Origin of the sequence: Nocardia niigatensis NBRC 100131 (assembly GCF_000308655.1) — a bacterium.
Lineage (GTDB): Bacteria > Actinomycetota > Actinomycetes > Mycobacteriales > Mycobacteriaceae > Nocardia > Nocardia niigatensis.
The window spans coordinates 1-57,671 of record NZ_BAGC01000054.1 but is presented as its reverse complement, the minus strand read 5'-3'; the positions used below and the strand labels follow the sequence as shown (position 1 = coordinate 57,671).

The following is a 57,671-nucleotide window of genomic DNA, read 5'->3' as shown; positions in this document are numbered from 1 at the left end:
ATCGCGGAGGTGCTCGGCATCTCCGATGCGGAGAGCGGCGCTGTCCGCGTCGGCGCGGACGACGACTTCTTCGCCCTCGGCGGCAACTCGCTGCTCGCCACCCAGGTCGCCGCGCGCATCGGCGCGGCCCTGGACGCGCGGGTGCCGGTGCGCGCCGTGTTCGAGGCGTCGACCGTCGCCGGGCTGGCCGCCAAGGTCGAGCAGCACGCCGGTGCGGGAGATCGCAAGGCGCTCACCGCCGGACCGCGACCGGACAATGTGCCGCTGTCGCTGGCCCAGCAGCGCATGTGGTTCCTCAACCAGTTCGACACCGCGTCCGCGGCGTACAACGTCCCCGTGGCGGTACGTCTGACCGGTGCGCTGGATGTGGAAGCGCTGCAGCAGGCCGTGGCCGACGTGATCGGCCGCCACGAGACGCTGCGCACCCTCTACCCGCAGGTGGACGGCGTGGCCGCGCAGGTGATCGTGCCCGCAGCACAGGCGGTTCCGGATCTGACGCCGATCGTCGTCCCGGCCGAGTCGGTGACCGAGCGGATCACCGCGCTGGTCACCACCGGCTTCGACGTGACCACCGAAGTGCCGTTGCACGCCAAGCTGTTCCGCGTCGACGGTGATGCGGAGTCCACGGGCGGCTCCGCCGCCGAGGTCGAGCACGTGCTCGTCTTCGTCACCCACCACATCGCCGCCGACGGCTGGTCCATGGGTCCGCTCACCCGCGACGTCATGGTGGCCTACGCCGCCCGCGCCGCTGGTGTCGCGCCCGGCTGGGCCCCGCTGCCCGTGCAGTACGCGGACTTCTCGATCTGGCAGCGCGAGGTCCTCGGCTCCGAGGACGACGCGACCAGCCTGATCGCCGCGCAGGCCGAATTCTGGCGCACCGCACTGGCGGACCTGCCCGACGAACTGAACCTGCCCTCGGATCGTCCGCGCCCCACCGCGCAGTCCTTCCGCGGCGGCCGGGTGCTGTTCCCGATCGGCAAGGACCTGCACCGCGGACTCCAGCAGATCGCGCGCACCAACAACGCGACCATGTTCATGGTCGTGCACACCGCCCTCGCGGTGTTCCTGGCGCGCCTGTCCGGCACCACCGACATCGCGATCGGCGCGCCCATCGCGGGCCGCGGCGAGGCCGAGCTGGACAACCTGATCGGCATGTTCGTCAACACCCTGGTGCTGCGCACCGAGGTCACCGGGCAGGCCGGCTTCACCGAGCTGCTGGCCAAGGCCAAGGACAGCGACCTGCAGGCGTTCGCGCACGCGGACATTCCGTTCGAGCGGCTCGTCGAGCTGCTCAACCCGGAGCGCTCCACCGCGCGGCACCCGCTTTTCCAGGTGGCGCTGTCGTTCGAGAACCTGCCCGACAGTTCTTTCGAGCTGCCCGCGCTGCGCGCCTCGGCGGTCGACTTCGAGAACGAGATCGCCAAGTTCGACCTCATGCTCACCCTGACCGAGGCCCCGGCCGACGCGGACGCGGGCATGTACGCCGAATTCGGTTACGCCCGTGACCTGTTCGACCAGGAGACGGTGGAGGGCTTCGCGGAGCGGTTCCTCCGCCTGCTCGGCGAGATCATCGCCGCGCCGCGTACAGCGGTCGGCGACCTGGAGATCCTGGCCGCCGAGGAGCGCGCCGACCTGATCTCCCGCACGGGCGGTCCGGCCATCGCGCCGCGGGTGCTCCCCGAGCTGCTCGCCGAGGCGGTCGCCAACAACCCGGTCGGCGAGGCGGTCGTGTTCCAGGGCCAGGCCCTGGGCTACGCCGAACTCGACGCGGCGTCCTCGCGCCTGGCGCGGGTGCTCATCGAGCGCGGCGCCGGACCGGAAACCCGTGTCGCCGTGGCGATCCGGCGCTCCTTCGAATCGGTGCTGGCCATCTGGGCCGTCGCCAAGTCGGGTGCGGCCTTCGTTCCGGTCGATCCGTCCTACCCGGCGGACCGCATCGCGCACATGGTCAACGACTCCGGCGCGGTGCTCGGCCTCACGGTCGACGCCGAGCTCGAGGGGCTGCCGCCGGTCAAGAGCCTGGCGGGCTGGATCTCGCTCGACGACACCATGGTGCAGGCCGAGATCGCCTCGCACTTCGCCGAACCCGTCACCGACGCGGAACGGTGGGCCCCGGTTCGGCCGGACCACGTGGCGTACGTGATCTACACGTCGGGTACCACGGGCATGCCGAAGGGCGTCGTGGTGACGCACTCCGGTCTGGCCAACTTCGCGACCGAGCAGATCGTGCGCTACCACCTCGACTCCGGTTCGCGCGCACTGCACTTCGCGTCGCCGTCGTTCGACGCGTCGGTGCTGGAGTACCTGCTCGCCATCGGCGCGGGCGGCACCCTCGTGGTGGTCCCGCCGGGCGTCTACGGCGGCGAGGAGCTGGCCGAGCTGATCAAGCGCGAGCGGGCCACGCACGCCTTCATCACCCCGGCCGCGCTCGCCACCCTCGACCCGAAGGGTCTGGACTCGCTGCGGGTGCTCGTCGCCGGTGGTGAGGCCGTGCCGGCCGATCTGGTCGAGAAGTGGGCGATTCCGTTGGAGAACCGCACGATTCGTGCGTTCCACAACGGCTACGGCCCCACCGAGACCACGATCATGACCAATATCAGCGACGCGCTGGCGCCGGGCGATCTGGTCACCATCGGTGGTCCGGTGCGCGGTATGCAGGCCCTCATCCTGGACGCGCGCCTGCGTCCGGTGCCGGTCGGCGTCGCCGGCGAGCTGTACCTGTCGGGTATCCAGCTCTCGCGCGGCTACCACGACCGCCCGGGCCTGTCGGCCGAGCGGTTCGTCGCGAACCCGTTCGTGGCCGGCGAGCGCATGTACCGCTCCGGTGACGTGGTCCGCTGGACCGCCACCGGCGAGGTGGAGTACGTGGGCCGCAACGACTTCCAGGTGAAGGTCCGCGGTTTCCGTATCGAGCTCGGCGAGATCGACGCCGCGCTCGCCTCGCACGAGACGGTCGACTTCGCGGTCACCGTCGGCCACAAGACCGAGGCCGGGGCCACCATCCTGGCGGCCTACGTACTCCCGGTCGCGGGCCGCAGCATCGACATCCCGGCGCTGACCGAGCACGTCTCGGGCCGCCTGCCGGAATACATGGTGCCGACGGCCATCACCATCCTGGACGCCATCCCGCTGACCCCGGTCGGCAAGCTGGATCGCCGGGCGCTGCCCGAGCCGGTGTTCACCGCGCGCGACTTCCGCGCTCCGGTCACCGAACTGGAAGCGACCATCGCCGAGGTCTTCGCCGACGTGCTCGGCGTCGAGCAAGTAGGTGCGGACGACTCGTTCTTCGCGCTCGGCGGCGACTCGATCCTGTCCATCCAGCTGGTCTCGCGGGCCAAGGCACGCGGCATCGTGTTCTCGCCGCGCGACGTGTTCGAGAAGCGGACCGTCGCGGGGCTGGCCGAGGTCGCCACGCTGGGTGGGGACACCGCGCAGGAGAAGCTGGCCGAACTGCCGGGCGGCGGAGTCGGCGACATTCCGCTGACGCCGATCATGCACGCGATCCTGTCGAGTGGGTCGTCGTACGAACGGTTCTCGCAGACCATGCCGCTGCGACTGCCGGACGGCATCACGCGGACGGTGCTGGTCGGGGCCATCGATGCGCTCTTCGACCACCACGATGTGCTGCGGTCGCGACTGCGCGGCAGTGCCCATCCGGAGAACGCCACGGAGGGCTTCGAATTCGAGGCGCTGCCGCGCGGGGCAGTCGACGTCGACGCGCTGGTACACCGGGTCGAGCTGGCCGCGGACATCTCCGACGAGGAGCTGACCCGCGTCGGCAGCATCGAATTCGACGCCGCGCTGGGACGTCTGGATCCGGCGAACGCCGCCATGGTGCAGTTCGTCTGGTTCGCCTTCGCCCCCGAGGGTTCCGACGAGGCACGCGTCCGTCGCGACGTGCTGCTCATCGTCGCGCACCACATGGTGGTCGACGGCGTCTCCTGGCGCATCCTGATCCCGGACCTGGGCCTGGCCTGGTCGCAGGTCGCCTTCGGGCAGCCGATCGCGCTGCCCGAGACCGGCACCTCCCTGCGTCGCTGGGCGCACGCCCTCGTCGAGGAGTCGCGCAGCGAGTCGCGGGTCGCGGAGCTGCCGTTCTGGCAGCGGGTCACCGAGACTCCGGATCCGCAGCTGGGTGCGCGGGCGTTCGACCCGCAGGTCGACACCTTCGCCACCGTCGAGCGGATCGAGGTCACGGTGCCGGCGACGGTCACCGAGGCCGTGCTCACCGCCGTCCCGGGCCTGTACCGCGGTGGCGTGAACGACGGTCTGCTGTCGGCGCTGGCCATGGCGGTCGCGCGCTGGCGCGGGGAGACCGTGGGCGGCTCGGCGCTGATCAAGCTCGAGGGCCACGGCCGTGAAGAGGAAATCGTTCCGGGCGCGGATCTTTCGCGCACGGTCGGCTGGTTCACCGCCGCCTTCCCGGTGCGACTCGACCTGAACGGCGCCGATCTCACCGAGGCGTTCGAGGGCGGAAACGCCCTGGGCGACATCGTGAAATCGGTCAAGGAACAGTTGCTGGCACTGCCCGACAAGGGTCTGGGCTGGGGTCTGCTCCGCCACCTCAACCCCGAAACCGCCACGCAGCTGCGCGATGTGGGCCAGATCAGCTTCAACTACCTGGGCCGGATGTCCGCGGGCGAGGTGCCCGAGGGCATGGCGGAACTGGGCTGGGTGCCGGTCGACGACCTGGGCCGGCTCGACGGTGACATGGACGCGGACATGCCCGCCAACGCCACCCTCGACATCAACGCCATCGTCACCGACGGCGCGGACGGCCCGGAGCTGGGCGCGGCCTTCTCCTTCCCGCGCGGGCTGCTCGATCGCGCGCGGGTGCAGGAGTTCGCCGACCTGTTCGTGGCGGCGCTGACCGCGCTGGCCGCGCACGCCAAGCGTCCGGAGGCGGGCGGCTTCACGCCGTCCGACCTGTCGCTGGTGCGAGTGGAACAGTCCGACATCGAGGTGTGGGAACGGAACTACCCGGCGCTGGCCGACGTGTGGCCGCTCTCGCCGCTGCAGTCGGGTCTGCTGTTCCACGCGCTGCTCACCCAGAACACCGTGGACGTCTACACCATTCAGACCGTGCTCGACCTGAGCGGTGTGGTGGACCTGGACCGGCTGCAGGTGGCCGCGCAGGCCATCCTGGACCGGTACCCGAGCCTGCGGACCGCGTTCGTCACCGACTCCGACGGTCAAGCCCACCAGGTGGTGCTCGACAAGGTCGAGGCGCCGTTCCACGTCGTCGATCTGACGGATCTGCCGGAGGCCGAACGCAATCCGCGCATGCGCGAGATGATCGAGGCCGATCGCGCCGATCACTTCGATCTGTCCGCGCCGCCGCTCATGCGGTTCACCGTGTTCCGGATCAGCGACGACCTGGTGCACCTGGTCATCACCACTCACCACATCCTGGTGGACGGCTGGTCCATGCCGCTGCTCATGCAGGACCTGCTGGTGCTGTACGCCGTGCGCGGCGACATGTCGGTGCTGCCGCGGGTGCCGTCGTTCCGGAACTACCTCGCCTGGCTGGCCGGACGGAACCGGGACGAGTCGATCGAGGCGTGGAAGCGCGCCCTGGCCGGCGTCAGCGAGCCCACCCAGCTCGCGCCCGCCGCGACCCGCGACGAGAACTACGAGATCGGCCGCTACACCCTGGACATCGACGCCGACCGCACCCGTGCGCTCAGCAAGCGCGCCGGGGAACTCAACGTCACGCTGAACACGCTGATCCAGACCTCCTGGGCGGTGCTGATCGGCCGCCTCACCGGGCGCAGTGACGTGGTGTTCGGCGCGACCGTCTCCGGCCGCCCCGGCGACCTGCCGGGCGTCGAATCCATGGTGGGTCTGTTCATCAACACGGTGCCGGTGCGCATCCGCGTCGATGACCGCCTGACCATCGGCGGGCTGCTCCAGCGCGTCCAGCACGATCAGGCCGACCTGCTCGAGCACCACCACATCGGCCTCACCGAGATTCAGCAATTGGCCGGTGCCGGAGCGGAATTCGACACCATCATGGCGTTCGAGTCCTACCCGGTGGACAAGGACGCGATTGCCGCGGCCAGCTCCATCGACGGCATGTCCGTCAGCGGTGTGGGCATCAACGACAACACCCACTACCCGATGAGCCTGGTCATCATGGCGGGCGAGACCATCGACATCTCCATGCGCTACCTGGGCAGCCGGTTCACCGCCGACGAGGTCGCCATCCTCGCCGCGCGCTTCGACCGGATCCTGGAGGCGCTGGTCGGAGACGCCGACGGCCTGGTCGGCGACATCGACATCCTCGATGCCACCGAACGCGCCCGCATCCTCGCCGAAAGCGCCGTCACACCCGCCGATTCCGCGGCGGACGCGGCGCGTGTCGGCACCGCGACCGTGGCCAATGTGCTGGCCGAGGTCGTCGAGGAGGACCCGCAGGCGCCCGCCCTGCTGTCCGGCGGCCAGGAGATCGCCTACGCCGTCCTGGACCGCCGCAGCTCCCAGCTGGCCCGCCTGCTCATCGAGCGTGGCGCGGGTCCCGGCGACGTCGTCGCCGTGGCCCTCCCGCACACGGTCGAGGCGGTGGTGGCGGTCTGGGCCATCCACAAGGCGGGTGCCGCGGTGCTCTTCGCCGACGGCCTCTCCTTCGGTGAGATCCTCGCCGCCGGAGCCGGTTTCGGCATCGCGCAGGAGCCCGCCGCCAGCTCGGTCCGCTGGCTGGTCCCGTCGGACCCGAAGGTCCAGGCCGACCTGTCCACCCGTCCCGCGCACCCGGTCTCCTATACCGACCGCGTCCGACCCCTCACCGAGTCCGATCCCGCCTTCGTCTACCGCGACGCCGAAACCTGGGCCACCCTCACCCAGTCCGAGGCGCTCGACCGTGCCGCCACCCTCCGCACGGAGTACGAAATCGACTACGAATCGACCACGTACACCACCGCAGTCAGCGGCCGCGCCTCGATCGACGAATTCCTGGCCTCCGCCACCGCCGGCGCCCTCTCGGTGCTCCCGACCGGCGACATCCCCGCCGACCTGGAAGACGGCGAGGTAACCCACTGGTTCACCACGCCCGCCGACCCCACCGACGAAGCAGGAGAAGGCATCCGGACCATCCCCACCAACTGACCCACCTCGCCGGTGCCGAACGAACAAACGTTCGGCACCGGCGAGTCGTTGGCTGGATCGGGTCGGCCTCGACCTCGTCGGCGGTGGTTCTGCGGGATCTGAAACCTATCGATTCAACTGGTTCGCGAATCGTCAGAGGACGCTGTCGAGGTCGCAGAAGTGCCAGGAGCCGCCGAGGTGCCGGCAGCGGGGGTCGGGGGTTGCGGTGGGGTGGGTGATATCGCGGTGGTAGAGGAACATTCGCCGGGATGAGGGATAGCCGAGGTGGAGGTAGAAGCGGCAGGTGGCGGGGTCGGACTGGATGGTGGCGAAGGTGTACACGCCGATGTCGGTGACATCGTGGGTGGTAGCGCACTCGGCGGCCGCCTGATCCATCGACTGGCGGGACAGCGCCCAGCCGACCCTTCCCGGCGCTTCGAACCAGAGCAGGCCCAATGTGACAGCGACGATCGCCGGCGGGATCAGCCCGGCACGCCACCAACCGCGATAGTTGAGGCCACCGACAACGGCCAGCACCAGCCACACCGCGCTGGGGATGACCAGCGCGAAGCCACCCCACAGCAGAGCATTGACGTACTCGAACTGGATCGCGAAGGTCCACAACACCCCGGCGCAGCACACCGCCACCGCCGCCGCCGTCCCCACCATCGCCGCCCGCCAACCACGGGGAATCGCGTGCACCGGAACCGAATCCATGCTCACATCCTCACCATCGTCCGACCGGTCCCTACGATCATGCAGGCGTCGGCCGCGGTGATGGGCGGGAAGGGCGAATAACGAATCTTCGTGATGTGGGAGAGGGCTCTTTATCGGAAGACTCGATGTTATGAGCGAGAACGAGATCCGTGGCTTTCTTATCGATATTCCGCAGGCTGAGCTCGATGAGCTGGGGCGGCGGCTGAGGCGGACCCGGTGGATCGACGAGGTGCCAGGGGGCGGGTGGGAGCGCGGGGTGCCGACCCGGTACTTGCGGGAGTTGGCCGGGTATTGGGGGGAGAAGTTCGATTGGCGGGCTGTTGAGGCGAGGCTCAATGGTTATCCGCAGTTCAGTACCACTGTGGATGGGCAGAATCTGCACTTCATGCACGTTCGGTCGCCGCGGGAAGGCGCGACGCCGCTGCTGTTGATCCATGGCTGGCCGGGGACGCCGGCGGACTTTCTCGACATGATCGAGCCGCTGACCGATCCCGCCGAGGCGGGGGCGCCCGCCTTCGATCTGGTGATTCCGACATTGCCGGGGCACGGGTTCTCGGGGCCGCTGACCGAAACCGGTTGGGACGATGGGAAAGTGGCCGCCGCGCTGGCCGAACTGATGACGCGGCTCGGGTATGAGCGGTTCGGGGCGCACGGCGGGGATCACGGGGCGTTCGTCGCGCCGCGGCTGGGCCGGGACTTCGCGGATCGGGTGATCGGGGTGCACGCCAATGCGCTGGTCACCTTCCCCACCGGCGATCCCGCCGATATGGCTGCCCTGACCGAGAACGAGCAGGCTCGGCTGGCGGCGATGAAGCAGTTCCAGGACAACGGGTCCGCGTACATGAATCTGGCGGGCTCGCGGCCGAATACGATCGCGCAGCTGCTGGCCGATTCACCGGCCGGGCAGCTCGGATGGATCGTGGAGAAATACAAGGAGTGGACGGACGCCAGTCACGAGCTGCCCGAGGACGCCATCGATCGGGACAAGATCCTGACCACCGTCGCCATCTACTGGCTCACCGACACCGCCCGCAGCGTGGCGAACTACTACTACGAGCGGTTCCACGACTACACGATGTTCGCGCCCAAGCCGCCGGGCACGGTGCCGACCGGGGTCGCCGTCTTCACCACGGCGGACTTCGCCATCCGCCGCTTCGCGGAGAAGGCCCACAACATCGTGCACTGGTCGGAGTTCTACTCCGGCGGCCACTTCCCGGCCCTCGAGGTCCCCGACCTGCTCGCCGGTGACATTCGCGAATTCTTCGGCGGCCTGACCCGCTGACCGGTTGCGGTGCGAGGCGATTCCGGCGATATGTCAGACAGGAGCCGCATGCTTATCGTGAAAGGGCGGTATGCGGGGGCTCCGAGGAGGGCATATGACTGTCGACGGACGACCGGCGCTGGAACTGGACGGGCTCTACAAGAAATTCGGCGGACCCTGGGTGGTCGAGGGGGTGAGCCTGTCGGTGCCGCCCGGCTCGTTCTTCGGGCTGGTCGGGCCGAACGGCGCCGGAAAGACGACGACGCTGTCGATGGCAGTCGGCCTGCTGCGACCCGATCACGGCGCGGCCCGGATCTTCGGGCACGAGGTGTGGTCGGATCCGGTCCAGGCGAAGACCGTGGTCGGGGTGCTGCCCGACGGCCTGGCCCTGCCGGAGCGGCTCACCGGCCGAGAGTTGTTGAACTTCACCGGATTACTGCGCGGCATGGACAAGGCGACCGTGGTCGGACGCGCCGACGAGCTCCTGCATGTCCTGGAACTCGACGGCGCGGAAAACACTGTGGTGGTGGACTATTCGGCCGGCATGCGGAAGAAGATCGGCCTCGCCACCGCCCTGCTGCACGCACCCAAGCTGCTGGTGCTGGACGAACCGTTCGAGGCGGTGGATCCGGTGTCCGCGAGCACCATCCGCACCATCCTGCAGCGATTCGTCGCCGCGGGCGGATCGGTGGTGCTGTCGAGTCATGTGATGGCCCTGGTGGAATCCATCTGCGACCGCGTGGCCGTGATCAACCGCGGCCGGGTGGTGGCGGGCGGCACCCTGGCCCAGGTGCGCGGCGAGGGCACCCTCGAAGAGGCGTTCGTGCGGCTGGTCGGCGGACGCGTGGGCGGCGAGGAGGGGCTGTCGTGGTTGGCGTCCTGATCCGCATGCGATGGCGCATCACCGCGCGGCACATGCGGGAAGGCCGTGCGGCACTGAACTTCTGGATCGGCACCTGCTTCGGCCTGATCGCCGCGGTCGCCACCGCGCTGATCATCGCCACCGCGCACCAGACCGTGCACGGGGGAGTGACGGTGGCGGCGGCCCTGTTCGGCGCCTGGACCCTCGGCTGGATCTGCGGCCCGATCCTCACCGGCAGCAGCGACGAGACCCTGCAACCCGAGCAATTCCGCCTGCTGCCCTTGACGACCCGGCAACTGGCCTACGGGCTCGGCGCGGCCGCCTTCGCCGGACCCGCCGCCATGGTCAACCTGATCGCCTTCGGCGGCCTGGTCCTGCTCGCCGCGCCGGTCGGCCCGGGCGCCACCGCGATCGCGGCCCTCGGCACGGTCCTGCACCTGGTTTTCGTGGTCCTGCTGTCGCGGGTCGTGGTGGCCTGGCTCGGCGCGGCCATGCGTTCCCGGCGCGGCAAGGACCTGGGCGTGCTCTTAGCCGCTCTGATCGGACTCGCGTATTACCCACTGAACCTGCTGATCTCGGCGGTCGGCCCGAAACTGGAGAGCGACCACAGCGGCCTGTCGGTCACAGTGCGCGCGATCCCGTCGGGCTGGGCCCCCTATGCCGTCGAGACGGCGGCCCGCGGCGAATACCTGCTCGCCCTGCTGCCGCTGCTGGGCCTGGCGCTGCTGTCACTGATCCTGTGGCAGTCCTGGGCGGTCCTGCTGGAGCGTCGCCTCACCACCCCGGCCGCGGCCGCCGGCCAGGTGGTCGACACCGGCGGTGGCATGCTCGACCGTTTCGTCCCCGCCACCGCGGTCGGCGCGGTCGTCACCAAGGAACTGCGCACCTGGTGGCGGGACGGCCGCCGCCGCGCCGCCCTGATCCCGTTGCTGCTCATCGGTTTCGTGCTGCCGATCTTCCTGTCGCTGCGCAACGGCGGCGGTACCGGAACCATCCCGTTCTCGGGCGCTTTCGTGGTGTGGCTGGCCACCATGTCCAGCACCAACCTGTACGGGTTCGACGGCACCGCGATCTGGCAGACCCTGGTGACTCCCGGCGCCGCCCGCGCCGATGTGCGCGGCCGCGCCTACGCCTGGCTGATCCTGGTCGCCCCGCCGTCGGTGCTCGCCACCCTCATCCTGCCCGGCGCGCTCGGCCGGCCGAACCTGTACGCGTGGGCGCTGTCGACGCTGCCGGTGCTGCTCGGCGTCGGCGCCGGGGCCGTGGTGTTCCTGTCCACGCACGCCGCCTTCGCCCTGCCGCCGCAGCGCGGCAATCCCTTCGCGGGCTCGGGCAATCCCGGCTGTATGAAGCTGCTCATGCAACTCGCGGTGGGCGTGGTGCAGTTGCTGGCGGCCGCTCCGGTGCTCGCGATCCTGGGAACTGGTGTGGCACTCCATAATTCCCTGATGCAGTGGGCGGCGCTGCCCGTCGGCGTGCTGCTCGGCGGGGTGGCCGCGGCACTCGGAATTCGCTGGGCGACCACCCGGTTGGAGGCTCGTGGGCCGGAGCTTCTGGCCGAGGTGAAGCCGCGCTGACCCGCCCGGCCGTGCCTGCCCTGACCGGCTGCTCACTGGAAGGCCGGCGGCAGCGCGGTGAGATCCACCGCCGCCGCCATGGCCCGGGCCCCGTCGTCATTGAGATGCATGCCGTCGCCGCTGTCGAACTCGGGCCGGATGGAGTCCGGATCCGCCGGATTCTCCACGGCCGCGGCCACATCGAAGACGGCGTCGAACACCGTGGTGGTGCGCAGCCACTCGTTCACCGCCCGCCGCACCGGAATGCCCTCGGCCACGGCCAGACCCGGGTAGACGGCGCCGCCGAAGGGCCCGATGGTGTTGGCGTAGATCGGCAGTCCGGCGGCGTGCGCCCGCCCGGCCAGCGCGGTGAAGCCCGCGATCAGCGCCTCGGCGGTCGCGGTGCCGGCCAGGATCAGGTCGTTGATGCCGAAGTTGGCCCACACGGCCGCGACCCCCGGCACCGACGGCACGTCCCGCTCGAAGCGGGCCAGCCCGTGCTCGCCGATCTCGTCGGTGAGCAGCCGGTTGCCGCCGATGCCCTGGTTGACGGCCCACCCGGCGGCCAGCCGGTGGTTCAGCTCGTCCACCGACCGCCGGTTAGCGCCGTGCGTCGAGCCGAAGCCTTCGAACCACGAGTCGCCGAAGGCCACCAGCACCGGAACGTCTGAGTCGACGGCGACGTCGATTCCGGTGAGGAAGAACCGCGACGCGGTCTCCTCGGCGTCGGACGGTGCGATGTCGCCCGTCCGATCGCCGGCGCCGATCCAACTGGTGTCGACCGGGAATTGCGCGAACGCGGGCAGCGCGGGTTCGGGCAGGTAGACACTGAGCGCCAGCTCGGTGCCGGCCTCGACTGCCAATGCGATCGGGTCGCTGACGAGATCGGCCCCGGCCGGGATCCGGGTGGACGCCGACCCCGCGAACCGGATCTCGGTATCGGTCTCGGGCACGATCTCGCCGCCCGTCTTGCGCACGGCGATCCGTGCCGCGCCGATCACCAGCGCGTCCGTGCCGTAGCGGTTGGTCAGTCGCACCCGCAGCCGCGACCCGCCACCGGCCACGCGCACCACCTGTCGCACCGTCTCGCCGGCGAAGGCCCGCGGTTCGGCGAGCTTGATCTCCTCGGCCGGATTCACCAGCGGCGCACGGAATCCCGCCACCCAGCGCTCGGTCGTCATCGGAACCTCCATGTAGTTGCAGTGCGGAATATTGCGTCAGCAACAAGATATCGGAAATGTTCCGCGTGTCAACTATCCGCACAGAAACCATCTGGTCTAGGCTGCTCACCGTGGATCCCAAGCATCTCTTCGACGACCCCAGGCTGACCGCGATCGGCCTGCTCTACGAGGCGCACGACGGGCTCATCGCCCGGCTCGAGGAGACCTGGAAGAGCAATGGTCTCTCCGGGCTCGACCTGAATGCCCTGATGCGCCTGAGCCGGTCACCCGGCCGCAAGCTGCGCATGACGGATCTGGCCACCCAGACCACCCTGTCCACCTCCGGTGTCACCCGGCTGGTGGATCGCCTGGAGCGCAACGGCTTCGTCCGCCGCGAGGCCGACCCCGCCGACCGGCGCAGCTCCTACGCGGTGCTCACCGCCGCCGGCGCCACCCGCGTGGCGCGCGTGCTGCCCGCGTACCTCGACGGCGTGGACCGCTGGTTCACCGGCCTGCTCAGCCCCGAGCAACTCGACCAGCTCACCACCGGCCTGCGCGTCATCCGCGACGCCACGAATCCCGACGCGACCCACGTCTCCGACTGAGCGAAGTGGAAATCGCGGCCATCGCCGCCGTTCCGCCGACCCAGCCGGTAGCTTTTCGAACCGCAGGGTGTCTTTTTTGAGCGGCAGGAAGAGGGAAAAGGTATGGCGACGGAACGCGCGCTGGTCATCGGCGGCGGAGGGGTGGCCGGAATCTCCTGGGCGACCGGCATTCTCGCCGGGCTGGCCGATGCCGGCGCGGATGTGACCGGGGCGGATCTGCTGCTCGGCACCTCCGCCGGGGCCAATGTGGCCGCTCAGGTCGGCAGCGGGGTCGATCTCACGGAACTGGTTCGGCGGCAAGTGGATCCGACGGTGCAGAGCCGCGAGATCGTGCCGTCGATGGAGAAGTTCGCCGGACTGTGGGAGATGCTGGCCGCCATCATCGAGGAACTGCAGGTGGATTCGGTCGAGCGCCGGCGGCGCATCGGCGCGCTCGCATTGCGCGCCGAGTCGGTCCCGGAGTCGGAGCGGCGGGCCGTCATCGAGACCCGGCTGCCCGTGCACGAGTGGTCCGGCCGGGACCTCCGGGTCACCGCGGTGAACGCCGAGACGGGCGAGCTGCGGGTCTTCGACAAGGACTCCGGTGTCGCCCTGGTCGACGCGGTGACCGCGAGCTCCGCGGTGCCGATGGTGTGGCCGTGCGCCACGGTCGACGGCGCGCGCTACACCGATGGCGGGGTCCGGACGTCGGTGAACGCCGACCTGGCCACCGGTTACGCCCGTGTGCTGGTGATCGCCCCCATGCCGGACGCCGAGCTCGAGGCCCAGGTGGCGGGTCTGGCCGCGGCCGGCGCCCGGGTCGAGGTGATCGTCCCGGACGAGGCGGCCACCGCGGCGTTCGGTCTCAACCCGCTCGACACCGCCACCCGCGTCCCGTCGCTGGAAGCCGGTCGCGCCCAGGGCAAGGCGGACGCGGACCGCGTGCTGGCGCTCTGGCAGGACTGACTAACCGATCCTCAGCCCACGGCCCCGGCCGCCAACGCCGCCCGCCAGCCACCGTATTCGCTGATGTCCTTGGCGGATTCGGCGGCGGCGCCGGTGCAGCCGAACCCGGTGTGCCAGGTGCCGTCGGCGAGTTCGACGGCGCCCAGTTGCATGGGGGTGGGCAGGGCCGCGAGGAAGCGGCCGAGGGCGGCGGGGGACAGCCGCCAGCGCTCCCCGGCCACCGTGACACCGGATTCCGTTGCGGGGACCGGGGTTACGGCCGGTTTGGGCGGCACCGTGTCGAGCACGCCGAGGCGATAGCGCGGTGCGGTCTCGACCGGTCCGCCCCAGCGGGCGCCCAGGTCGGTCAGCTGCGGTTCGAGCGGCTGGCCGCGCAGATGCGCGCCGAAGACGACAAGCTCGTGCGTGGCCGCGACCGTCGCGGGCCAGCACGGCTCCCCGGGATCGAGCGGCGTATCGGTGATCAGGGCGGCGATATCGAGCGCGACGGCGTCCTCGAAGGCGCGGGCCAGCACGGTCACGCCGAAGTGCGGCTCGTCCGTGGGGACCGCGACCGCGCAGAGGTCGAAGAGATTACAGAAGTTGGTGTAGGTGCCGAGTCGCGCATTGACGGCGACCGGATCCGCGGCGACCTCGGCAATGGTGGGGTGAATCGGCGCGGTCGGGGTCAGCAGCGCATCCGCGCCCGCGAGGCTCGCCATGGCGGTGGCCCGCAGGCGTGCCAGCGCGGCCAGGTCGGTGACCAGCCGATGCGCGGGAAGCTCGCGGGCGGCGCCGATGATGGATCCGACCGTGGGATCGACCGATTCGGGGTGCGCGTCGACGAATTCGCCCACCGCTGAATAGCGTTCGGCGACCAGCGCGCCGTCGTACAGCAGTTTCGCGGCGGCCAGGAAGGGCCCCGGATCGACTGCCACGATGGTCGCGCCGCGATCGCGCAATCGGGCGACGGTCCGCTCGAAAGCTTTGTGCCACAGCGGGTCCAGGTCGGGTAGCGCATTGAATACCGCGATCACGGGCTGCGGCGGCGCGGCCAGGCGGGTGTCCGCCGGCCATGGCCGATGCGGCGCGCCGGCGGCCATGACGCCCATGGCCCGATCGGCCAGGCGCAGATCGGCGGCGAAGATCGTCACACAGTCATAGGAGCGGCAGGCGGGTACGACGCCCTCGGTGGAGATCACGCCAATAGTGGGCTTGATACCGACCAGGCCGTGGAACGCGGCCGGAACGCGCCCGGATCCGGCTGTATCGGTCCCGATGGCGATATCGGCCTGCCCGGTCGCGACCGCCACCGCGGACCCGGAACTCGAACCGCCCGAGACATATCCGGGCCGCGGCGCGTTCTCGACGACGCCGTAGGGCGAGCGAGTACCGACCAGCCCGGTGGCGAACTGATCGAGATTCGTCTTGCCGACCACGACCGCACCGGCGGCCCGCAGCGCCGCTACCGCGGGCGCGTCCCGCTCCGGCGAGTAGGCGAAGTCGGGGCAGGCGGCGGTCGTCGGCAGGCCGGCCACATCCACATTGTCCTTGACGGCCAGCCGCACGCCTGCGAGAGGACCGGTGGCAGTTGCGATTTCGCCGTCCACATCGGCGTCCGGGCGGTGGTGGATCCACACGGTCATGGGGTCTCCTCGGGCTGGGGATGGAACACGACGGCGGAGGCGTTCAGGGTGTTTCGGCGAGTTCGCCCGCCTCGCGCCAGGAATTGCGTTCGGCGGCGAAGGCATCGGCCTGGCGGGCCCGGAACTCTTCGATGGATGCGGCGTTGTCCGACAAGAACTTCCGATAGTCGACCAGCCGGAACTCGCCGTCCTCGGCCAGCAGCTCGCCGCGGCCCGCGGCGGTGTCGGCGCGCAGGTCCAGCAGTTCCCCGGCGCTCACCGGATACCAGCTGATGCGGTCGAAATACCGCAGCAGCCAGGGGTCTTCGCCGATCCCGCTGGAGCGGTGGTTCCACACCTGGGTGGTGCGCCCGACGAACTGGTAGCCGCCGGGACCCTCCATGCCGTAGATGCAGAGGTAGGCGCCGCCGATGCCGACGGCGTTCTCCGGCGTCCAGGTGCGGGCCGGGTTGTACTTGGTGGTGACCAGCCGGTGCCGGGGATCGGTGGGGGTGGCCACGGGCGCGCCGAGGTACACGTCCCCCAGACCGAGGACCAGGTACTCGGCCGCGAACACGGTGTCGAAAACCTCGTCCACGGAGGCCAATCCGTTCATCCTGCGGATGAACTCGATATTCCACGGGCACCACGGGGCGTCCGCGCGGACGCCGTGCATGTAGCGGGTGATGGCCTCGCGGGTAGATGGGTCGTCCCAGGACAGCGGCAGCCGTACGGTGCGGCTGGGGACCACCAGTTCGTCGGCGGGCGGCAGTTCGGACTCCACCTCCGCGAGCAGGCCCAGCAGGCTTCGGGTGGGCAGGCGGCCCGGATCATGGCGCACCTGCAGCGATCGCACGCCCGGGGTCAGCTCGGTGATCCCCGGCTCGGACCGTTCCAGCAGCGCCTGGTGCAGGGCGTGCACACGGGCGCGCAACTCCAGATCCAGTGTCATATCGCCGTATTCGACGAGCAGGCCGTCATTGCCCGCGCGCCGGTAGGTGACCGCGGTGTCCGCGCCGTCGCGGCGGGCCAGGACGCCGTCGTCACCGTCTCCGCCCGTGGACAGCACGACCGGCCAGGCGGCCCGGCGCCCGGCCCCGAGCTCCCGCAGCGAGGCCGCGTGATCGGCGCGGACCGGGACGAAGCGCACGCGGTCGCCCGGCGTGAGCTGGCCCAGCTTCCAGCGTTCGGCCGCCACCACGGTGACCGGGCAGACGAAGCCGCCCAGGCTGGGGCCGTCCGGGCCCAGCAGGATCGGGGTATCGCCTGTGAAATCCAGTGCGCCGACGGAATACGCGTTGTCGTGGATGTTGGACGGGTGCAGTCCCGCCTCGCCGCCGTCCCGCCGCGCCCACTGGGGCTTCGGGCCGATGAGCCGCACCCCGGTTCGGTCGGAGTTGAAGTGCACCTCGTAATCGGTGCCGAGGATGGTGTCGAAGTCGGCGCGGGTGAAGAACTCCGGCGCGCCGTGCGGTCCCTCGGTGACCGCCAGTTCCCAGCGCCGGGTCAGCACGGGCTGGTCGTCGCCGGTCACCCCGGCCGTCACCCGCCCGGGCGTCCCGAGCGTGAACTCGTCGCCCGCCGTCAGCGCCCGGCCGGTGCCGCCGCCGAACTTGCCGAGCGTGAAAGTCGAACGGCTGCCGAGGTATTCGGGCACCTCGATGCCGCCGGCCACCAGCAGATAGCACCGCATGCCCGGCCCGCGCACCATGCCGATGTCCAGTACGCCGCCCGCGGGCACCAGCACGCTGCGCCACTGCCGCACCGGACGGCCGTCCACGGTGACCGGGACCGGCGCACCGGTGACGCACACCCAGGTGGCGGCGTCGAAGCGCAGCGCCGGGCCACCCAGGGTGCACTCCAGCCCGGCCGCGCCCTCCGGATTGCCGAGCGCGCGATTGCCGAGCCGGAACGACAGGTCGTCCATCGGTCCGGACGGCGGCACGCCCACATGCCAGTAGCCGACGCGGCCCGGCCAATCCTGCACGGTCGTCTGCATGCCCGGCCGGACGACCTCGAAAGTCACTGCGGCGGAAGGGCGCTCGATCGCCATGAGCTCCGGCAGCACGGCGGTCATCGGGTCACCACCATGCGGACCGGCGTGGGCTCGAAGCCATTGCAGGGATTGTTGATCTGCGGGCAGTTCGAGACCAGCACCAGGGTGTCGGTCTCGGCGCGCAGCGTGATCGTCTTGCCCGGCGCGGACAGGCCGTCCACGATGCCCAGCGTCCCGTCGGCCTCGACCGGAACGTTCATGAACCAGTTGATGTTCGACACCAGATCCCGCTTGCCCAGACCCCACTTCAGGCCCTCGGCCAGGAAGTTCTCCACGCAGGCGTGCTGATGGCGGGTGTGGTGGCCGTAGCGGAGGGTGTTGGACTCCTGCGAGCACGCGCCGGCCACGGTGTCGTGATTGCCGACCTCGTCGGCGACCACCGTCATGAGCGCGGTGCCCGCCTCGGTCAGCAGGACGCTGCCGGTGGTCAGGAAGATATTGCGCTGGGCCGTGATCGTGGCCTGCGCGCTGTAGCGATCGGTGTGGTCGGCCGCGTTGTAGAGCAGGCAGTCCACGGCCTGATTGCCGTGCAGATCGATGATCTCCAGCTGGTCACCGGCGTGCACCACGGCCGACCAGGGGGCCCGGGCGGGGACCGTCTCGTCGAGGACGACGGTGCGGGTCGGGGTGGTCATGCGCGGGCCTCCAGAGTGCGTGCGTGCCAGTCCTGTTCGGTGTTCTCCACCGCGCGCAGGTATTCCGGGTCGGTATTGGGGGTGAGCGACAGTTCCGCGGGCGCGGCCCAGGCCACCAGGTCGAGCTCGGTCGGGGGAGCGGAGTCCAGCGGATGTTCCGCGTTGGCGACCAGCAGCGTCACCGGCAGGTGCACGAGCAGGTCGACCGCCGCACCCGCCCCCGCGCCGCCGGTCACGGTCAGCGCGCCGTCCGCTGCCACCCGCACGCCCCGGAAGAACGACACCGTCGGGCCGATGTCGCGGGGCTCCAGCCCCTGCTTCACCCCGGCCAGCCGCAGCCGGTCCCGGGCGACGGGAGATGGGCCGCACAGGGTGTCGTGGTGACCGGACGTATCCGCGACCACCGTGGCCAGCACCCGGCCCTGATCCGACAGCAGCGGATGCCCCGTGCCCAGGTAGGCCTGCCACGGCACCTTCACCGTGTCCGCGACATTGAGCCGCTCCCACGGGGAGTCGGCCCGCAGCAGCAGCACGTGCGCGCACGCCGCGCCGTCCGGATCCAGCAGCCGCACCCGGGTGCCGCGCGCCAGCACGACATTCGCGTAGCCGCCCGCCGGAATCCGTTGCGCGACACTGATCCGCGCGGGATCGACGCCGACGGGCAGCGCGGGTCCGCTCAGCGGAGCGGCCGCCGCCTGCGAGCGCGCGTGCGCCCGGGCATCGGTGGTGTTGGCCGTGGTCATGGGAAACGTCCTTCCTCGGAATCTCGTGGGAGCTCAGGCGATCTGGGGCACTGGCTCGGTGACGGGCGACGGCCGGGCCGGGGTGACGAACCGGTGCACCACCGCGCCGACCGCCACGGTGAGCAGCACGAACAGCGGTGCGGCCCAGAGCATCCACCAGCCGCCGCCGGTCGGGGTGTAGACCTCGGCGCGCGGCCAGGCCAGGTTCACCGCCATGGCGATGCCCCATACCACGGCCAGCGCGTTGACGGCGATGCCGAAGCGGCCCAGCGCGAACAGCTTCGTGCCCGCGGCGTCACCGGCGATATCGGCGGGCCAGCCCTTGATCCGGCGCACCAGTAGCGGCACGGTCACCAGCAGATAAGCCAGGTAGAGCATGACGATGCAGACACTGGCCAGCGTCGCGAAGATGGCGGCATTGCCCAGGTTCACCACCAGCAGGCCGATACCCAGCACGCCGATCACCACCGCAGGCCACACCGGGGTGCCGAAGCGCGGATGCACCCGCGACAGCGGTCCGGAGAACGGCAGCCGGCCGTCGCGCGCCATCGAGAACAGCAGTCGCGAACCCGCCGTCTGAATCGCCAAGGTGCACACCGTGATCGCACACGCCACACACGCCAGCACCACCTTGCCGGGGACAGTGGTCAGTTTCGCCTCGATCACGTAGGCGAGCCCGCCGCCGGCCAGCGAGCCGTCGGTGAGGCTCGGCGCGGCCATGAGCGCGCCCAGCAGAATGAGCCCGCCGCCCAGTGCGGAGACGGCCAGGGCCGACAGAATGGTGCGCGGCGCGACGTGCCGCGGATTCTTGGTCTCCTCGGAAAGCTCACCGGCGGAATCGAACCCGACCATGACGTAGGCGGCCATCAGCCCGGAGGCCAGGAAGGCGGCCCAGTACGGGCCGGCCGCGGCCTGATCGGTGTGCGTGACCACGCCCGGCCCGCGATCGGTGTGGGTGAAGAACACCGCGATCACCGCGGCGACGCCGACGATCTCGATGGTCACCCCGAGCGAGTTGATGCGGGCCATCCAGTCGATGCCGACCACATTGATCAGCGTCGTGATCACGAGCAGCGCGCTGCCCAGCAGTACCGCGTTCGAGGCCCCGTCGCGGGAGGTGAGGTCGCTGTTCGTGCCGATGAGCTGGAACCCGGACCAGATGGCCGGCAGCACCACCTGCAGCGCGATCGCGGCCGCCGCGGCGGTGACGATCTGGGCGATGACCATCATCCACCCCGCGAACCAGCCGACCACCTCCCCGGCCAGCCGCCGCGACCACTGGTAGATGCAGCCCGAGATCGGGTAGCGCGCGGCCAGTTCCGCGAAGTTCAGCGCCACCAGGAACTGACCCGCGAACACGATCGGCCAGGTCCAGAAGAAGGCCGCGCCACCGAAGGAGTAGCCGAAGCCGAAGAACTGGAAGATCGTCGTCAGGATGGAGACGAAGGAGAATCCGGCCGCGAAGGAGGCGTAGCGGCCCAGCTTGCGATGCAGCACCGGCTGATAGCCGAATCGCGCCAGATCGGCGCTGTCCGTGGCGGTTTCGGCATCGTAAGCGCTGGTGACGGCGCTGCCGGGCGAGGATTGGGGGAGGATGGCGTCGGCGGAGGCAACCATGGCGGTGAGTCTTTCGCGAGGCGAATATCTATCGATTGAAAGTTTTGCGGTCGCGATCGCGGCTGAGATGACGTCGTTGTATCGGTCAGATGGCCCGCCGTAACTTCTGTATTGCCGGTATTTCTGTCGAATGACAGAAATCTCACCCCGCAGGTCGGCAACGTGGGGGGGAGATGGTTAGCGCGGGTAAGACAGAATGGCAGGGTGACCCAACTCGGACCCGGCCGGCCTCGTCTCGCACCGCGCCGGCGCGCAGGCCAGACGCCGCGCGCCGAAATCCTCGACGCCGCCGCCGAGTTGTTCACCAGTCACGGCTACGGCAATACCTCCACCCGCGCCGTCGCCGACGCCGTCGGCATCCGGCAGGCCTCGCTGTACCACCACTTCGCCGCCAAGGACGACATTCTCGACGCGCTGCTCGCCGAAACCGTCACCACGCCACTGGAATTGGCGAGCGCCCTGGCCGGGCAGCCCGAACCCGCCGTGGTGCGGCTGTACGCGCTGGCCTGGTACGACGTCACCCAGTTGTGCGCCAGCCGCTGGAACCTCGGCGCGCTGTACCTGCTGCCGGAACTGCGTAGTGAACGCTTCGCCCGCTTCCGGGAACGCCGCGACGAACTGCGCGGGCACTACGAAACGCTGTCGGCGGCCGTCATCGCCGAGGCGGCCGGCGCACCCGGGGCCGTCCTCGCCGAGGCCGGTGCGGTGGCCGGGGCCGAACTGCTGCCGTTCCGGCTCGTCGAGTCGGTCATCAATATGCGCTCCGACGAGGGCGCGGCGCCCGAATATGCCGGGCAGCTCATTCCCGACGCCATCCTGCGGCTGCTCTGCTGGTCCGGCTCGCTGGCCGAAACCCGGGTCGCCGCATTGGAATTGGCGCGGCGACTCGCGCCCGAGTGAACCGCGTCAGGACTTGCCCTTCGAGGTGCCCCACTTGAGGCCCCAGTTGTAGGCCTGATCCACCGCGAGCTTGCCCCAGAACCGCCGGCCCTCCGGCGGTCGCACGAACCGGCCCTCGCGCCGCACCACCAGCTCGCCGTTGATGTTCTCGATCAGCGCCAGCACCATCTCGCGCGAATCATCGTGGCAGCCGCCGACTTCCATCTCGATGGGCGGCGTGTTGCGCGGGAAGAGGGTCGCGGTGGCGTGCACACCGCGGAAGTCCTGCGCGCCCTCGTAGAGCGAGGCGAACACCAGGATGCGGCGGAAGTCCGCGATGTGATCGAGGTTGATGGACAGGTTCTCGCCCACCGCGCTGCCGCCGGTGCGATCGTCGCGATCCAGGGCGATGAACGGCGGCTTGTACAGATCGCCGAAGGTGTCCAGCGCGCTCACACAGCCCCTCGACCCGTCCGACAGCTCCCAGAACGCGCACAGATCGAGATCGAGCCCGCCGTTCGCGCGCTTGCGCCCGAACAGCCCACCCGAACTCGGCACCGACCAGTTCAGGTTCACCCGCATGATGCCGCCGGTCGCGCCCTGCTTGGTCAGCGAGACGGCAGGAGCTTCCTTGGTGAGCGAGATCTTGCCCAGATTCACCCGGGGTGCGGGCATCGGCGGAGCGAGGGCGGGCGGTACGGGGGCGGGCGGTGGCGGGGCGACCGGCTGCTGGAAGCCCGCGACCGGCGGCGGAGCGACGGGCTGCGGGAACGTGACCGGCGACGGGACCGTTTGGACCGGGGCGGCCGACTGCGGCGTATTCGGCTGCGGGGCAGGTGCTTCGTCGACCGAGATGCCGAAATCTGTTGCCAGTCCGGCCAATCCGGAGTCGTAGCCCTGGCCGACCGCGCGGAACTTCCAGCCGCCGCCGCGACGGTACAGCTCGCCCAGTACGAAGGCGGTCTCGGAGGTCGCGTCGCTGCTGTCGAAACGGGCCAGCTCCTGGCCACCCATGTCCACCAAACGCACGTGCAGGCCCCGGAATTGGGCGAAGGTGCCGCCATCGGCGGAGGCCGCCAGCACGATGGCGTCGATCTGCGGTTCCACCTGGCCCAGGTGCACCGAGAGGGCGTCCACGATCACCGGTCCGGTCTGCTTGCCGTGGTGGCGGACCGCGCCCGAGGCGTGCAGCGGCTGGTTGTAGAAGACGAAATCGGCGTCCGAGCGCACCCGGCCGCTCGACAGCAGCAGTGCGGAGGCATCGGCGTCGGGAACCCCGGGTCCCGACTGCCACCCCAGCTCGATCCGAACCTCGGACACCGCCACCGGAACGTTGGAACCCTTCATCATCGACACAGGTTCCAACGTATCCGATTCGGACATCCGCTGTTCCAGGGTCACCGGTCTGCAAATGTTCGGCTGTCCAGACGCCTCGACATACACTGTTCAACGGACAATCGGCGCATAAGTGGCCAACGGACTATCGGACTCTTCGGACGGCTCTAGAGCGGCGGGAGTGACGAAATGACGGAAACGCAGCTCGACCCTGGGCGCAGGAAGTGGGTCACCCTCGGTGTCCTGGCGCTGGGACTGTCCATGGTGGTGCTCGACGGCACCATCGTCGCGGTCTCCTTGCCCGTCATCATCGACCAATTGCAGCTGAATTTCTCTCAGGCGCAGTGGATCAACAGCATCTACGCGGTCGTGCTGGCCGCGTTGCTGATCACCAGCGGCCGCCTCGGCGACCGGCTCGGGCGGCGCAGGATGTTCGCCCTCGGCGTGGTCATCTTCCTGATCGGCAGCGTGCTCTCGGCGCGGGCGCACAGCCCCTGGCCGCTGATCCTCGGGCGCGTCGTGCAGGGCGTCGGCGCCGCCGGGGTCATGCCCGGCACGCTGGCCACCATGAACGCCCTCTTCCGGGGCCGCGACCGGGTGATCGCGTTCGCGGTCTGGGGCTCGGTCATATCCGGCGTCGCCGCCATCGGCCCGCTGCTGGGCGGCTGGCTCACCACCTACTTCACCTGGCCGTGGATCTTCCTGGTGAACCTGCCACTGGGCGCGGTGGTGCTGATCGGTCTGGCGCTGTACGTGCCGGAAACCCGTATGGGCAAGGCCGCGCCCGGCCTGGACGTGGATGGGTTCCTGCTCAGCGCAGCGGGTTTCGCGCTGCTGGTGTTCGCGCTCATCGAAGGGCAGACCTACGGCTGGTGGAAGCCGCTGCGGGAATTCCCGCTCGCCGGGTGGAACTGGCCGGCCTCCGCGCCCCTCTCGCCGATCCCGATCCTGCTGGCGCTCGGCGTGCTCGCGCTCTACCTGTTCTACCTGTGGGAGAAGCACCGCAATACGGTCGGCCGCTCCGCGCTGCTGGATCCCGCGCTGTTCCGGATACCCAGCTTCCGGTGGGGCAATATCACCGCGTTCCTGGTGGCGCTGGGCGAATTCGGGCTCCTGTTCGTGCTGCCGCTGTTCATGGTGAACGTCCTCGGCCTGTCCACCCTCGGCGCGGGCTATGTGCTGGCCGCCATGGCGGTCGGCGCCTTCCTGGCCGCGGGCCTCGCCGAGGGGCTGGTGCGCCGGTTCGGGCCGGTGCGAGTGGTGCAACTGGGTCTCGCCTTGGAGGCCGTCGCCGTGGCCCTGGCCGCCCTGTTCGTCACCCCGCACATCTCCGGCTGGTGGCTGGCGGTGCTGCTGATCGGGTACGGCGTCGGGCTGGGCATGGCCTCGGCACAGCTGACCGGGACCGTGCTCGCCGATGTGCCGACGGGGAATTCGGGCCAGGGCTCGGCCACCCAGTCCACCGTGCGGCAGGTCGGTTCGGCCTTCGGCACCGCGGTCATCGGTGCGCTGCTGTCGGCGGCGCTGGCCCACGATCTGCCCAGACGGCTCTCGAGTGTCCCCGATCTGCAGAAACCCGCCGCCGACACCCTCGCGACCGCGACCCGGCAGTCGGCCGGCGGGGCCATCTCCAGCCTGCGGGACCAGCACGGCGCCGCGGCCATCGTGGACGCGCTGAGCCGGGCCTTCACCGACTCCACCCGGACCACGCTGCTGGCCGCGGCACTGTTCCTGGTGGTCGGGCTGGCCTCGGCCGCCCTCATCCCGAACCGGCCCTATACCGCGGCCGCCGAGGACGGGGGCGGGGACGCTCAGAGCAGCTGACCGTCGAGACACATCCCCGACGAGCGGGTCGACGTCTTCGGTTGCACCACACCGGGATCGAAGGTCCACTGCGAGACCGGGCCCGCCGACTTCCAGAGCAGTCCGCCGCTGGTCGGGACGGCCTCGAAGACATCCCCGACACCGGGAATCAGCTGATCGCCGACACAGTAGTCGTCGTAGTCGGTGCCGGGCTGGCGCGCCCCGGCACTGAAGCGACCGGCCGGACTGCCGTCCGCGCCGGGATTCGGCACGGTGCTCGCGGCCGCCGCGCCGCCGCGGTACCAGTGCGGGCCGGCCGCGTCGCTGCCGCAGGTGAAGGCCGACCCGCCCGCCACCACCCGGGAGCCCTGCGGGTGCGCGCCGCCCGCCCACAGGCAGTCGGCGCTGGAGTCGAAACGGGTGTCCGCCACGGTGCCGAAGCCGAGGCCACCCGCGGCCATCACGGCCGTCGCGAGCAGGATAAGCGGTTTGATCACTGCAATCACCCTTGATTCGGTGCGATCCGGAATCCGGACCGGCGCATCTCGGGGGGCGCGGATCCGGTTGGCGTAGTTGCCATTCAGGAATAGCGCGGGTGGTTACAGCGCGGCGAGGTCAGTCGATCAGGCCGAGGGCGTGCAGCCGCCGGAAAACCAGCAGGGAGCCGGGCGCGACCGCGTCCATGGCGGCGTACTCGCCGAGGGTGAACCAGCGCAGCTCGGCGATCTCGCCGGAGGCGCGCGGCTCGTCGGTCAGTTCGCCGAGGAAGCAGGTCATGTGCAGGCGGGTGCCGGGCGCGTGCCCGTAGGCCTCCGCCTCGAACACGCCCAGTTCGCTGACGCCGGTCGCGCCCACACCGAGTTCCTCGTGAATCTCCCTGTGCAGGGCCATCTCCGGGGTCTCACCCGGATCGATCTTGCCGCCCGCCATGTAGAAGACGTCCTTGCCGGTGGACCGGGTCTGCAACATGCGACGATCCCGGATGTGCGCCAGTGCCGCGGTGTGAATCACCGTCCCACCCTAGCCAGCCGGGGTCGCGCGGAGGTCAGCAGGCGACGGTCTGCAGCCGCCGGTCGGCGGCGCCGACGGCGCGCACGGCCGCGGCGATGGCGACCACGGGCGGCACCCAGCGCGCCTCGTGGGGCATGACGCTCCAGGCGATGCCGCGGCCCGGCTGTGGCAGCGCGACCCGGTCCCCGTCGGTGTAGACGGTCGCGCCCGCCGCGCGCAGGCCCTCGATGGCCCGCGCGGCCTTGGCCGCGCCGACGACCAGATGGATTTCCCGCCGCTGCGGACCCGGGACCTCGATGACCGGACCCGAGAGATTGTTGGACCGCAGGTACCGGCGCACTCCGGCTGCGACGGATCCGGTGAGTTCGATGGCCGCGATCTGCTCATCGGTGATCAGGTCGACTCCATCGCCGTTCGACTCGATCGTCCATCCGTACCGGCGAAAGTCCTCCGCCACAACGCTCAACGCCACGATTCTCACCCTCACACCTGCTGCTGTGCGTCCGATCCGCCGTAGCTGTGAGGTTCCGTAGAGGACGCTGCGATCACCAGCTACACAAGGATTCTGGGGTTCTGACCGGGGCGTCTGCATCGTCCTGTGGTCGCCGCCGTCTCAGGGTGATCCCCTAGGTGCGCGGGTTTCAGCGGGTGGGCGGGGCGATCTTCCAGTGGCGCCGTAGGGCATCGGCGATCTCCGGGAGGATGGTCACCGGAATCCGCTTGTGCCGCAGTATGGTTCGAATCTCCTCGACCTGTTCGCGTTTGCGCATGTCGTAGGCGTTGGCGATGGGCCGCTCCACCGGCGGGATGGACAGCAGCACCAATTCCTGATGCCGCTCGTCACCGCCGTTGAGATCCAGCGCGAGGGTCCAGCGGCTCTTCTCGTCCAGCGCGAACCGGCCGGCCACCACCCGATCCCACGCGACCGTCGCGGACCCCCACGGCGTCCGCCGCACGATCGACTCCTCGGTCAGTTCCACGCGGTCCCGGCCGAACAGCGCGACCAGCAGGGCGACCGCACCGGCCGCACCGAAGAACAGGCCGGTGAACACCCGGTTCAGCCCGAACACCGCGACCGTGCCCGCGCAGACGACGGCCACCACGAGCACGCCCGTGGCCATGTACCCGGCCATCCGCCGCCCCGGCACCACGCCCGCCCGCACCATCGTCATCCACCTCCCGAAACCGACTGCCGGAAACCGTACCCGCCGCCGCGCTCCGCCGATGAATTCGGCGCGGCCGCGCCGCCCACGCCACCCGGACCGACCTGGGCCGCGCCGTCGGCGATCTCCTGGACTGGGATTCCGGGCCGCTCATGTTCGCGTTCCGGGACCCCGACGGCAACCGCGTCCACGTCATGCAGATAGGACGTTCAGTCCAGGCCCGATCCGGCCATCCGGCGGTAACCTACGGTGCCTCTGCTAGCGCCTTAGGAGCGACCCATGCCGCATGCCGCCGACCTCGAGCGCCGCCTGGCCGACTCGATCGAGGAGTACGGAGTCCCCGGCGCGCAAGTGGCGGTGCTGGTCGGCGGCGAGATCACCGACGCGGCGGCCGGGGTGCTGAACACCGCGACAGGTGTTGCGGCGACCATCGATTCGGTGTTCCAGGTCGGCTCGGTCACCAAGACCTGGACCGCGACGCTGATCATGCAGCTCGCCGCCGAGGGGCTGATCGAGCTCGATGCCCCCGTGCGGCGATACCTGCCCGAGTTCCGGGTGCACGACGAGGCGGCCGCCGCCGCCCTCACCATCCGGCAGCTGCTCTGCCACACCTCCGGCATCGACGGCGATCTGTTCCTCGACACCGGGCGCGGCGCGGACGCGGTGGAGAAGTTCCTGCCCGCCATCGCCGACGCCGGGCAGGTGCACCGGCCCGGCGACATGTTCTCCTACTGCAACAGCGGCTATGTGCTGCTCGGTCGCATCCTGGAAGTGTTGCGCGGCAAGCCTTTCGACGCGGTGTTGCGGGAACGGCTGGCGACCCCGCTCGGGCTGACCAGGGTGGCCACCGACGCCGACGAGGCGATCCTGTTCCGGGCCGCGGTCGGCCACCTCGAATCCGCGCCGGACACCGGCCCGGAACCCGCACCGGTGTGGGCGCTGCCGGCCTCCAACGCCCCGGCCGGGGCGCGGCTGGCGATGTCCGCCCGCGACCTGCTGGGATTCGCGCGACTGCATCTGTCCGGGGGGCTCACCGCGGACGGTGTCCGCGTCCTTCCCGAATCCGAGGTCCGGGCGATGACCCGGCCGCAGGTCGAGGTGCCCGATATCGGCTACGGCACGCACTGGGGCCTCGGGTTCCAGCTGTTCGATCCAGCCGGCAGCGGATTGTTCGGACACGACGGCAGCACCATCGGACAGAACGCCTTCCTGCGGATCGCGCCGGAGGCCGATGTCGCAGTTGCCCTGCTGGCCAATGGAGGTGACGCCTTCGCGCTCTATCAGGACCTGGTCGGCGATCTCCTGTGGGTGCACGCCGGTATCCGCCTGCCCGCCCGGCCGGTGCCGCCCGCCCGGCCGGAACCGGTGGACGCGGCGCGGGTCGGCGGGCGCTACCGCTCGGCCATGTACGAGCACGCCATCGACGTCGACGCGGCCGGCCGGGCCTGGTTGTCGACGACTCCCCTGACCGCGGAGGCCGCCCTGGTCTCCGCCCCGGACCATATGGAACTCGTGCACCTGCGCGCCGATGCCCTGATCGCCGCGCGCCCGGTCCGCGGCCGTCACGCCGTCTACGGCCTGATCGACGGGGACGGCGCTGTCCGCTACCTGCACACCAGCCGCGCGATGCCCCGCCAGCCGTAATGCCCTGCGCCGCCTGCGGTTTCAATACCACCGGCACCTTCACCCGGGGCTTCCGGCGGACACCACGCCGACGGAGTATCGAAACCGCTTCCGGATCAACTGATCACGCTTCCAGCGGCACCGCCGCCTCGGCGGTGTACACCAGGAACGTCAGGCTCTCCTGGAAGTAGAGCTGCACCGTCTCGGCATCGTGCGACAGATAGCCGATGGACAGGTCCTGGCCGATCTGCAGATCGAAATCGCCACCGCGCGTGGACAGCACGAACGCGCCGTCGATGGCGGGCGCCCAGATGATGTCACCGTCGATGAGCCGCTCGATGTGGGTGCGGATCGGGTGCCCGTGGTCGGAGGTCTCGCTCACCGCGGTGTACAGATCGGCCGACAGCAGCACCGAGTACGGCCCGTCCACACCCGCCAGCCGCAGCTTGCTCAGCGCCTGCGCCACCGCCTCCGGAGCCAGGCGCGGGTCGCCCGGCAGCTTCACCGGCTCGCACGAGGTGCTGGCCCGGACGCCGATGATCCCGGCCGCCGGATAACCCTCGAAAATGGCGCGGTCCTCGGCGAAGGCGATCTTCTTGGCCGCGGTCTTCACCGGATCCAGATCGGCGTCCCGCGCGCCGCGCTCGATATTGTCCAGCTCCTCACGGGAGAGCTCGAACGGAACCCGCAGCTCGACCAGCGGCAGCACCACGCGCTGGCGGGCCTGCACGCCGTCACCGGGGGAGGTGATGGTGCTGGTGCGGCCCAGCCCGGCGGCGGAGTAGTCGGCGCCGTGCGGGCCGGACAGATCGACCACGCGGCGACCGGCGATGTGCCGCTTGAAGGTTCGCGTCGCCTCCTCCTCGATGGCCGACCAGGCCACCGAGGTGATGGGCGCGAGTTCGCGATGCAGGTTGTTCATGCGTCAGCTCCTTCGGTTCAACGTTTCTCTAGCACCGGTCAGAGATCCCGGAGCGCCCCGATGCCGAGGGATCCTGTGTCCGATTTGCCCTCCGCTTCGCTTCCCCGCTCCAAGCGCGGGGAGGCGGAGCGCAGTCCAGAATCGAGCCGGGCCGCGAACGCGGCGGGCGCGTCGGGCAGCGCGTCGAAGAACCCGGCGGGCGGGGCGAAGAACGAGGTGCCGGTGATGGCGGTGGAGAAATCGAGGATGCGGTCGTACGCGGCGTCGGCGCTGCCCATGAACATGCGGATCAGCATGTTCTCGGTGATGGCCGGGTCGTCGGCGTAAGCGATGTAGTAGGTGCCGAATTCGCCGTCCTGCACCGAGCCGAACGGCATATTGGCACGCACGATATTGCCGATCTCGTCCTGATCGTTCACGGCCACATGCGAATTCGAGGGCTTCTCGGCCTCGGACAGCTCGAAGTCGTCGACTTTCGTTCGCCCGATCACCTTTTCCTGCTCGGTGGTCGACAGCGCCTTCCACGAGACCAGGTCGTGCAGGTACTTCTGCACGATGACGTAACTGCCACCGGCGAATTCGGGATCCTCGTCGCCCACCAGCGCGGCGGTGGCGGCGAGCTCACCCTCGGGATTCTCGGTGCCGTCCACGAATCCGAGCAGATCGCGCTGCTCGAAATAGCGGAAGCCCACCGTCTGATCCACGATGGTGGCCGCGCCCGAAAGCCGCTCGGCGATCTTCATCGCCAATTCGAAGCAGGCGTCCTGGGCCTCGGCCTTGAGATGGAACAGGAGGTCACCCGGTGTGACCGGGGCCTGATGCTTCTCGCCGGCGAATCCCGGAAACTCGTGCAGCTGTGCGGGTTTCGGCCCGGAGAACAGGCGGTCCCAGGCGGCGGACCCGATGCTGGTGATGCACGCGAGGCCGGATCCGGGTATCCGGAATCCGACGGAGCGGCGCAACCCTGGCAGATCTGCGAGCAAATCCCGCGCCACCTGCTCGCCACCCTCGTCGATGGTGACGACGAGGAAGATCGCAGCCGGTGTGAGCGGGTCGAGGATCGGCTGTGGCTCACCCATGGGCTCAACCTTAGGCCCTGCCGCCGACCGCCGACCCGTCCGGTATGCCGTGTCTGCCTGGGCTACTTGGCGACGGTCAGCAGAAAAGCCACGTCATCCACGGCTTTCACGCTGTGGCGAGCGTTGGGGATCACAATCAGGTCACCGGCCGAGCCCTTCCACTCGTTGGTGCCACTGATCAGGACCAGCACCCCGCTCAGCACCAGGAGGGTCGCCTCGGCCGGATTCTCGTGCTCGGCCAGTGTCTGTCCCGCCGTCATCGCGATGACCGTCTGGCGCAGGCTGTGGGTATGGCCGCCGTAGATGGTCAACGAACTGCGCCCGCTCGAGGCGGCGGACGCCAGTTTCAGTTGCTGGCGAGCAACCGCGGTCAGCGATTTCTTGTCCATGGACTGCCTTTCGCCGGAGTATCGCTGAGTATGCCGGACGCGCCCGGGCCGATCGGCGGTTTCGACGCAGTGTGTGCAGGAATTGCCGGATGCGGAATGCGCGCGTTATCGCGCACCAGGCGCGGCACGGCGATAACGGCGGAAGCGATACCGCAGACCGGTCGAGGACTCGCGCCAGTCGGCCGCGTCCGTCTGCCAGGCGCGGTCGATGGCGGGGGCCACAGTGTCGCCGTCGATTTCCGCGTCGATCTCGGTGACCATCAGCTCGGTCGCGAAAGGCATTGCGGCACGGTAGATCTCGCCGCCGCCCATGATCCACACCGACTGCTCGCCGGTCATCTGCAGGGCCTCGGCCAGCGAGCCCGCGCGTTCCGCCCCGGTCGCGGACCAATCGGCCTGCCGGGTCACGACGATATTGCGGCGGCCGTCGAGCGGACGGAAACGCGCCGGCAGCGAATCCCAGGTCTTGCGGCCCATCACCACCGGATGCCCGAAGGTGACCTCCTTGAAATGCGCCATGTCCTCGGGCACTCGCCACGGAATCGTGTTGTCCCGCCCGATGATTCCCTTCGGCGTCTGCGCCCAGATCAGCCCGACAGTCCGGTTCACACCGCCACCGGGGCCTTGATGGCCGGATGATGCTGGTACCCCTGGATTTCCACGTCCTCGTATCCGTAGTCGAACAGGGTGGGCGCGGGCCGCAGTTGCAGCGTAGGGAACGGGTAGGGCTCGCGGCGCAGCTGCTCGCGCACCTGCTCCACGTGATTGTCGTAGATGTGCACATCGCCGCCGGTCCAGATGAAGTCGCCGGGCTGCAGCTCGGTCTGCTGGGCCACCATGTGGGTCAGCAGCGCGTAGCTGGCGATATTGAACGGCACGCCCAGGAACAGGTCCGCGCTGCGCTGATACAGCTGGCACGACAGCTTGCCGTCGGCCACGTAGAACTGGAAGAAGGCATGGCAGGGGGCCAGCGCCATCTTGTTCAGCTCGGCCACGTTCCATGCCGAGACGATGATGCGCCGGGAATCCGGATCGGTGCGCAGCGTCTGCAGCACCTGCGAGATCTGATCGATGTGGGTGCCGTCCGGGGTCGGCCACGACCGCCACTGCACGCCGTAGACCGGGCCCAATTCGCCCTGTGCGTCGGCCCATTCGTCCCAGATGGTGACGCCGTGCTCATGCAGCCACTTCACATTGGAGTCGCCGCGCAGGAACCACAGCAGCTCGTAGACGATCGACTTGAGATGCACCTTCTTGGTGGTGATCAGCGGAAAGCCCTGGGAGAGGTCGTAGCGCAGCTGGTGCCCGAAGATGCTGCGGGTGCCGGTTCCGGTCCTATCCGCCTTGGGGGTGCCGGATTCCAGCACCAGTCGGAGCAGGTCCTCGTACTGGGTATCTCGGGCGCTCTCCACGCCTGGCAAGCTTACGCACCGTGCGGAAGTTGTTTGTGATCGGAATCGGGGCGGGGGACCCGGACCAGGTGACGGTGCAGGCCATCAAGGCGATGTGCCAGGTAAACGTGTTTTTTCTCATCGGCAAGGGGGCCGAGAAGCAGGAGCTGACCGAGGTGCGGTCGGCCATCCTGACCGAGTACGCGCGCCAGCCGCACTCGATAGTAGAGATCGCCGACCCGCCGCGCGACCGGAGCGTGCCCGCGAGTGGCGCGGACGCCGTCTACCAGGGCGCGGTCTCGGACTGGCACGAGGCGCGGGCCGAGCTGCTCGAGCGGGCCTTCGCCGAAACCGACGGCGTGGGCGGCATTCTCGTGTGGGGTGACCCGTCGCTCTACGACAGCACGCTGCGGATCGTGGAACGGGTGCTCGAGCGCGAGCGCATCCACTTCGACTACGAGGTGATCCCCGGCATCACCAGCGCGCAGTCGCTGGCCGCCGCGCACCGCATCGTGCTGCACGAGATCGGCGAGCCGCTGCACATCACCACCGGGCGGCGACTGCGCGAGGAGGGACTGATTCCGGGGCAATCCACGCTGGTGATGCTGGACGGCGAGTGCTCGTTCACCCAGGTGCCGGGCGATGACGTCTACATCTGGTGGGGCGCGTACGTGGGGATGCCCGACGAGGTGATCGTCGAGGGCCCGCTGCGTGTGGTCGAGGGCCGCATCGCCCGCCGGCGTGCGGCGCTGCGCGAGGCCAAGGGCTGGATCATGGACATCTATCTGCTGCGGCGGTCGCTCTAGCGGGATCCGGGCGCGGCGCGCGAGCCTATTGACGTTTACTGGCGAAGCGTCAATAGTCGGGTCGACGGTGTAGCGGGGGTCACAGCCCGAGGTTGGAGGGCTGTGACCCCCTCGCGTGTGGAGGTACTGCATGACAACCCCGATCCAACGGGCCGGACAACTCCGTGACGAGTACGGCGCGGCCGACGCGAACGCGGCCGAGCTGCTGTGCGACCGGCATCCCGCCGAGGCGGTCGCCTTCACCTTCGCGCAGCCGGACCTGTCCAGCGTCGACGTGACCTTCGGCGAACTCCGGGAGAAATCCGAGCGGGTCGCCGCCGCGCTCACCGAACTCGGTGTGGGCGAAGGGGATCGGGTCGCCACCCTGATGGGCAAGTCGCAGGAGCTGGTCGTCGCGCTGCTGGCCGTCTGGCGGCTGGGGGCGGTGCACGTGCCGCTGTTCACGGCCTTCGCTCCGGGCGCGATCGCCATGCGGGTTACCGGGAACGGCACCAAGTTCGTCATCACCGACGGGGCCCAGCGGGACAAGCTCGCGCCAAGCGCCGACCTGCCGGCCGAGCGCGACTGGCGAATCATCACCACCGGCGCGCCCGAGGGCGACGACGTGGCCTTCGCCGATCTGCTCGAAAACACCGGTCCCGCACCGAAATCCGTCGCCATCGGCGGCGACGGCGTACTGGTCGAACTGTTCACCTCCGGCACCACCGGCAAACCCAAGGCCGTGCCCATGCGGCTGGGCGGCATGGCCGGAGTGGTCATGTACCTCGAGTACGGCATCGACTACGCCGACGGCGACGTGTTCTGGAACATCGCCGATCCCGGCTGGGCCTACGGGCTCTACATCGCCATCCTCGCGCCGATGGCGACCGGCAAGCGCAGCCTGCTGGTGTGCGCGCCGTTCGATCCCGCCCTCACCTGGCGAGTGCTCGCGCACTTCGGCGTCACCAATTTCGCTGCCGCGCCGACGGTCTACCGCGCCCTGCGCCACACCCCGATCCCCGAAGGCGTGTCGCTGCGCCGGCTGTCCTCCGCCGGGGAGCCGCTCACGCCCGATGTCATCACCTGGTCGAAACAGGCGCTGGGACTGGAGATCCGCGACCACTACGGCCAGACCGAGACCGGCATGACCGTCGTCAACGCCTGGCATCCGGACCTGATCGCCGACATCAAGATCGGGTCCATGGGGCACCCGACGCCCGGCTACACCGTCGAGATCCTGAGCCTGGACTCCGAGGAACCCGCCCCGCCCGGCGAACCCGGCCGCGTGGCCATCGCCACCTCCAGCCCGCTGCTCACCTTCCGCGGCTACCGCAATGCCCCCGAGGCCAGCGCCGCCCGCTTCACCGCAGACGGTCAGTGGTACCTGACCGGCGATGTCGCCTCCCGCGACGCCGACGGCTACCTCACCTTCGCCTCCCGCGACGACGACGTCATTCTCATGGCCGGCTACCGCATCGGCCCCTTCGAGGTGGAAAGCGTTCTCACCGAACATGATTCGATCTCGGAGGCGGCGGTCATCGGCGTCCCCGACGAACTGCGCGGTGAGGTCCTGATCGCGGTCGCCGTGCTCGCCCCGGGCGTCGACGCCGACGACACCCTGACCGCCGACCTCCAGCAGCTGGTGAAGACGAAGCTCGCCGCCCACGTCTACCCGCGCCGCATCCACTTCGTCCCCGAGCTCCCGAAGACACCCAGCGGCAAGGTCCAGCGCTTCCTGCTGCGCGAGCGCTTCCGCGAGTGAGGCTCTCGGCGGACGGCCGAGCCGGTCGGGCATCGCGACCCGCCGGGCCTTGTAGCGGCGGGCGGGTCCTGAGCCGGGCCTTGTAGCGGCGGGCGGGTCCTGAGCCGGGCCTTGTAGCGGCGGGCGGGTCCTGAGCCGAACCTTGTAGCGGCGGGCGGGTCCTGAGCCGGGCCTTGTAGCGACATGCGCGCCCTGAACCGGGCCCTGCAGCGACGGGCGCGTCCAGAGCCGGGCCTTCCAGCGGCGGGCGGGCCATACCCCCCCAGCGTTCCTCGGCGGGCCGCGGCCGCGCGCTGGAACCGTCGGGTGTCGGGGGGTGCGGCTAGGGTGGACGGAGATGATCGCCCAGGTGGAGGAGATCCGTTGCCCGAACTACCGGAGATTGTGGCGCTCGAGCAATTCCTGGCCGAGCATGCGGTGGGGGCGGTGGTCGGGCGGGTCGACGTCGCGGCCCTGAGCGTCTTGAAGACCTTCGAACCACCGGTGACCGCGCTGTCGGGACGCGACGTCACCGGAGTCGGGCACTGGGGCAAACACCTCGGAATGGATTGCGACGGGCTGTGGTTGATCACGCACCTGTCGCGAGGCGGCTGGCTGCGCTGGATCGACGAACCCGGCGCCAACCCACCCAAACCCGGCAAGGGGCCGCTCGCCCTGCGCGTGCACTTCTTCACCCCGGAGGGCGCCACCCCCGCGTTCGATCTCACCGAGGCCGGCACCAAGAAGCGGCTGGCCGTGTGGATCACCAGCGATCCGCTCTCGGTGCCCGGCATCGCGCGACTGGGTCCCGACGCCCTGGCCGTGAGCGAACCCGAATTCGCCGAGATCCTGCACGGCACCTCGCAGCGCGTGAAGAACGCGCTCACCGACCAGACCCTGCTGGCCGGCATCGGTAATGCCTACTCCGACGAAATCCTGCACACGGCAAGGCTTTCGCCGTTCGCCAACGCCGGCACCCTGGACACCGGACAGGTGGCGCGGCTGTATTCGGCCATGCGGGCCGCCCTGTCCGACGCCATCCAGCGCTCGGTGGGGCAGGACGCCGCCCGCCTCAAGGGCGAGAAGCGTTCCGGCTTCCAGGTGCACGCCCGCACCGGCCTGCCGTGCCCGGTGTGCGGCGACACTGTCCGCGAGGTGTCCTACGCGGACAAATCGTTCCAGTACTGCCCGACCTGTCAGACGGGCGGCAAGATCCTGGCCGATCGCCGCATGTCCCGGCTGCTGAAGTAGATAGCCGTCAGACCGCGGCCACCGCGTCGGTGCGGCGGTTCAGCACGTGGGGCCGGGATCGGCACGCCCGCGGCCAGATCCGCAGTAGATAGCCGTCAGACCGCGGCCACCGCGTCGGTGCGGCGGTCCAGCACGTGGGCCGGGATCGGCACGCCCGCGGCCAGATCCGCGGCCGGGATCGGGGCGTCGAAGACCTGACGAAGCGGCAGGACTCCGGCCCAGACGCCCCCGGCGTCGATATCGGCCTGCTCGTCACGCGGGCCGCCGGTGCGGACCTTGACCGAGGCTTCGGTGAGGTCGAGGGCCAGGACCGTGGTCGCGGCCATCTCCTTCTTGTTCGGCGCGCGCACCGCGTCCCACGCGCCGGGCGCGGCCTGCTCGACGATGACCCGCAACGCGCGCATCCGCTCCCCGGGATCGGTGAGCTCGATCGGCCGCCCGTGGATGACCGCCGAGCGGTAGTTCATGGAGAAGTGCATTGCGGCGCGGGCATAGACGATGCCGTCCACGTGCGTCACGGTCAGCGAGACGTCGCCGGTCAGGGCGGCGCGCATATTGCCGGAACCGGTGGAGCCGTGCAGGTACAGCGTGTCGCCCTCGCGGCCGTAGATGGTCGGAATGACCACCGGGCTGCCGTGCAGCACCACGCCCAGGTGGCAGATCAGCCCGGCGTCGAGGACCGCGTCCAGCTCGCCGCGATCAACGCGACCCCGCTCCTTGGCTCGGGTGAGGCTGCTGCGCGGGGTGGGTGACAAAGGGGTCCGGCTAGAAGCTGTCTCACTCATACGACCAGTTTCAGCGGAGAAATGGCATTCCTGAATAGCCAATTCCCCGCAAGATCGACAGACCACTTCGGCGGACCGGTGCGGCGTTCGTGGTCGGGTCCACCACCAGGACTGGCATGCTGGGATCGACTGTTCGCCGCAGGGGCAGGAGGCCACTCGAAGGTGAATCGGCTGGTCGACGATGATCTTCCGTTCGCGATCGCACGGGAGAGCGGGGTGCCGCTGGCAGTGCAGGTGGCCGATGGGCTGCGGCGGGCCGCCAGCTCCGGTGCGCTGCGTGGTGGTGACCGGTTGCCGTCCTCGCGGGAGCTGGCGCAGCGGCTCGGGGTGAGCCGGACCGTTGTGACCGCGGCCTACGACCAGCTGCACGCGGAAGGGTGGCTGGATGGGCGGCACGGGTCGGGCACCTATCTGACGGCGGCGCCCGCGCCGGTCGGCGCGCAGACCGGCGGGCCCGAACGGCTCGATCCGCTGGCGGGACTGTTGGATCTGGGCGCGGGGGCGCCAGCCATCGAGGCCATCGATCGGGCCGCCTGGCGGCGGGCGTGGCGGGCCGCCTCGGATCGAATGCCGTTGATCCGCAAGGACCGGAGCGGTGAGACCGACTATCGCGAGGCCGTCGCCGAACATCTGCTGCGGCATCGCGGGCTGGGCGCGGGCAGCGGGACCACGGTGCTGGCCACCGCCGGAACCAGCGCGGCCGCAGGCGAACTCGCGGCCGCGCTGCTGCGGCCCGGCGCGGTGGTGGCCATCGAGGATCCGGGCTATCAGCGGGCGGCCGGAGCCTTCCGGGCGGCGGGCATGCGGACGGTCCCGGTGCCGGTGGACGCCGACGGCCTGCGGGTGGAGCTGCTGCCGGAGGACGCCGGTCTCGTGTATTGCACTCCCGCGCACCAGTTTCCGCTGGGCGCGCGCATGCCCGCCGCGCGCCGCGTCGAGCTCATCGAATTCGCCCGCCGCACCGGCGCGCTCGTGGTCGAGGACGACTACGACGGCGAATTGCGGTACGACACCGCACCGCTGCCGCTGCTGGCCACCCTGGCCCCGGACGTGGTCGTGCACCTGGGCACCACCAGCAAAATCCTCACCCCGTCGCTGGGTGTCGGCTGGCTGGTTGCCGATCCCGCCGTCGCCGCGGCCGTGCTCGCCCACCGCGAATTCACCGGCACCGGCCCGGCCCCCGCCGGTCAGCAAGTGGTGGCCGAACTGGCCCGGCACGGCGACCTGGCCCGCCATCTGCGCCGCCTGCGCCGCGACATGCCCACCCGGCGTGCTCTGGTGGTGGACGCGCTGCGCGGCCACGGCCTGCGCGTGCGCGGCGACGACGCCGGATCCCACGTGTTCGTCCCCCTCGCCACCCCGGAGCAGGAGGATCGCGCGGTGGCCGCCGCCCGCGAGCTCGGCGTCTATCTGGACGCGCTGGGCCGCCATCATCTCGGCGCCCGGCACACCTTCGGCATCGCCCTCGGATATGCGGCGCTACCTGCGGCGGAGCTGCCACGCGCGGTCGGATTGGCCGGGTCGGCGCTGGCCCGGGTCGTAGAGTGGTCCGCATGAGCGAAAAGGACATCCACGCGCGCATCAAGGAACTCGTGGATCGTGAGCACGAGCTGCGAGCCAAGACCACCGGTGGCGAACTCGACCCGGAGACCGAGCGCCGCCAGCTGGCCGAGATCGAGGTCCAGCTCGATCAGTGCTGGGACCTGCTCCGCCAGCGCCGTGCCCGCCAGGACCAGGGCCGCAACCCCGACGAGGCCCAGGCCAACTCCGCCCGCCAGGTCGAGGGTTATCTGCAGTAGCCGTCCCGTCGCTGTCCGGCCCGCCGCGCCCGGCCGGTGGGTCGGCTGTTCCCGCCACCCGCCCGCCGACCCCTGGGAGCCCCCGAGAGTTGGGTCTACCCTTTGTGAATGGTGGCAACGACAGACATCACGACCGCGGACGGCGCAGTTCGCGGATTACGGGGCCGCCGCGTTTCACGCTGGCGGTCCATCCCTTTCGCGGCGGCTCCGGTGGGAGAGTTCCGCTTCCGGGCGCCGCGGCCGGTGCAGCCGTGGAGCGGGGTGCGTGACGCCACCCGCTTCGGCTACGCCGCAATGCAACACCGGGATGGCGCCCGAACCGGGCCGCGCCAGGCGCAGCCGACCGGCGAGGACTGCCTCACACTGAACGTGACGGCGCCGAACACGCCATCCGCCACGCCGCGCCCGGTCATGGTGTTCATTCACGGCGGCGGCTACATGATCGGTACCTCCGCGCTGCGGCTGTATTCCGGCGGCAGGCTGGCGGTCCGCGGCGATGTCATCGTGGTGTCGGTCAACTACCGGCTCGGGGCCTTCGGTTACGTCGATTTCGGCGAATACTCCACGCCCGACAGCCAATTCGACTCCAACCTGGGCCTGCGCGATCAGGTCGCGGCGCTGGAGTGGGTGCGGCGCAATATCGCCGCGTTCGGCGGCGACCCGAACAATGTCACCATCTTCGGCGAATCGGCCGGCGCGCACGCGGTGCTCGCCCTGATGGCCACGCCCGCCGCGGCCGGACTGTTCCACCGCGCCATCGCCCAGAGCGCGCCCGCGGACTGGGCGCCGAGCCAGGCCGAGGCCCGGCTGTTCGCCCGCCGCGTCCTCGACGACCTCGGCATCGCCCCCGGAGACGCAGCCAAGGCGCTGCGCACGGCCGGCGCCAACGACATCCGCAAGGCCGTCGACCACTCGGTCTCCCGGGTCATGCAACAGCAGCCGGGCCTGTTCCCGGTGGCGCCCGTGGTGGACGGTGAATACCTGCCGGTCGCACCGATCGCCGCGTTCGTCAATGGCACCGCGCATCGCGTACCGCTCATCATCGGGACGAACCGGGACGAGGCCACCCTGTTCGTGCGCTTCGACGACACCCTGCCCACCACCCCCGATCGCATGCGCTGGCTGCTGCGGCACGTGGATCAGGCTCTCGACGTGGGCGACGACAGCCCCATCTTCACCAAACTCGGCCAGTCCATGCCGACCTCGCAGGACCGGCTGCACGAGACGCTCGCCGAATTCGGCGCGGCCGTCGAGAACCGGGTCACCGCCGCGTATCCCGGCTTCCCGGGCAAGAGGGCCACCGTCCGCATGGGCGGCGACTTCACCTTCTGGCGGCCCTCGGTGCGCGTCATGGAGGCGCACAGCCGGTACGCGCCGACCTACGCCTACCGCTACGACTTCGCCCCGCGCGCAATTCAATTGAGCGGTTTCGGCGCGACGCACGCCCTGGACCTGATCCCCGTCTTCGGTGCGGTCGACTCGTCCTTGGGCCGTGCCATGACCGCGCTCGGCGGCCATCGCGCCTTCCGCGAGGTGTCGAGCCAGTTCCAGGACAACTGGCTGGCCTTCGCCCGCACCGGAACTCCACTGCCGGTCTGGCCCGCCTACACCGAGGAGCAGCGCGCCACGCTGATCATGGATTCGCCCGGCCGCGTCGAACGCGATCCGGAGCGCGCCAAACGCCTGGCGTGGCAGGGAGTTCGGATTCCCGCCCTCACCTAGCGGCGGTCACCAGGTCGAGCAGGGCAGGCCGAGAGCGGACAGTTCCGCCTCGGCCAGCGCGGTGAGCGCGGCGGAGGTCGGGACGGCATCCGGGTCCAGCCCGACCAGCGACAGCGTGTAGGTGTCGGCGATCCGGGTCAGATAGCCGGAGAGCCGCGTGCGGGGCAGCGCGTCGGACCGGAGCCCAGGGTGGATCGCGCGAGCCGCCAGCCCGGTGCAGGCATGCGGCCCCAGTGCGAGCAGCGACTCCGGGAGGTTTCCGATATTGGAGCACAGGATGTCTCGCTCGCCCGCGCCCCGGGCCAGCCGATACGCCCAGCGGTCCGGCACGACCTGGAGGATCTCCTCCGGAATGCCGCCGGGACTGGTCATGCGGTGCTCGTAGGCCGCGCGGGCCTTGCGGCGCAGCGTGGCCGGGGTGTCATCGTGGGTGATGGCGACCTCGGTCATGGACATGTCGTTGTCCACGCGCGGCTCGTCCCGCGTGTCGACCGGGAGACTGGCGGCGATGGTGTCGGCGGGAAAGCCACTGGCCCACAGCATCTTCGCGATCAGATGGACGAACAGGCTGTTGGCGGTGCCCGCGTGCGAGACGGCGACGCGGTTCCAGTCCCGGGCGGGGATCTCGAGCACCGTCCCGCAGGTGGCGGAGGCGCCGGGTCGTGACATGGCAGTCGCGGTGCCCGGCAGCAGCTTTCGCGCCTCGGGCGCGGTGGGACGGGCGGGGATGCCGCGCCGCAGGGCGCGGGCGGTCCCGCCCAGGACGGTGGCCCACATGCGCCGGGCGTCGGCCCAATCCGAATGCCCCGCAAGGGGTGCGGCGAGCGGGATGCCGGACAGGGCGTTGTCGATGGCCAGGGTGAGCGCGCGGCCGTCGGCCAGCGCGTGCGAGCAGGTCAGCGCGACCAGGCAGCCGCCGTCGTCGAGGCGGGCCGCCGACAGCCGCCAGCCCGGCCCGGACTCGGGATCGAGGTCCACGCCCTGCTGATCGGCCCAATCCAGCACGGCCGCGGCCGGAATCGGCTCGGGCGTCATGGTGAACGGGTACGCGGTCTCGTTCGGCTGCCAGCGCGGCCGCGCCCCGGGCACCCGTGACCGCACCACGCGGCGGCCCAGCGGCCCGGTGCGCAGATCACGGTGCACGCGCCAGAGCAGGGCCGGATGTACCGGTTCGGCGGTACGCCAGAGTCCCTGCAGGACGATCGGGGTGCCCATGCCCCGATGCGACCGCAGGAAGATCTCGTCCAGCACGCTCAGCCGATCCATCGAACGGCTAGCGTACCGATCGGTTCCCTGGCGTGCTGCCACGCGTATTCGGGGCTTTCCGGCGAGCGCGCGGACCCGAGCCCGGATCAGGCCGGACTGCCGTGCCGGCCGGCGCCCGAGGCGAACCGCTGCGCCCCGTCCAGCGCGCCGTCCATGAGCGCCCTCATGCCGTGGCGCAGCTCGTTGGCGATGGCCTCGGGCTCCTCCAGGCCGTTCTGCTCCAGCACCGACATCCGGTCCGAGCGCAGGCAGGTCTGCGGCAGGGCGGCCATCTCGCGCGCGAGATCCTCGGCGGCACGGCGGGATTCGCCGGTCGGCACCACTCGGTTGACCAGGCCGATCTGCAGCGCCTCGGTGGCGCCGACGGCCCGGCCGGTGAGAATCAGGTCCATGGCGCGGCCCTCGCCGATGATGCGCGGCAGCCGCACCGTGCCGCCGTCGATGAGCGGTACGCCCCAGCGGCGGCAGAACACGCCGAAGGTACTGTCCTGCTCCGCGATTCGCAGATCGCACCAGAGCGCCAGTTCGATGCCGCCCGCCACCGCGTACCCGGAGACCGCGGCGATGACCGGTTTGGACAGCTTCATGCGGGTCGGGCCCATGGGACCGTCGCCGTCCTCGGTGACCTGGTTGGACCGTTCGGTGCCGAGGGCCTTCAGGTCGGCGCCGGCGCAGAAGGTGCCGCCGTCGCCCCACAGCACGGCGACCGCGGCGGTGGGGTCGGCGTCGAACTCGCGGAAGGCGTCGGCCAGGGCCTTCGCGGTCGGGCCGTCGACCGCGTTGCGGGCTTCGGGCCGGTGCAGGATCACGGTGTAGACGGGGCCGTTGCGCTCCACTCGTACTGTCACGCGGCCGACAGTACGCCGTAACCGGATCCTGTACAGCGGCGCGGCGCGCCCCGGCCGAGGGCGGTGGTGGGCGACGGGTGGGCTTGCGTCAAGAAATGAATTGGTGGTTCACTTCTTGCATGGCCTATCGCAGAACGCCCGCTGTCCAGGCCCGCCTGGATGCTCAGGCGGGGTCGATCGTGCGCTCCGCCATGACCGTGCTCTCCCGCGACGGGTTCGCCGGACTGTCCATGGCGGCGGTCGCCGCCGAGGCCGGGGTCGCCACCGGCACGGTGTACAAGAACTTCAGCGGCAAGGCCGAACTGGTCACCGCCGTCTTCCGCGAGGTCGTCACCCGCGAGGTCGACGCCGTCGCCGCGGCCGGCGCGGCGGGGGAGGGGCGCACCGCCCCGGACCGCGTCACGGCCGCCGTCGAGACCTTCGCCGGCCGCGCCCTCAAGAACCCCAAACTCGCCTACGTCCTGCTCGCCGAGCCCGTGGACGCCGCCGTCGACGCCGAACGTCTGCGCTTCCGCAGGGCCTTCGCCGAGACCTACGTGTCCGCGATCTCCGACGGCATCGCCACCGGTCAACTGCCGCCGCAGGATCCGCGCACCTCCGCCACCGCGCTGGTCGGGGCCATCGGCGAGGTGCTCGTCGGCCCGCTCTCCGAACAGCTGCAGAGCGAATCGGTGCTGCCCGAACTGGTCTCCTTCGCGCTGCGCGCCCTCGGCGTCCAGCCCTCTGCCTCCGGCGTCCAGCCCGAACTTCCCGAATCTCGCGGCGTCCCACACGAATAGGAGTCACCCGCAATGCACACGCACGACGTCTTCAATCAGGTGCCGCCCATCGTCCCCTTCGACAACTCGCGCAATCCCGCGCTGCTCGAGGGCCTGCACCGGGAGGGTGCGGGCTGGGCCGAGGCCGAGGTGCGGGAGCTGGGCGTGCTCGCGGGCGGCGCGGCCGCGCAGGAGTGGGGCCGGCTGGCCAACGAGTACCCGCCGGTCCTGCACACCCACGACCGCTACGGCAACCGCATCGACGAGGTGGAATTCCACCCGCACTGGCACGACCTGATGAACACCGCGGTATCGCACGGCCTGCACGGTTCGCCCTGGCAAGACGACCGGCCCGGCGCGCACGTGGCCCGCGCCGCCAAGTTCTACACCTGGGGTCTGGCCGACGCCGGGCACATGTGCCCGATCTCCATGACCTACGCCGTGGTGCCCGCGCTGCGCCACAATCCCGAACTGGCCGCGAAATTCGAGCCGCTGCTGGCCTCCCGCGTCTACGACTTCGGCCTGCGCGAACCGTCCAGCAAGGCTGGTCTCATCGCGGGCATGTCCATGACCGAGAAGCAGGGCGGCTCCGACGTCCGCGCCAACACCACCACGGCCACCCCGCTATCCGACGGCACCTACCGGATCGTCGGCCACAAGTGGTTCACCTCGCACCCCATGGGCGACATGTTCCTGACCCTGGCCCAGGCGCCGGGCGGCCTGTCCTGCTTCCTGCTGCCCCGGGTGCTGCCGGACGGCACCCGCAACGCGCTGCGTATCCAGCGGCTCAAGGACAAGCTGGGCAACAAGTCCAACGCCTCCTCGGAACTGGAGTACGAGAACGCCATCGGCTGGCTGGTCGGCGACGAGGGCGCGGGCGTGAAGACCATTATCGAAATGGTCAATATGACCCGGCTGGACTGCGTGATCGGCTCGGCCACCGGCATGCGCGCCGGCGCGGTCTACGCCACCCACCACGCCCGGCACCGGCAGGTGTTCGGCAAGCACCTGGTCGACCAGCCCGCCATGCGGAATGTGCTGGCGGACCTGGTGATCGAGTCCGACGCCGCGACCACCGTCATGATGCGCCTGGCCGGCGCCACCGACCGCGCCGACATCGATCCCGCCGAGGCCTCGCTGCGCCGCATCGCGCTGGCGGTCACCAAGTACTGGGTGTGCAAGCGCGCCCCCGCGCACGCGGCCGAAGCGCTGGAATGCTTCGGCGGCAACGGTTATGCCGAGGAGTCCGGCATGCCGCGGCTGTACCGCGAGGCCCCGCTCATGTCCATCTGGGAGGGCTCGGGCAATGTGGCGGCGCTGGACGCGCTGCGCGCCATGGGCCGTCAGCCGGAGACGGTCGAGGCGTTCTTCAACGAGGTGAACCTGTCCCGCGGCGCCAACCGCTACCTGGACGAGGCCATCGACCGAATCGGCAAGGAGCTCACCGACTTCGCCGATATCGAATACCGCGCGCGGCGCGTGGTGGAGCTGATGGCGCTGGTGCTGCAGGGCGCCCAGCTGGTGCGGCACGGGCACCAGGCCGTCGCGGACGCCTTCTGCGGCACCAGGTTCGGCGGCGACTGGGGTATCGCGTTCGGCACGCTGCCGACCGGCGTCGACACCGAGGCCATCATTCAGCGCGCCTACGTCGACTGAGTCGGCTCCGGTTGCCGGATCCGGCCGACACCCGTCGCATCCGTAGCGAAGCCGTTGCGACGGTGTAGTCAATCCCGTATCGAGGACATATGACGAGTCCTGCGGAGTTTCCAGAGATCCCCCAGCGGGAACTGCGGAATGACGCGAGCCGCGTCCTTCGTGAGGTCCGCGCCGGGCGTTCATACACCATCACGGTGGATGGAACCCCGGTCGCGGATCTTGTTCCGCACCGGAATCTGAGGCGTCGTTCGGCGGTCCCGCTCGCGGAAGCTGTTGCGGCGTTCAGTGGATTATCAAGTGCCGCAACGATATCGGCCGGAAGTGCGGAGGCATCCATCAAATTGCCGTTGTTCACGGTCAATCCCGACGCCTTCTCCGGCCTGACCGGATTGGTGGAGGTCCAGAAGGTCACCCACCCGGACGATCGTTGACCCTGGATTCCTCCCCGGCGCGGTCATGGGTGTGGGCGGCGGTCGATAGCCTCGCCGCTGACGATATTGTCCACCGTGATGGTGCCTTCGACGCGGATCTTCTCGCTCATCACATGCCTCTGTTGTCCGGAATGCGCCCGCGACGCACGACTGTCGTGTTCACCTTCGGGCGACCGGGGACATTCATCAAGTAGCGAATCGGGGTGGATCGAGAAACCTCGTCAATCGATGCACCTCATTGTGAGACACGCGAATTCGCGCTGGTGTCAACGGGTTCCGGTGCTCTAGGGTCGGTCATCATGAACGTACGTAGTGTTATCGGCTCTGCGATGGCCGCGGTGGCGCTCTCATTCCTCGGCACCGGTATCGCCTCCGCCGATTCAGGTGTCATCGAGGCGGACAATTCGGACTTCCTGGTGGGCGACACCCTCTATTTCAATGAATTCGCCACCCAGTGCGCCATTCACGCGAATGGCGACGTCGCCTGCGATCTCGGGCAGGGCAACAAACTCTGGGGCCTGATTCCCATCTCCGACATCGTGATCGACGGTTCCTTCCTGCCCGCCCACCCGACCTTCGGACTCGGCGGACAACACGGGAACCCCAACGCCCGTCAGCTCTGGGACGTGCCGCGCCCTCCGGGCAATGTCTACGCCGGCACCCAGTTCGACTACGCGGGCGCGACCTGCCTCGGCGGCCGTCCGCACGGCGGCGGTCTGACCTGCACCTCGCACGGTCACACCTTCACCCTCGGCACCCAGACCAGCATCGGCTGACCGCGCCGCTGGGCTGCGACCAAAGCCACGCTTCCGGCCGCGGCCCAGCGGTAATAGCGTCGAAAGCATGCCTCGTACAACGACGTACACCCAGTGGATCGCCCGCACGCCCCAGCAGCTGTGGGCCGTGCTGGGCGATCCCGCCCGCTGGCCCGAGTGGAATCCCGCCGTCGCCGCGGTGACACTGCACGGCGCCCCGGCGGCAAGCGTCACCGGCGACTACCTGCCACGCGGCCGCGTCCACGAGGCAGTGCACGGGCGGCTCGCGAAGCCGTTCGTCGTCTCCACCTTCGTGCCCGATCGCGAAATCACCCTGGAACAGCCCGAACCCGCGGGCACCATGCGCCTGCGCTGGGTGCTCACCCCGCGCGACGGCGGCACCGAACTCGGTCAGCAGCTCACCTTCAGCGGCGCCTCGGCGGCGGTCATGCGCAAGATCGTCGGGGACCTGCTGCTCCACGACACCCGCACCTGCTTCACCCGCCTGGCTCAGCTGGCCGGACTGCGACCCGCCGCCGACGCGCTCACCGTCGTCATCGCGGGCGGCACCGGGGCGCTGGGTCGCACCCTGGCCGCCGACCTCACCTGCCGGGGCCAGCGGGCTGTCATCCTCACCCGGCGCGCGGTGCCGGATCTGCCCTACCCGCAATACGAATGGGACGGCCACACCCTCGGCGCGTGGACCGACGCCCTGCGCAATCCGGGCCGCACCGCGGTGGTCAACCTCGCGGGCAAGCTCGTCGACTGCCGTCCCACCGCCCGCAATGTGGCCGAATTGCGCCGCAGCCGAGTCGATTCCACTCGCGCGCTGGTGGAGGCGTCCAAGACGCTGGACCGGCCCATCGACTATTGGATCCAGGCCGGTACCACCGCCATCTGGGCCGACGCGGGGGAGCTCCGCTGTACCGAGAGCACACCCCTGCCCGAGCCCGGGCTGCCGCAGATGACCGGCGTGGCCGCGCCCTGGGAGGCGGCCTTCGAAGGCGCCAACGCCACCCACTGGACCATCCTGCGCACCTCCATCGTGCTGGACCCGGACGCGCCCGCGCTGCGGCGGCTGGCGGGCCTGACCAAGGCGGGGCTGGGCGGCAGCGTCGGCAGCGGACGGCAGTGGTTCAGCTGGATCCACTTCGAGGACTGGCTGGCCATCGTGCGCGCCGGACTGGGCCTGGATGCGCGGGTCGGCCTGCCGAACGGCGTCCTGGTCGCGGCCACCGACTTCCCGGTGCGCAACAAGGAACTCATGACCGCCCTGCGCCGGCAGCTGCGCCGGCCGTGGTCGCCGCCCACTCCCGCCGTAGCCCTCACCGTCGGCGCGGTATTCCTGCGCACCGACCCGGCGCTCGGGCTGACCGGGCGGCACGCCACCTCGGAGGTGCTGCGGCACAGCGGGTTCCGCTTCCGCTACCCGACCCTCGACGAGGCGCTGTCGAACCTGCTGCCACGCTGACCGGCGGCCCCCGGAACTCCGGGGGGGTGATCCGGGACAAACGCCCGATCCAGGTGTCACGTTTCGGCCTGCTCCGGCGTCTCATGTTCATGAACGCCACCGCGAACCGCGCCGATGCCGCCGACCAGCGGTATCACCTGGCCGCGGGCCTGAAACGCTCCATCAACAAGGTCTTCCCGACCCACTGGTCGTTCCTGCTCGGGGAGATCGCGCTCTACAGCTTCATCATCCTGCTGCTGTCCGGCGTCTACCTGACCCTCTACTTCGAACCGTCCATGACCGAGGTCACCTACGACGGCAGCTACCAACCGCTGCGGGGCGTGCAGATGTCGGCCGCCTACCGCAGCGTCCTGGACATCTCCTTCGACGTGCGCGGCGGGCTGTTCGTCCGGCAGGTCCACCACTGGGCCGCCCTGCTGTTCGCGGCGTCGATCATCATCCACATGTTCCGGGTGTTCTTCACCGGCGCCTTCCGCAAACCCCGCGAGGCCACCTGGGTGATCGGCGCGGTGCTGCTGATCCTGGCCATGTTCGAGGGCTACTTCGGGTACTCGCTACCCGACGACCTGCTGTCGGGCACCGGCCTGCGCTCCCCGCTGGGCGGCATCACCATGGCGATCCCCGTCATCGGCACCTGGACTCACTTCTTCCTCTTCGGCGGCGAATTCCCGGGCACCGTCCTGATCCCGCGGCTCTACATCACCCACGTGCTGCTGTTCCCGGGAATCATGCTGGCGCTCATCGGCGCCCACATCGCCCTGGTCTGGTACCAGAAGCACACCCAGTTCCCCGGGCCCGCCCGCACCGAGCGAAATGTGGTGGGCGCGCGCATCGTTCCGGTGTTCTCCCTGGACCAGGGCGCGTTCTTCGCCTTCACCCTGGCCACCGTGGCCCTCATGGGCGGGCTGTTCCAGATCAACCCGATCTGGAATCTGGGGCCCTACAATCCCGCCCAGGTATCGGCCGGATCCCAGCCCGACTTCTACATGATGTGGACCGACGGCCTCGCCCGGCTCATGCCACCCTGGGAGATCTACCTGGGCCGCTACACCATTCCCGCGCCCTTCTGGGTGGCGGTGGTGATGGGCCTGGTGCTGGTGGTGATCCCGCTGTATCCGTGGATCGAGAAGCGGCTCACCAAGGACACCGCGCACCACAATCTGCTGCAGCGGCCGCGAGATGTGCCGGTGCGCACCGCGATCGGATCCATGGCCATCGCCTTCTACCTGGTGCTCACCTTCGCCTGCGTGAACGACATCATCGCGCTGAAGTTCGACGTCTCGCTCAACGCGACCACCTGGTTCTTCCGGATCGCGCTGCTGATCCTGCCGCCGCTGGCCTACTTCATCGCCTACCGTTTCTGCCTGGGCCTGCAGCGCAGCGACCGGGCGGTGCTCGAGCACGGCATCGAGACCGGCATCATCAAGCGGCTGCCGCACGGCGAATACATCGAGGTGCACCAGTCGCTCGGACCGGTGGATGGGCACGGCCATCCGGTTCCCCTGGAGTACCAGGGTGCCGCCGTCCCGAAGAAGATGAGCAAGCTCGGCTCCGCGGGCAAACCCGGGCCCGGCGGATTCCTCGTCGCCGACCCACCCGGCGAACGCGCGCTCCGCACCGCCCAGCATCATGAGGAGGAACGCGCACAGCTCGCCATGCTGAAAACCAAGCAGGACAACGGGAGTCGAGGATGAAACTCCGGACACGCACCGACGACGCGGAATACGGGCTGCTGGTGCCCGCCGCCACCGTCTACGACATGCAGTCCGCGCGCGCCGTCCGGCAGCTGCTGCACACCCACGGAGTGCGCGCCACCATGGGCCGGGCGCGCATCCACCGCTGGCGCAACATCAAGGACCGCTTCCGGATCCTGGTCTTCCCCGAGGACGCCCTGCGCGCCTACGACGTCCTCAGCCGCCACACCAGCTGATCAGAGCTTGGTCAGCGTCCGGCTGTACTGCGGGATCAGCCGGATCTTGCCGGCCGTGCCGAAGTCGATGGTGACCGTCGCCAGGGAACCGAAACCCTCGGCGGCGATCACCCGGCCCAGACCGTACTTGTCGTCGTTGACCCGATCGCCGACCGCAAGCACCAGACCGGTGTTGTTGCGCTTGACCCCGGCGGCGGCCGGCGCGGGCCGCCGCTCACCGCGATCACGCAGACCGGGGCGGGGCTCGGACCAGCCGTCGCCGCGGGTCCAATCCCGTTCCAGGCCATCGTCATCGCCGCGCCGGCGGAAACCGCGCGAGGTCTGCGACGGTGCCGGCTCCAGACGCCGCCAATCCATGAGGTGACCCGGAATCTCCTGCAGGAAGCGGGATTCCGGATTCGAGACCGGCTGCCCCCAGCCGGACCGCACCACGGCCCGGGTCAGATACAGCCGCTTGCGGGCGCGCGTGATGCCCACGTACGCCAGGCGCCGCTCCTCCTGCAGCTCCGTCGGATCGCCCAGGGCGCGCATGTGCGGGAACTGGCCGTCCTCCCAGCCGGTCACGAATACGACCGGGAACTCCAGGCCCTTGGCGGTGTGCAGCGTCATCAAAGTGACCACGCCCGAACCCTCTTCGGGGATCTGGTCCGCGTCGGCCACCAGCGAGACCCGCTCCAGGAACGCCGCCAGCGACCCCGGCTCCGGTTCCCCCTCGGCCTGCTCGGGCAGCAGGCCCTCGGCCCGCGCGGCCTCCACATTGTTGCGCGCCTCGGAACTGAATTCCCTTGCGACACTGACCAATTCATTGAGGTTGTCCAGGCGCGCGCCGTCCTGCGGATCGTCGGAGGCCTCCAGCTCCGCGCGATAGCCGGTGCGGTCCAGCACCGCCTCCACCACCGAACCCACATCCGGGAAGTCCGCGGCGGCCACGCCTGTGTCACCAGCCGCCTGCGCGCCCGCCGCCCGGATCTCCTCCAGCAGCTCCAGGAACCCGGCGATGGCCCGCTGCGAACGCGAATTCAGCAGCGCCACCTTGCCCTCGGCCGCATCCCGGAGCGCCTGGGCGAAACCGGTGTTCCGCTGCTCGGCATGCACGGCCACACACGCCTCCGCGCGATCGCCGATGCCGCGGCGCGGCGTGTTGAGAATGCGGCGCAGGCTCACCGCGTCGTCCGGATTCTCCAGCACGCGCAGGTAGGCCACGATGTCGCGAACCTCCTTGCGCTCGTAGAAGCGCACGCCGCCGACCACCTTGTAGGGCAGACCCATGCGGATGAAGATCTCTTCCAGCGCGCGTGAATTGTTGTTGGTGCGGTAGAAGACCGCCACATCCGCGTAGTTGGCGTCGCCCTGATCGACCAGCCGGTCGATCTCGCGGGCCACGAACGAGGCCTCGTCGTGCTCGTTGTCGGCTACATAGCCGACAATCAGATCGCCGTCGCCCTGATCGGTCCACAGCTTCTTCTCGCGCCGCCCCTCGTTGCGGGCGATGACCGCGTTGGCGGCGGTCAGAATGTACTGGGTGGAGCGGTAGTTCTGTTCCAGCAGAATGGTTTCCGCATCCGGGAAGTCACGCTCGAACTCCTCGATATTGCGGATGGTGGCGCCGCGGAAGGCGTAGATGGACTGGTCCGCGTCACCCACCACGCACAGCTCCGAGGGCGGCACCCGATCCTCGGAAGCGGTAGCGTCACCCGGCCCGCCCCGATGGTGGCCCACCAGCTCGCGCACCAGCACGTACTGCGCGTGGTTGGTGTCCTGGTACTCGTCGACCAGCACGTGCCGGAAACGCCGCCGGTAGTACTCGGCCACCTGCGGATGCCGCTGCAGCAGCGACACCGTCTCGCCGATCAGATCATCGAAGTCGAGGGCATTGGCCGCGCGCAGGCGCCGCTGGTACTCGTCGTAGACCCGGGCCACGATGCGCGGCAGCTCGCTGTCCTCGGTCTCGGCGTCGGCCGCGGCCTGTGGCGGGTCGATGAGCTCGTTCTTGAGATTCGAGATGGCGGTGGACAGCAGGCGCGGCGAGTACTTCTTCGCGTCGATCTCGAAGTCGCGGACGATCATGCCCAGCAGCCGCCGGGAATCGTCCGCGTCGTAGATGGAGAAGTTGGAGTTCAACCCGGCCAGCAGCGACGCCTGGGTGCGCAGGATGCGCACGCAGCTGGAGTGGAAGGTGGATACCCACATGCCGGCCGCGCGCGGGCCGACCAGCCCGGCCACGCGTTCGCGCATCTCGGCGGCGGCCTTGTTGGTGAAGGTGATGGCCAGCACCTCGCCGGGGCGCACCCCTCGGGCATCGAGCAGATAGGCGATGCGACGGGTCAGAACCGCGGTCTTTCCGGACCCGGCGCCGGCCACGATCAGCAGCGGGGTGCCGGTGTGCATCACCGCGGCGCGCTGTTGTGGATTCAATCCCTCGAGCAACCGCTCGGTCTTCTGCTCGTCCTGTGCCACCGTCGTATTCATCGCCCATCCACGCTACCGGCGCGCACCGACAGGCGGCGGGCCGGATCGCACAGGTGTCCGATAAGTGCCGGTCCGGCGAACATCCGGTGAACCACATCCGCCCGCGAAACTCCGGAGATTCACAAACGTACCCGTTTTGCATAGGTCCCTCTGCGTGGCACACTCGTCCCATGACCGGCTCCCAGGCGACGTATTGCACCTGAGCCTGATCCCAGGGGGATGAGTTTTGTGATCCTGGGGGGACAATGTAAGGCCAACAGGTCTGATTCTTGGTGAAGAACCGATCGGTAACGGGGTGGGTCCACCCGCCGATCGACGTTCTGGACCACGAGGAGTTGAAGAATGAGCATCTCGACGACGGGACAATCCGAGTCTGCCACCGGCTCGGACTCCGCCCTGCCCTCCGAGGCTGAGATCGACAAGCTGCGCTTGGAAATCGACAAGCTGGACGCCGAAATCCTCGCAGCAATCAAGCGCCGCACCGAGGTCTCGCGCATCATCGGGCGAACGCGCATGGCGAACGGCGGGCCCAAGCTCGTCCACTCCCGCGAGATGAAGGTGCTCGAGCGATTCAGCGAACTGGGCCAGGAGGGACACACCCTGGCCATGCTGCTGCTGCGCCTGGGCCGCGGCCGGCTCGGCCACTGACCGAGTCTCGGGGGACCCGCTCTCGGCGGGCGCTGGCGGCCTCCTGTTAACGACGAGCACCGCTCGAGCAGATACATGAGCGGTAGCGCCGTTCAGCGCGGCCTCATACAGACCACGCTGCATGCGTGCCACGGATGCAGCCTCCCCCAAGCCGCCCCGGGTGTCTCGACCCCGGGGCGGTTCTTTCCCTCTACGGCAGGGCGATGTACTTGATGTCGAGGTATTCCTCGATGCCCTCGAAGCCGCCCTCCCGGCCGAAACCGGATTCCTTCACGCCGCCGAAGGGCGCGGCCGGGTCGGAGATGACGCCGCGATTGACGCCGACCATGCCGGTCTCCAGGCCCTCGGCCACCCGCAGCGCGCGGTCCAGACTGCGCGTGTAAACGTATGCGACCAGGCCGAATTCGGTGTTGTTGGCCGCGGCCAGGCCCTCCGCCTCGGTGTCGAAGCCGACGATCGGGGCGACCGGGCCGAACACCTCCTCGCGCAGGATACGGGCCTGCGCCGGAATATCGGTGAGGACCGTGGCCGGGTAGAACCAGCCCGGACCGCCGGGTGCCTTGCCGCCCAGCCTCACCTGCGCGCCCGCCGACACCGCGTCGTCCACCAGCTCGCTCACGGTGTCGAGCTGGTTCTCGTTGATGAGCGGGCCCAGTGTGGTGTCCGGATCCACGCCATTGCCGAGCCGGTACTCCGCCATGGCCGCCACCAGTTTGTCGGTGAATTCCTGGCGAACCGAATTCTGGACGTGGAAGCGGTTGGCCGCGGTGCACGCCTCACCGCCGTTGCGCAGTTTGGCCAGCAGCGCGCCCTGCACGGCCGCATCCAGATCGGCGTCGTCGAAGACCACGAACGGGGCATTGCCGCCGAGCTCCATCGAGGTGCGCAGCAGACCGTGCGCGGACTGCTCGACCAGCTTCTTGCCCACCGGCGTGGAACCGGTGAAGGTCAGCTTGCGCAGGCGCGGATCGCTCAGCAGGGGAGCGGTCACCGCACCCGAATGCGAGGTGGTGATCACCGACAGCACGCCGTCCGGCAGCCCGGCCTCGCTGCACAGCTGGGCCAGCAGCAGCATGGTCAGCGGGGTCTCGCCCGCGGGCTTCACGATCATGGTGCAGCCCGCCGCCAGCGCCGGGCCGATCTTGCGAGTTCCCATGGCCAGCGGGAAGTTCCACGGCGTGATGGCCAGGCATGGGCCGACGGGCTGCTTGTGCACCAGGATTCGCCCGGTCCCGGCCGGGGCGGGCTGGTAGCGGCCGTGAATCCGGACCGCCTCCTCGCTGAACCAGCGGAAGAACTCCGCGCCGTAGCGGACCTCGTTGCGGCTCTCCGGCAGAGCCTTACCCATTTCGAGGGTCATCAGCAGCGCGAACTCCTCGGCCCGCGCGGTGATGGCCTCGAACACCGCGCGCAGGATCTCCCCGCGCTGCCGGGCCGGGGTGGCCGCCCATTCGGCCTGGACGGCCGCGGCCGCGTCGAGGGCGCGCACCGCGTCCTCGGGCGTCGCGTCGGCGACTCTGGCGATGACCTCACCGGTGGCCGGATCGTGCACGGGGAAGGTCGCGCCGCCGGTGGCATCCACCGGTCCGCCGATCCAGAGTCGCGTGGGAATGGACGAGAGTAGTTCGCTCGCAGACACCATGAGACGAGCCTAGGCTCGTGCCCGCCCGGGCCGCCGCAGTCCGTGGAATCCGCACCCCCGGCGCGTGTTCGAATCTCGCTCTGCGCTGGGCGAACTCCGGCGACGCGAGCGCGTGCGGCCGTTGGTGCGGCATGCAGAGAACGCCTTGTTACCTGCGAGTCGCAACCGCAAGGTTGTACCCTCGGCGATCGTGAGCAGCGACATCACCGCGTCGGCGGTCTGGCGGAAACTGCACGATCACCATGCCTCGCTCGCGGGGCGGCATCTGCGTGAATTCTTCGCCGAGGATCCCGAGCGTGGTCGTGACCTGACCGTGCAGGTCGCCGACCTGCACATCGACTACTCCAAACACCGGGTGACACGCGAAACCCTGGATCTGCTGGCCGAATTGGCGCAGACCGCCGGTGTCGAGCAGCGCCGCGACGCCATGTTCGCCGGCGAGCGCATCAACACCTCCGAGGACCGCGCGGTCGGGCACGTGTGGCTGCGCCGGCCCGCCGCGCGGCCGCTCACGGTCGACGGCCAGGACGTCGAGACCGACGTGCACGAGGTGCTGCGGCGGATGGGCGAATTCACCGACCAGGTGCGCTCCGGGCAGTGGCGCGGCGCCACCGGCGAACGCATCGCCACCGTGGTGAACATCGGCATCGGCGGCTCGGACCTGGGCCCGGCCATGGTGACCCTGGGCCTGCGGCACTACGCCGACGCCGGCATCTCGGCGCGGTTCGTCTCGAACGTCGATCCCACGGACCTGGTGTCCAAGCTGGACGGCCTGAACCCGGCCACCACGCTGTTCATCGTCGCCTCCAAGACCTTCTCCACCCTCGAGACGCTCACCAACGCCACCGCGGCCCGCCGCTGGCTGGTGGCCGCGCTCGGCGAGGACGCTGTCGCAAAGCATTTCGTGGCCGTGTCCACCCACGCGCAGCGGGTGGCGGACTTCGGTATCGACACCGCCAACATGTTCGGCTTCTGGGACTGGGTCGGCGGCCGCTACTCGGTCGACTCGGCCATCGGCCTGTCGGTCATGGCGGTCATCGGCAAGGAGCGCTTCGCCGAGTTCCTGGCCGGAATGCACGCCGTGGACGAGCATTTCGAGAATGCGCCCCTGGCCGAGAACGGCCCGATCCTGCTCGGGCTGCTCGGCGTCTGGTACTCGAACTTCTTCGGCGCGCAGTCCCGCGCGGTGCTGCCGTACTCCAATGACCTGGCCCGCTTTCCGGCCTACCTGCAGCAGCTGACCATGGAGTCCAACGGCAAGTCCGTGCGCGCCGACGGCACCCCGGTCACCACCTCCACCGGCGAGATCTTCTGGGGCGAGCCCGGCACCAACGGCCAGCACGCCTTCTACCAGCTGCTGCACCAGGGCACCCGGCTGGTGCCCGCCGACTTCATCGGATTCGCCCGTCCCACCGACGATCTGCCCACCATGGACGGCACGGGCAGCATGCACGACATCCTGATGAGCAACCTCTTCGCCCAGACCAAGGTGCTGGCCTTCGGCAAGACCGCCGAGGAGATCGCCGCCGAGGGCACCGCCCCGAATCTGGTGCCGCACAAGGTGATGCCCGGCAACCGGCCCTCCACGGTTATCCTGGCGCCGCAGCTGACCCCGTCGGTGCTGGGCCAGCTGATCGCGCTCTACGAGCACCAGGTCTTCACCGAGGGTGCGATCTGGGGCATCGACAGCTTCGACCAGTGGGGCGTGGAACTGGGCAAGCAGCAGGCGCTCGCCCTGGAACCGCTGCTCACCGCGCCGGAAGAGCCCGCACCGCAAGCGGATTCGTCCACCGACGCGTTGATCCGCTGGTACCGCTCGAACCGCCGCTGATCGGGTGCTGAACGCGCCGAACGGATCTCACCGCTCGGCCCGGGCCACTGCCGGCCCGGGCACAGCAGGTCGAGCGCGTCTCCGGTCCGCGCCCACCTGACCGATGGCGGCGTCGAGCACCTCGAACTCGCCGGGGCCACCGAGCCAGGATTCGGATCGGCCGGCCACGTCCGCGGGCCCGGTCAGCTCGAACGGGCCGGGCGGCACCACGGCGCGCAGCCGCGCCACCGTCGTAACCGGGCGCGGCGGACGGTGCCCGCGGCGTCCAGAACCGCTCGTACCGCGCCGGGACGCTCGCCCTGCCGGTCTCCTCGGCCTGTTGCAGCCGGACCCGCTCCGGGGCCGCCAGGGCCGCGCGATGGGGTCGATCCTCCGGCAGCGCCTGTTACACCTCCTCCACCGCCGGCCCTCGCCGGTCCGCCCCGATGCCTCGGCGATCTGTGCACCATCCGCATGACGGGTTCGACGCCGCGCGATGGGGTCGATCCTCCGGCAGCGCCTGTTACACCTCCACCACCGCCGGCCCTCGCCGGTCCGCCCCGAGGCCTCGGCTATCTGCACGATCCGCATGACGGGTTCGATCCGGTCGCCGGTCAGGCCGTCCGGCACGCCCTTGCCGGCAAAGCGCTCGAACGACTGCGGCAGCGCGCGTACCCCGGTCCCGGCCTTCATGCCGTCACCCTGACGCTTTCGCGGGAAGCCGGCCGGAATGCCGGAAGGCGCGCCCCGCGGGGCGCGCCTTCCGGATCGGATTCGATTGCGGGTCAGTCCCGTTCGGGGCCGAGCGAGATGCCGCGCGAGGCCAGCCAGGGCAGCGGGTCGATCTTGTCGACGCCGTTCAGCCAGACCTCGAAGTGGCAGTGCGGACCGGTCGAGAAGCCGCGGTTGCCGACGGTCGCGATCTGATCGCCGGCCATCACGCGCTGGCCCTGCGAGACGGTCGCGGTGTCGACGTGGCCGTAGATGGTGACGGTGCCGTCATCGTGGAGCAGCCGCACCCACATGCCGAAACCGGACGCGGGCCCGGCCTCGAGGACGGTGGCGTCGGCCACCGCGTAGATCGGGGTGCCGATCGGGGCGGCGATGTCGACGCCCTGATGGGCGACGCCCCAGCGGATGCCGAAGCCGGAGGTGAAGGTGCCGTTGGCGAACCGCGTCCACAGCGGGCGGTTCTTCGACGCCTCCTGGTTGGCCATGTCGGCGGCGAACTGCTTGCCCTTGGCCAGGATGTCGTTGAACTGGTCCAGGCTGGCGGGCGCGTTCGGGCTCACCACCTGGGGCGATCCGGTAGCGCCATCGCCGACCACCGAGGTCGCGGCGACTTCCTTGACCTGGTTGGCGGCCTGGTAGTCGACATTGCTGTTGTCGTGCGTGCCCGAGGCCTCGATGGTGGCCTGGCCCGCCGCCACGACCGCGCCGGCGGCGACCGCGACGACCGCGGCGC

Annotated in this window: 49 protein-coding genes (1 of these 49 running past the window's edge); 24 read left to right on the top strand and 25 right to left on the bottom strand. The window is 69.9% G+C overall.

Translation table 11 applies throughout. The features are described 5' to 3' along the window. Positions 1-7,104: the 3' end of a non-ribosomal peptide synthase/polyketide synthase gene (locus ON33_RS26025; RefSeq protein WP_040861720.1), read on the top strand. Its footprint begins 37,413 nt before the window's first position; the window shows 7,104 of its 44,517 coding nt (coding positions 37,414-44,517); its start codon lies beyond the left edge, outside the window; the stop codon is at positions 7,102-7,104. A 132-nt stretch (positions 7,105-7,236) separates the two neighbouring features. Here ON33_RS26025 and ON33_RS38595 read toward each other — a convergent pair whose 3' ends face one another. Further along, the gene (locus ON33_RS38595; protein WP_051152814.1) at positions 7,237-7,800 is read right to left on the bottom strand and encodes a hypothetical protein; all 564 of its coding nucleotides are present in this window, start codon (positions 7,798-7,800) and stop codon (positions 7,237-7,239) included. A gap of 130 nt (positions 7,801-7,930) precedes the next feature. On the opposite strand from ON33_RS38595, the gene ON33_RS26015 reads away from it, so the two are divergent. From ON33_RS26015 to ON33_RS26005, 3 genes are all read left to right on the top strand, one after another. Beyond that, a complete protein-coding gene (locus ON33_RS26015; protein WP_040861719.1) occupies positions 7,931-9,082 on the top strand; it encodes an epoxide hydrolase family protein in 1,152 nt (383 codons plus the stop codon). A 94-nt stretch (positions 9,083-9,176) separates the two neighbouring features. Beyond that, complete coding sequence (locus ON33_RS26010) at positions 9,177-9,944, top strand: ABC transporter ATP-binding protein (RefSeq protein WP_040861718.1); 768 nt, start codon at positions 9,177-9,179, stop codon at positions 9,942-9,944. Then, the gene (locus ON33_RS26005; RefSeq protein WP_040861717.1) at positions 9,929-11,500 is read left to right on the top strand and encodes a hypothetical protein; all 1,572 of its coding nucleotides are present in this window, start codon (positions 9,929-9,931) and stop codon (positions 11,498-11,500) included. The genes ON33_RS26010 and ON33_RS26005 overlap by 16 nt, the downstream gene beginning before the upstream one ends. 32 nt (positions 11,501-11,532) lie before the next feature. Here the strand turns inward: ON33_RS26005 and ON33_RS26000 are convergent, their stop codons facing one another. Then, a complete protein-coding gene (locus ON33_RS26000; protein ID WP_040861773.1) occupies positions 11,533-12,660 on the bottom strand; it encodes a GDSL-type esterase/lipase family protein in 1,128 nt (375 codons plus the stop codon). Positions 12,661-12,770: 110 nt separating this feature from the next. On the opposite strand from ON33_RS26000, the gene ON33_RS25995 reads away from it, so the two are divergent. Both ON33_RS25995 and ON33_RS25990 read left to right on the top strand, forming a co-directional pair. Further along, complete coding sequence (locus ON33_RS25995) at positions 12,771-13,244, top strand: MarR family winged helix-turn-helix transcriptional regulator (protein ID WP_040861716.1); 474 nt, start codon at positions 12,771-12,773, stop codon at positions 13,242-13,244. A gap of 102 nt (positions 13,245-13,346) precedes the next feature. Next, positions 13,347-14,189 (top strand): patatin-like phospholipase family protein, encoded by an 843-nt coding sequence (locus tag ON33_RS25990; protein ID WP_040861715.1) that lies wholly within the window; start codon positions 13,347-13,349, stop codon positions 14,187-14,189. Between the two features lie 11 nt (positions 14,190-14,200). Here the strand turns inward: ON33_RS25990 and atzF are convergent, their stop codons facing one another. The 5 genes from atzF to ON33_RS25965 are packed head-to-tail and all read right to left on the bottom strand — an operon-like array spanning position 14,201 to position 20,823. Then, on the bottom strand, positions 14,201-15,919 hold the full coding sequence (gene atzF, locus ON33_RS25985) for an allophanate hydrolase (RefSeq protein WP_083869310.1): 1,719 nt from the start codon (positions 15,917-15,919) through the stop codon (positions 14,201-14,203). Further along, the gene (locus tag ON33_RS25980) at positions 15,858-17,846 is read right to left on the bottom strand and encodes a 5-oxoprolinase/urea amidolyase family protein (protein WP_040861772.1); all 1,989 of its coding nucleotides are present in this window, start codon (positions 17,844-17,846) and stop codon (positions 15,858-15,860) included. Before ON33_RS25980 ends, atzF begins: the two co-directional genes overlap by 62 nt. Before the next feature lie 20 nt (positions 17,847-17,866). After that, positions 17,867-18,484: an urea amidolyase associated protein UAAP2 gene (locus ON33_RS25975; protein ID WP_040861713.1), complete on the bottom strand. Its 618-nt coding sequence runs from the start codon at positions 18,482-18,484 to the stop codon at positions 17,867-17,869. Further along, positions 18,481-19,227 (bottom strand): DUF1989 domain-containing protein, encoded by a 747-nt coding sequence (locus tag ON33_RS25970; protein ID WP_040861712.1) that lies wholly within the window; start codon positions 19,225-19,227, stop codon positions 18,481-18,483. Before ON33_RS25970 ends, ON33_RS25975 begins: the two co-directional genes overlap by 4 nt. Positions 19,228-19,260: 33 nt before the next feature. Continuing rightward, positions 19,261-20,823 carry an amino acid permease gene (locus ON33_RS25965; protein ID WP_174391573.1) on the bottom strand — a complete coding sequence of 521 codons (1,563 nt, stop codon included), beginning with the start codon at positions 20,821-20,823 and terminating at the stop codon, positions 19,261-19,263. 225 nt (positions 20,824-21,048) lie between these two features. On the opposite strand from ON33_RS25965, the gene ON33_RS25960 reads away from it, so the two are divergent. Beyond that, on the top strand, positions 21,049-21,744 hold the full coding sequence (locus ON33_RS25960) for a TetR/AcrR family transcriptional regulator (RefSeq protein WP_040861710.1): 696 nt from the start codon (positions 21,049-21,051) through the stop codon (positions 21,742-21,744). 6 nt (positions 21,745-21,750) lie between these two features. Here the strand turns inward: ON33_RS25960 and ON33_RS25955 are convergent, their stop codons facing one another. Further along, the gene (locus ON33_RS25955; protein ID WP_040861771.1) at positions 21,751-23,073 is read right to left on the bottom strand and encodes a TerD family protein; all 1,323 of its coding nucleotides are present in this window, start codon (positions 23,071-23,073) and stop codon (positions 21,751-21,753) included. A 174-nt stretch (positions 23,074-23,247) separates the two neighbouring features. Here ON33_RS25955 and ON33_RS25950 point away from each other — a divergent pair, with 174 nt between their 5' ends. Continuing rightward, positions 23,248-24,882 carry an MFS transporter gene (locus ON33_RS25950; RefSeq protein WP_051152812.1) on the top strand — a complete coding sequence of 545 codons (1,635 nt, stop codon included), beginning with the start codon at positions 23,248-23,250 and terminating at the stop codon, positions 24,880-24,882. On the opposite strand, the gene ON33_RS25945 is transcribed toward ON33_RS25950, so the two are convergent. From ON33_RS25945 to ON33_RS25925, 5 genes are all read right to left on the bottom strand, one after another. After that, on the bottom strand, positions 24,870-25,358 hold the full coding sequence (locus ON33_RS25945; protein ID WP_040861709.1) for a hypothetical protein: 489 nt from the start codon (positions 25,356-25,358) through the stop codon (positions 24,870-24,872). The genes ON33_RS25950 and ON33_RS25945 overlap by 13 nt on opposite strands. 118 nt (positions 25,359-25,476) lie before the next feature. After that, positions 25,477-25,872, bottom strand: coding sequence for an NUDIX hydrolase (locus ON33_RS25940; RefSeq protein ID WP_040861708.1), 396 nt, complete (start codon positions 25,870-25,872; stop codon positions 25,477-25,479). Between the two features lie 34 nt (positions 25,873-25,906). After that, the gene (locus ON33_RS25935) at positions 25,907-26,344 is read right to left on the bottom strand and encodes a hypothetical protein (protein WP_245550711.1); all 438 of its coding nucleotides are present in this window, start codon (positions 26,342-26,344) and stop codon (positions 25,907-25,909) included. 169 nt (positions 26,345-26,513) lie between these two features. Further along, a complete protein-coding gene (locus ON33_RS25930) occupies positions 26,514-27,044 on the bottom strand; it encodes a hypothetical protein (protein ID WP_040861706.1) in 531 nt (176 codons plus the stop codon). After that, the gene (locus tag ON33_RS25925) at positions 27,041-27,226 is read right to left on the bottom strand and encodes a hypothetical protein (RefSeq protein WP_040861705.1); all 186 of its coding nucleotides are present in this window, start codon (positions 27,224-27,226) and stop codon (positions 27,041-27,043) included. The genes ON33_RS25930 and ON33_RS25925 overlap by 4 nt, the downstream gene beginning before the upstream one ends. A gap of 88 nt (positions 27,227-27,314) precedes the next feature. On the opposite strand from ON33_RS25925, the gene ON33_RS25920 reads away from it, so the two are divergent. After that, the gene (locus ON33_RS25920) at positions 27,315-28,679 is read left to right on the top strand and encodes a serine hydrolase domain-containing protein (RefSeq protein ID WP_040861704.1); all 1,365 of its coding nucleotides are present in this window, start codon (positions 27,315-27,317) and stop codon (positions 28,677-28,679) included. Positions 28,680-28,782: 103 nt separating this feature from the next. On the opposite strand, the gene ON33_RS25915 is transcribed toward ON33_RS25920, so the two are convergent. From ON33_RS25915 to ON33_RS25895, 5 genes are all read right to left on the bottom strand, one after another. Beyond that, entirely contained in the window at positions 28,783-29,580 is a 798-nt protein-coding gene (locus ON33_RS25915; RefSeq protein ID WP_040861703.1) for a family 1 encapsulin nanocompartment shell protein, read from the bottom strand. A 38-nt stretch (positions 29,581-29,618) separates the two neighbouring features. Then, positions 29,619-30,659 (bottom strand): Dyp-type peroxidase, encoded by a 1,041-nt coding sequence (locus ON33_RS25910; protein ID WP_040861702.1) that lies wholly within the window; start codon positions 30,657-30,659, stop codon positions 29,619-29,621. A 62-nt stretch (positions 30,660-30,721) separates the two neighbouring features. Then, complete coding sequence (locus ON33_RS25905) at positions 30,722-31,048, bottom strand: cupin domain-containing protein (protein WP_040861701.1); 327 nt, start codon at positions 31,046-31,048, stop codon at positions 30,722-30,724. A gap of 105 nt (positions 31,049-31,153) precedes the next feature. Then, a complete protein-coding gene (locus ON33_RS25900; RefSeq protein ID WP_040861700.1) occupies positions 31,154-31,657 on the bottom strand; it encodes a dihydrofolate reductase in 504 nt (167 codons plus the stop codon). After that, positions 31,654-32,460 (bottom strand): thymidylate synthase, encoded by an 807-nt coding sequence (locus ON33_RS25895; RefSeq protein WP_040861699.1) that lies wholly within the window; start codon positions 32,458-32,460, stop codon positions 31,654-31,656. Before ON33_RS25895 ends, ON33_RS25900 begins: the two co-directional genes overlap by 4 nt. 20 nt (positions 32,461-32,480) lie before the next feature. Here ON33_RS25895 and cobF point away from each other — a divergent pair, with 20 nt between their 5' ends. The 3 genes from cobF (at position 32,481) to ON33_RS25880 (ending at position 36,216) form a co-directional block, all read left to right on the top strand. Beyond that, positions 32,481-33,245, top strand: a complete 765-nt coding sequence (cobF, locus tag ON33_RS25890; RefSeq protein ID WP_040861698.1) for a precorrin-6A synthase (deacetylating) — start codon at positions 32,481-32,483, stop codon at positions 33,243-33,245. A 130-nt stretch (positions 33,246-33,375) separates the two neighbouring features. Then, a complete protein-coding gene (locus ON33_RS25885) occupies positions 33,376-34,986 on the top strand; it encodes an AMP-binding protein (RefSeq protein ID WP_040861697.1) in 1,611 nt (536 codons plus the stop codon). Positions 34,987-35,349: 363 nt separating this feature from the next. After that, positions 35,350-36,216, top strand: coding sequence for an Fpg/Nei family DNA glycosylase (locus tag ON33_RS25880; protein ID WP_040861696.1), 867 nt, complete (start codon positions 35,350-35,352; stop codon positions 36,214-36,216). Between the two features lie 95 nt (positions 36,217-36,311). Here ON33_RS25880 and ON33_RS25875 read toward each other — a convergent pair whose 3' ends face one another. Further along, entirely contained in the window at positions 36,312-37,001 is a 690-nt protein-coding gene (locus ON33_RS25875; RefSeq protein WP_040861695.1) for a pyridoxamine 5'-phosphate oxidase family protein, read from the bottom strand. Positions 37,002-37,163: 162 nt separating this feature from the next. Here ON33_RS25875 and pdxR point away from each other — a divergent pair, with 162 nt between their 5' ends. The 3 genes from pdxR to ON33_RS25860 all read left to right on the top strand — a co-directional run bounded on the left by pdxR (position 37,164) and on the right by ON33_RS25860 (position 40,522). Further along, positions 37,164-38,558, top strand: a complete 1,395-nt coding sequence (gene pdxR / locus ON33_RS25870) for a MocR-like pyridoxine biosynthesis transcription factor PdxR (protein ID WP_245550710.1) — start codon at positions 37,164-37,166, stop codon at positions 38,556-38,558. Then, on the top strand, positions 38,555-38,800 hold the full coding sequence (locus ON33_RS25865; protein ID WP_040861768.1) for a DUF2630 family protein: 246 nt from the start codon (positions 38,555-38,557) through the stop codon (positions 38,798-38,800). Before pdxR ends, ON33_RS25865 begins: the two co-directional genes overlap by 4 nt. A gap of 108 nt (positions 38,801-38,908) precedes the next feature. Next, positions 38,909-40,522: a carboxylesterase/lipase family protein gene (locus ON33_RS25860; protein WP_040861694.1), complete on the top strand. Its 1,614-nt coding sequence runs from the start codon at positions 38,909-38,911 to the stop codon at positions 40,520-40,522. A 6-nt stretch (positions 40,523-40,528) separates the two neighbouring features. On the opposite strand, the gene ON33_RS25855 is transcribed toward ON33_RS25860, so the two are convergent. Together ON33_RS25855 and ON33_RS25850 are read right to left on the bottom strand one after the other, a co-directional pair. After that, positions 40,529-41,788 carry a hypothetical protein gene (locus ON33_RS25855; protein WP_040861693.1) on the bottom strand — a complete coding sequence of 420 codons (1,260 nt, stop codon included), beginning with the start codon at positions 41,786-41,788 and terminating at the stop codon, positions 40,529-40,531. 86 nt (positions 41,789-41,874) lie between these two features. Beyond that, complete coding sequence (locus tag ON33_RS25850; protein WP_040861692.1) at positions 41,875-42,636, bottom strand: crotonase/enoyl-CoA hydratase family protein; 762 nt, start codon at positions 42,634-42,636, stop codon at positions 41,875-41,877. Between the two features lie 119 nt (positions 42,637-42,755). On the opposite strand from ON33_RS25850, the gene ON33_RS25845 reads away from it, so the two are divergent. The 7 genes from ON33_RS25845 to ON33_RS25820 all read left to right on the top strand — a co-directional run bounded on the left by ON33_RS25845 (position 42,756) and on the right by ON33_RS25820 (position 49,637). Further along, positions 42,756-43,415: a TetR/AcrR family transcriptional regulator gene (locus ON33_RS25845; RefSeq protein WP_040861691.1), complete on the top strand. Its 660-nt coding sequence runs from the start codon at positions 42,756-42,758 to the stop codon at positions 43,413-43,415. Between the two features lie 12 nt (positions 43,416-43,427). After that, positions 43,428-45,050, top strand: a complete 1,623-nt coding sequence (locus ON33_RS25840) for an acyl-CoA dehydrogenase family protein (protein WP_040861690.1) — start codon at positions 43,428-43,430, stop codon at positions 45,048-45,050. Between the two features lie 89 nt (positions 45,051-45,139). Further along, the gene (locus ON33_RS40015) at positions 45,140-45,481 is read left to right on the top strand and encodes a type II toxin-antitoxin system Phd/YefM family antitoxin (protein WP_083869306.1); all 342 of its coding nucleotides are present in this window, start codon (positions 45,140-45,142) and stop codon (positions 45,479-45,481) included. Between the two features lie 299 nt (positions 45,482-45,780). Continuing rightward, on the top strand, positions 45,781-46,257 hold the full coding sequence (locus tag ON33_RS25835; RefSeq protein ID WP_157184734.1) for a hypothetical protein: 477 nt from the start codon (positions 45,781-45,783) through the stop codon (positions 46,255-46,257). Between the two features lie 67 nt (positions 46,258-46,324). After that, positions 46,325-47,707: a DUF1731 domain-containing protein gene (locus tag ON33_RS25830; protein WP_083869305.1), complete on the top strand. Its 1,383-nt coding sequence runs from the start codon at positions 46,325-46,327 to the stop codon at positions 47,705-47,707. Between the two features lie 89 nt (positions 47,708-47,796). After that, entirely contained in the window at positions 47,797-49,401 is a 1,605-nt protein-coding gene (gene qcrB, locus ON33_RS25825; RefSeq protein ID WP_040861766.1) for a cytochrome bc1 complex cytochrome b subunit, read from the top strand. Then, positions 49,398-49,637 carry a hypothetical protein gene (locus ON33_RS25820; RefSeq protein WP_040861688.1) on the top strand — a complete coding sequence of 80 codons (240 nt, stop codon included), beginning with the start codon at positions 49,398-49,400 and terminating at the stop codon, positions 49,635-49,637. Before qcrB ends, ON33_RS25820 begins: the two co-directional genes overlap by 4 nt. On the opposite strand, the gene pcrA is transcribed toward ON33_RS25820, so the two are convergent. Further along, positions 49,638-52,106, bottom strand: coding sequence for a DNA helicase PcrA (gene pcrA, locus ON33_RS25815; RefSeq protein ID WP_040861687.1), 2,469 nt, complete (start codon positions 52,104-52,106; stop codon positions 49,638-49,640). A gap of 342 nt (positions 52,107-52,448) precedes the next feature. On the opposite strand from pcrA, the gene ON33_RS25810 reads away from it, so the two are divergent. Continuing rightward, positions 52,449-52,754, top strand: coding sequence for a chorismate mutase (locus ON33_RS25810; protein WP_040861686.1), 306 nt, complete (start codon positions 52,449-52,451; stop codon positions 52,752-52,754). A gap of 190 nt (positions 52,755-52,944) precedes the next feature. On the opposite strand, the gene ON33_RS25805 is transcribed toward ON33_RS25810, so the two are convergent. Then, positions 52,945-54,396: an NAD-dependent succinate-semialdehyde dehydrogenase gene (locus ON33_RS25805; protein ID WP_040861685.1), complete on the bottom strand. Its 1,452-nt coding sequence runs from the start codon at positions 54,394-54,396 to the stop codon at positions 52,945-52,947. Positions 54,397-54,586: 190 nt separating this feature from the next. Here ON33_RS25805 and pgi point away from each other — a divergent pair, with 190 nt between their 5' ends. After that, positions 54,587-56,227, top strand: coding sequence for a glucose-6-phosphate isomerase (pgi, locus tag ON33_RS25800; protein WP_040861684.1), 1,641 nt, complete (start codon positions 54,587-54,589; stop codon positions 56,225-56,227). Positions 56,228-56,254: 27 nt separating this feature from the next. Here pgi and ON33_RS25795 read toward each other — a convergent pair whose 3' ends face one another. Together ON33_RS25795 and ON33_RS25790 are read right to left on the bottom strand one after the other, a co-directional pair. Beyond that, entirely contained in the window at positions 56,255-56,455 is a 201-nt protein-coding gene (locus tag ON33_RS25795; RefSeq protein WP_040861683.1) for a hypothetical protein, read from the bottom strand. 536 nt (positions 56,456-56,991) lie between these two features. Continuing rightward, a partial coding sequence (locus ON33_RS25790) for a M23 family metallopeptidase (RefSeq protein ID WP_040861682.1) occupies positions 56,992-57,671 on the bottom strand: 680 nt, incomplete at its 5' end.

Excerpts from the sequence above, each read along its gene's own strand:
- ON33_RS25980 (WP_040861772.1), bottom strand. The coding sequence starts at position 17,846 with ATGGCGATCGAGCGCCCTTCCGCCGCAGTGACTTTCGAGGTCGTCCGG.
- ON33_RS40015 (WP_083869306.1), top strand. The coding sequence starts at position 45,140 with ATGACGAGTCCTGCGGAGTTTCCAGAGATCCCCCAGCGGGAACTGCGG.
- ON33_RS25920 (WP_040861704.1), top strand. The coding sequence starts at position 27,315 with ATGCCGCATGCCGCCGACCTCGAGCGCCGCCTGGCCGACTCGATCGAG.
- atzF (WP_083869310.1), bottom strand. The coding sequence starts at position 15,919 with ATGCCTTCGCCGCCGAACGCAATTCCTGGCGCGAGGCGGGCGAACTCG.
- ON33_RS25865 (WP_040861768.1), top strand. The coding sequence starts at position 38,555 with ATGAGCGAAAAGGACATCCACGCGCGCATCAAGGAACTCGTGGATCGT.
- ON33_RS25805 (WP_040861685.1), bottom strand. The coding sequence starts at position 54,396 with ATGGTGTCTGCGAGCGAACTACTCTCGTCCATTCCCACGCGACTCTGG.
- ON33_RS25975 (WP_040861713.1), bottom strand. The coding sequence starts at position 18,484 with ATGACCACCCCGACCCGCACCGTCGTCCTCGACGAGACGGTCCCCGCC.
- ON33_RS25840 (WP_040861690.1), top strand. The coding sequence starts at position 43,428 with ATGCACACGCACGACGTCTTCAATCAGGTGCCGCCCATCGTCCCCTTC.
- ON33_RS26010 (WP_040861718.1), top strand. The coding sequence starts at position 9,177 with ATGACTGTCGACGGACGACCGGCGCTGGAACTGGACGGGCTCTACAAG.
- ON33_RS25830 (WP_083869305.1), top strand. The coding sequence starts at position 46,325 with ATGCCTCGTACAACGACGTACACCCAGTGGATCGCCCGCACGCCCCAG.
- ON33_RS25970 (WP_040861712.1), bottom strand. The coding sequence starts at position 19,227 with ATGACCACGGCCAACACCACCGATGCCCGGGCGCACGCGCGCTCGCAG.
- ON33_RS25820 (WP_040861688.1), top strand. The coding sequence starts at position 49,398 with ATGAAACTCCGGACACGCACCGACGACGCGGAATACGGGCTGCTGGTG.
- ON33_RS25845 (WP_040861691.1), top strand. The coding sequence starts at position 42,756 with ATGGCCTATCGCAGAACGCCCGCTGTCCAGGCCCGCCTGGATGCTCAG.
- ON33_RS25885 (WP_040861697.1), top strand. The coding sequence starts at position 33,376 with ATGACAACCCCGATCCAACGGGCCGGACAACTCCGTGACGAGTACGGC.
- ON33_RS25860 (WP_040861694.1), top strand. The coding sequence starts at position 38,909 with ATGGTGGCAACGACAGACATCACGACCGCGGACGGCGCAGTTCGCGGA.
- ON33_RS25875 (WP_040861695.1), bottom strand. The coding sequence starts at position 37,001 with ATGAGTGAGACAGCTTCTAGCCGGACCCCTTTGTCACCCACCCCGCGC.
- ON33_RS25955 (WP_040861771.1), bottom strand. The coding sequence starts at position 23,073 with ATGATGAAGGGTTCCAACGTTCCGGTGGCGGTGTCCGAGGTTCGGATC.
- ON33_RS38595 (WP_051152814.1), bottom strand. The coding sequence starts at position 7,800 with ATGGATTCGGTTCCGGTGCACGCGATTCCCCGTGGTTGGCGGGCGGCG.
- ON33_RS25855 (WP_040861693.1), bottom strand. The coding sequence starts at position 41,788 with ATGGATCGGCTGAGCGTGCTGGACGAGATCTTCCTGCGGTCGCATCGG.
- ON33_RS26000 (WP_040861773.1), bottom strand. The coding sequence starts at position 12,660 with ATGACGACCGAGCGCTGGGTGGCGGGATTCCGTGCGCCGCTGGTGAAT.
- ON33_RS25990 (WP_040861715.1), top strand. The coding sequence starts at position 13,347 with ATGGCGACGGAACGCGCGCTGGTCATCGGCGGCGGAGGGGTGGCCGGA.
- ON33_RS25950 (WP_051152812.1), top strand. The coding sequence starts at position 23,248 with ATGACGGAAACGCAGCTCGACCCTGGGCGCAGGAAGTGGGTCACCCTC.
- pcrA (WP_040861687.1), bottom strand. The coding sequence starts at position 52,106 with ATGAATACGACGGTGGCACAGGACGAGCAGAAGACCGAGCGGTTGCTC.
- ON33_RS25835 (WP_157184734.1), top strand. The coding sequence starts at position 45,781 with ATGAACGTACGTAGTGTTATCGGCTCTGCGATGGCCGCGGTGGCGCTC.
- ON33_RS26015 (WP_040861719.1), top strand. The coding sequence starts at position 7,931 with ATGAGCGAGAACGAGATCCGTGGCTTTCTTATCGATATTCCGCAGGCT.
- ON33_RS25810 (WP_040861686.1), top strand. The coding sequence starts at position 52,449 with ATGAGCATCTCGACGACGGGACAATCCGAGTCTGCCACCGGCTCGGAC.
- ON33_RS25915 (WP_040861703.1), bottom strand. The coding sequence starts at position 29,580 with ATGAACAACCTGCATCGCGAACTCGCGCCCATCACCTCGGTGGCCTGG.
- ON33_RS25910 (WP_040861702.1), bottom strand. The coding sequence starts at position 30,659 with ATGGGTGAGCCACAGCCGATCCTCGACCCGCTCACACCGGCTGCGATC.
- ON33_RS25930 (WP_040861706.1), bottom strand. The coding sequence starts at position 27,044 with ATGACGATGGTGCGGGCGGGCGTGGTGCCGGGGCGGCGGATGGCCGGG.
- qcrB (WP_040861766.1), top strand. The coding sequence starts at position 47,797 with ATGAACGCCACCGCGAACCGCGCCGATGCCGCCGACCAGCGGTATCAC.
- ON33_RS25905 (WP_040861701.1), bottom strand. The coding sequence starts at position 31,048 with ATGGACAAGAAATCGCTGACCGCGGTTGCTCGCCAGCAACTGAAACTG.